Here is a 55,223-nt window from a genome sequence, read left to right as displayed (position 1 = left end):
TCGTGCCCGAGCAGGAACGGGATCGTTTTCGCCGGCAGATGGAGCCGGTGGTCGGCCGAGCCCAGGTGGAGTGGATCTCGCACAGCGTCAGCGGCGTGGTGGTCACCGCCGATCCGGTGCCGCCCACCCGCCGCGCCGGCCCCGCACGCTGAACCCGACCCTGTCAGGTCGAACCGACGTCAGACTGAGCGGCCGGCGTCGGAGCGAGCGCCGGTCTGCAGACACACGGAAGCCCCGGGCAGATGCCCGGGGCTTTCCGAATCAGTCTGACGATGAAGTCGTCAGGCGGAGAGCGACACCACGCGCTTTGCGATCGCGGACTTGCGGTTCGCGGCCTGGTTGGAGTGGATCACGCCCTTGCTGACGGCCTTGTCCAGCTTACGAGAGGCGTCCAGCATGAGCGCGGTGGCCTTCTCGACGTCACCGGCCTCGGCAGCCTCGTTGAACTTCCGGACGGCGGTCTTCAGCGACGACTTGACCGACTTGTTGCGCAGCCGGGCCTTCTCGTTCTGCCGGTTGCGCTTGATCTGGGACTTGATGTTCGCCACGCGACAGCCTCGTCTTGATAGCTCGGGTTGGTCAGCTTATGCGCGTGATGACGAACATGCGTCATCGCTGCGCGAAGAACCAGGTTACCAGGTCGCCCGGGGACGAGCCAAAACGGCCCGGTCCTCGTGCGGACGGACCTGGCCCGTCGGGGATCAGCCTACGCCCCAGCCGTCGCGACGGCTCACCGCCAGCCCTGCCGGTGGGCCAGCCAGTCGAGGGACTGCTCACCGCTCCACCGCTGGTGGGCGGGTAGGTGCGGCGAGGCGGTCGGGGGTGCCGCCGCGGCGCCGGTGAGGTAGTAGCCGGCCAACGCGGCCAGTGTCGCGTCCAGCGCGTCCGGGGGCGCACCCACCGCCGCCGGGTGCGTGGCGAAGAGTCGGTCCGCGTCCAGACCGCTGGCGTACGCGGTGAGCAGCAGCCCGGCCAGGTCGAACCAGGCCGGCCCGGAGCAGACCCAGGTCCAGTCGCAGAACCAGGCTCGGCCGTCCGCGCCGATCAGCACGTTGTCGACCCGCAGGTCGCCGTGGATCAGGCCGGTCGCCCCGGCGGCGTACCAAGGGAGGCGGGACTCCAGCGCGACGAGTTCGGGCAGCCGGCCGAGTGCGGAGGCGGGCAGTGGTGGGGTCGGCTCGCGCCCGGTGGCGACCTCCTCCCACCAGAGGATGTCCGAGCGGGCCAGGTCGGCCAGGTGCGGAAGGCCGAGCGCGGTCAGCTCGGCCGGCGGGTCGGCCAGGGCGGCGGCGACCTCGGCGTACCCGGCGAGGGTCGCGTCCAATTCGGCGGGCACCCAGGGCAGGTGCGGGGTGTGCCCGTCGACGGCGTCGGTGCACAGCACGAACCAGCCCGCCGCCGACAGCGTCCACCGGGCGCGGGGCGCCGGCAGGTCGGCCGGCAGCCGGTCCAGGATCGCGGCCTCTCGGGCGTACCAGTCGACCAGATGCGGTTGCTCGGCGGCGGGTGCCGCCTTCACGAAGGCCCGGCCACCGTCGGCGGTGTCGAGCACCGCGGCGAAGCCGCGGGTGAAGCCCGCGCCCGCGACCCGGGCGGTGACGACCGGCGCGCCGAGGCGGTCGGCGACCGCGGCCCGCAGCGCCGCCGGCAGCGTCGGCCACGACGGGCGCAGCGCACTCGCGTGGTAGGGCACCGGCGGCAGCGAGGGAGGGGACACCACACCATGCTGCCCCGGGGTACGTGCGCGACGCGCGGCGACACTGCCAGACTGCCAACCCATGAGGACCGAGGACTTCTGGCAGCTGATCGACGAGGCGCGGGCTGGCGGTGGGGGAGAACCCGGGCCGGTCGCCGCGCGGGCCGTCGCGCTGCTCGCCGCGCGCGATCCGGAGGACATCGTCGGGTACGCCCGGCACCAGACGCGGGTGCTGGCCGCCTCGCACAAGGCTGACCTGTGGGGCGCGGCGTACCTGATCAACGGTGGTGCCTCGGCCGACGGCTTCGAGCACTTCCGGGGCTGGCTGATGACCCAGGGCCGGGCGGTCTTCGCCCGGGCGGTCACCGAACCGGACTCCCTGGCCGAACTGCCCCAGGTGCGGGCGGCCTCGCTCAGCGGCGAGGAGTTCTCCGCCGAGCGGATGCTGTCGGTGCCCTGGGACGCGTACCGCAAGGCCACCGCGACCGAGTTGCCGGCGGACCGCGACCCGGTGCGGACGCCGGACCTCAACGACTTCTGGGACTTCGACGACGAGGAGGAGGCGCGTCGCCGGTTGCCGCGACTCGCCGCGCTCTTCGTCGAGCCGCCGCTGGAGTGAGGGCCACGGGCCGATCCGTCGCCCGCGCAGCGGGCGGACCCCGGCGGCGTGGGAACATAGAGGGGGTCGGCGGCGCGCCGGCCTGTTCACGTCAGCCGACCAGAACGGACCGCTGTGCCACCGAAGCTCGATCCCGGCGCGAATGCTCCTGGTTCCACCGACCCCGGTCGCATCCGGAACTTCGGCATCATCGCCCACATCGACCACGGAAAGTCGACCCTGGCCGACCGGATGCTGCAGCTCACCGGTGTGGTCGACCCCCGGCAGATGCGCGCCCAGTACCTGGACCGGATGGACATCGAGCGCGAGCGCGGCATCACGATCAAGAGCCAGGCCGTCCGCATGCCGTGGACCATCCGCGAGGGTGAGCGGGCCGGCGAGCACGCGGTGCTCAACATGATCGACACCCCGGGGCACGTCGACTTCACCTACGAGGTGTCCCGGTCGCTGGCCGCCTGCGAGGGCGCCGTGCTGCTTGTCGACGCGGCGCAGGGCATCGAGGCGCAGACCCTGGCCAACCTCTACCTGGCGCTGGAAAACGACCTGCGCATCATCCCGGTGCTCAACAAGATCGACCTGCCGGCCGCCCAGCCGGAGAAGTACGCCGAGGAGCTGGCTCACCTGATCGGCGGCGACCCCGCCGACTGCATCCGGGTTTCCGGCAAGACCGGCGAGGGTGTGCCGTACCTGCTCGACGAGATCGTCCGGCAGTTCATCCCACCGGTCGGTGACGCCGAGGCGCCCGCCCGGGCGATGATCTTCGATTCGGTGTACGACGTCTACCGCGGCGTCGTCACGTACGTCCGGGTCATCGACGGCCGGATCAGCGCCCGGGACCGGATCAAGATGATGTCCACCGGCGCGGTGCACGAGCTGCTGGAGATCGGCGTCATCTCGCCCGAGATGGTCAAGGCCGAGGCGCTCGGCGTCGGCGAGGTCGGCTACCTGATCACCGGTGTGAAGGACGTCCGGCAGTCCCGCGTCGGCGACACGGTCACCATCAACAGCCGGCCGGCGGCCGAGGCACTGGGTGGCTACAAGGACCCGAAGCCGATGGTCTACTCCGGGCTCTACCCGATCGACGGGTCCGACTACCCCAACCTGCGTGAGGCACTGGACAAGCTCAAGCTCAACGACGCCGCCCTGGACTACGAGCCGGAGACCTCCGGCGCGCTCGGGTTCGGCTTCCGCTGCGGCTTCCTCGGCCTGCTCCACCTGGAGATCATCCGGGAGCGGCTGGAGCGCGAGTACAACCTCGACCTGATCTCCACCGCGCCCAACGTGGTGTACCGGGCGATCACCGACGACGGCGAGGAGATCGTCGTCACCAACCCGAGCGAGTACCCCACCGGCAAGATCGCCGAGGTGTACGAGCCGGTCGTGCGGGCCACCGTGCTGACGCCCAACGACTACGTGGGCGCGGTGATGGAGCTCTGCCAGGGCCGCCGCGGCACCCTGCTGGGCATGGACTACCTGTCCGCCGACCGGGTGGAGCTGCGCTACACACTGCCCCTCGCGGAGATCATCTACGACTTCTTCGACCAGTTGAAGAGCCGCACCAAGGGCTACGCCTCGCTCGACTACGAGCCCTCCGGCGAGCAGGCGTCCGACCTGGTGAAGGTGGACATCCTGCTGCACGGCGAGCCGGTGGACGCGTTCAGCGCCATCGTGCACAAGGACAAGGCGTACAACTACGGCGTCGGCATCGCCGCCAAGCTTCGTACACTGATCCCGCGCCAGCAGTTCGAGGTGCCGATCCAGGCGGCCATCGGCAGCCGGGTCATCGCTCGGGAGACCATCCGGGCGATCCGCAAGGACGTGCTCGCCAAGTGCTACGGCGGTGACATCAGCCGTAAGCGCAAACTGCTGGAAAAGCAGAAGGAAGGCAAGAAGCGGATGAAGATGGTCGGCCGCGTCGAGGTGCCGCAGGAGGCCTTCATCGCCGCCCTCTCCTCCGACTCCGGCGACGGCAAGGCCGCCGGAAAGAAGTAGGTCGCGCTTCGTACGTGCCCGGGTGCCCTGTGCGCCCGGGCGCGTTCGTGTTCGGTGGCGTCCTCCGCTGCGGTGTGAGGGCCTGTCTCGTCTCTCCGGCCACGTTGGGAGTGCCGTTCCGGTTGCCGCCTCGGGGGTCTGGTGGTCGCCCCTTGGAGCGCCGGGTGCGGTGCTGTGACCGCCGGGGCGGAAATTTTTCTGGCCGTCGTCGTAGGGCGCCCGGGTCGACGAAACGGGCTCCCACCTGTGTGGACGCGGCTCCACGCCAACCGACGCAGCTCCGGGACATAGACGACTGGCGCTGTCTCTTGAGGTGAGTCGGTTTGGGCTTTCGTTGGGTCGGGCAATTAGTGGTCACGACAGGAAGCACACCTTGTGTGTCGAACATTCTTTTGAAGGAGGGTGGCCGTGGAGCTCACCGTGTGGGGCATCATCACTGCGATCGTTGTTGGTCTCATCGTCGGCGCGCTGGGCCGCCTGGTTGTTCCGGGCCGGCAGAACATGCCGATCTGGTTGCACCTGCTGATTGGTGTTGGCGCGGCCCTGCTGGGCACCGTTCTGGCGCGGGCCATCGGCATCGCGACCGAGACGAGCGGCATCGACTGGGCCGAGCTGCTGGTGCAGGTCGTGGTGGCCGCGATCGCGGTCGCGTTGGTGGCCGGTGTGGGTGGCCGCCGCCGCGTAACCCGGTAACACCAGCACCACCCCACGTATTACGCAGCATCTCCGATGGGCGCCCGGCCAACAGGCTGGGCGCCCATCGGCGTCTGCCGTTGCGGTGGTCGGTCGTCGGTCCGTCGGTGTCGTGCTGTTGTGGTGGTCGGTCGTCGGTCCGTCGGTGTCGTGCTGTTGTGGTGGCCGGTCGTCGCGCCGTTTCTGTTGTGGCCGCCCAACCGTGGCGTCCGCCAAGCGTCGCCGGCGCCTCGCCGGGCGTCCCTGGCGTGTGGGATCGCGGAGATCCACTCGGTTTCCGTGATGTCGGGGTGTCCCGGTGGGTGTGATGCCGCGAGATCAAGCAAACCGAGTGGATCACGCGGCTTCGCGGCTCCAGGCGCAATTCGGCCGTCGGTTGCGGGGCCCGGACTGGCCGCTCTGTGTCCGGGGGGCGGGGGCCTAGCGGCCCTGCGAGGCCGGCGGCAGGCGGCCTGGCGGCCGGCGGCCCCGGCTGCGGGGGAGCCTGACGGCGCTGCGGGCCTGGCGGCTTGGTGGCCGGCGGCCTGGCGGCGCTGCGGCCCGGGCTGCGGGGGAGCCTGACGGCGCTGCGGGCTTGGCGGCTTGGTGGCCGGCGGCTTGGCGGCGCTGCGGGCCTGGCGGCCTGGCGGCCCCGGCTCGTGGGTGGGGTGGCGGGGTGCGCGGTGGAACGTGTGCCTGTCAACCAAGTCGAGATCGTCTGGTGGGCTAAGTCGGTTTGGATTTTCGTTGGGTCGGGCAATTAGTGGTCACGACAGGAAGCACACCTTGTGTGTCGAACATTCTTTTGAAGGAGGGTGGCCGTGGAGCTCACCGTGTGGGGCATCATCACTGCGATCGTTGTTGGTCTCATCGTCGGCGCGCTGGGCCGCCTGGTTGTTCCGGGCCGGCAGAACATGCCGATCTGGTTGCACCTGCTGATTGGTGTTGGCGCGGCCCTGCTGGGCACCGTTCTGGCGCGGGCCATCGGCATCGCGACCGAGACGAGCGGCATCGACTGGGCCGAGCTGCTGGTGCAGGTCGTGGTGGCCGCGATCGCGGTCGCGTTGGTGGCCGGTGTGGGTGGCCGCCGCCGCGTCACCCGATAACGACCTGGCAACACCTGGCGCCACTGCGCCACGCTAGGACAGCGCGACTGAAGGAGCGCCCGGCCCAGAGCCGGGCGCTTTTTCGTGCCATGTGCCCGACTTCAGCCCGATGTCAGAGCATCGGTCGTCGGGCCGCTGCGATACCGTCGCCTCGCTTCGATCAGTCCTGCCCACTGTCGTAAAGGAATTCTTCGTACTAGGGTGCGGCGGAGAAGGTTAGTTCCAGGCGGCGTGAGGGGAGAAGTGGCGTGAACAGGTGGAAGCGGTTGGCCCCGGTCACCGCCATGGTGGCCTCGGCCGCGATGGTGCTGACCGGCTGCGGGGGTTCCGGTGAGGACGCGGCCGACGACAGCAAGCTCACGGTCTGGATGATGGGCGAGGGCGGCGACGCGCAGAACGCCTTCCTCGATTCCGTCGAGACCGAGTTCCGCCAGAAGCACCCCGACACCGACGTGGTGGTGCAGTACATTCCCTGGCTCGAAGCGCCCAAGAAGTTCCAGGCCGCGCTCGCCGGTGGTGAGGGACCGGACATCACCGAGCTGGGCAACACCGAGACGCAGGGGTGGGCTGCCCAGGAGGCCCTCGCCGACGTCAGCCCTCGGATGGGCGGCTGGGCCGACGGCAAGGACCTGCTTCCCGACCTGGTGCGCAATGCCCAACTCGACGGCAAGCAGTACGGCGTGCCCTGGTACGCGGGTGTGCGCGCGATCTACTACCGCACCGACTGGTTCGCCGAGGCCGGCGTACAGCCCCCGAAGACCTGGGACGACCTGGTCACCGTGGCAAAGGCCGTGCAGGCGAAGAAGAAGGGCACCTACGGCATCGCTCTGCCGGGCAACTCCGAGCTGCCCTTCTACTCCTTCCTCTGGGGTGCCGGCGGCGAGATCGCCAGCAACCAGGGCGGCACCTGGAAGTCCGGTTACACCACGCCGGAGGCGCAGCGGGCGGTCAAGTTCTGGACCGACCTGGTGACCGTGCACAAGGTGGCCCCGCCGGCGGCGGCAGGCTGGAACGAGATCGACGCGCGCACGCAGTTCGCCACCGGCAAGGCCGCGATGGCGTTCGCCGGCAGTTGGCAGCAGGGCGCCATCAAGAAGGACAACCCCGAGATCGAGAAGGTCTGGGGTACGTTCCCGATCCCCGGCCCGGACGGCAAGGCGGCGCCCGGGTTCGCCGGTGGTTCGGACGTGGCGATCTGGAAGGACAGCGAGCGGCAGGACCTGGCCTGGGACTACCTGACCGTGCTGCTGAACAAGAAGAACTCGCAGAGCTTCGCGAGCAGCCTCGGCTTCTTCCCGGTCTACAAGGATCTGGTCGCCAGTGACACGTACGCCAACGACAAGGTGATGGCGGCGTTCGCCACCACCATGCAGAACACCAAGCTCACGCCGCTCACCCCGAAGTGGGTCGAGGTCAGCCGTACCAAGACGGTGACCCAGGCGATGAACAGCTCGGTCATGAAGGGTCAGAAGACGGTCGAGAAGGCTACCGCCGACGCGGCCGGTGAGATGGAAAGCGTCCTCAACGCCAAGTGAGCGCACAGACAACAAGCCCGGAGACGGCTGCCGCGCGGGAGACCCCCGCGCGGCGGCGTCGCCGGGTGGACCGCCTGCCCTACCTGCTGCTCCTGCCCGCACTGGTGATCATCGGGGTGCTGCTGCTCTGGCCGCTCGGCCAGGTGGTGGTGATGTCCTTCTACCGCCTGAACAGCGTCCGGCAACTGCGCGGCGACCGGGAGTGGCCGTGGGTGGGGCTGGGCAACTACGCCGACATCCTGTCCGATCCGTTCTTCCTGACCGTGCTGCGCAACACGGTCCTGTTCGCCGCGGCGAACGTGCTGCTCACGATGGTCCTCGGCACGCTTGTCGGGCTGCTGCTCAACCGGCTCGGCCGCAAGATGGCGACCTTTGTGGCCAGTTGCGTGATGCTGGCCTGGGCCACGCCGGCACTGACCGGCACCATCGTCTGGAAATGGATCTTCGACGACACGAGCGGCCTCGTCACGTGGCTGTTCAACGCGTTGCCCGACGGGCTCTCCGACAGCCTGTTCGGTCGCAGTGACTGGACCGGCTACGGCTGGTTCAACTCGCCGCTGCTCTTCTTCGCCATCCTCACCCTGGTGGTGGTCTGGCACTCGTTCCCGTTCATCGCGGTGAGTGTGCTGGCCGGTCTGAAGAGCGTGCCGAGTGAGCTGCACGAGGCGGCCCGGGTGGACGGCGCCAGCCCGTGGCGGGTCTTCTGGAAGATCACCTTCCCGCTGCTGCGGCCGGTCTTCGGGATCCTGATCGTGCTCTCCACCATCTGGGACTTCAAGGTGTTCACCCAGCAGTTCGTCCTGGCCGGCGGCACCCAGGACCGGCCGACGTTCATGCTCGCCATCTACTCGTACGCCGAAGCCTTCTCCCCGCCGCCGAAGTACGGACTCGGCGCGGCCGTCGCGGTGATCCTCACGCTGATCCTGCTCGTGGTGACCGGCTTCTACGTACGGATGGTGCTCAGGCAGGAGGACGAGTCGTGAAGAAGGTAGCCCTCAACGCCACCGGGCTGCTGGTCGCGCTCTTCGCGGCGTTCCCGGTCTACTGGATGATCTCGACCTCGCTGAAGCCCAGCAACGAGATCTTCTCGGCCACCCCGCAGCCGGTGCCGACCCACCCGACGCTGGCGCACTACCGGGAGATCCTGACCGGCAACCTGATCCCCGGCGTGAGCTTCTTCGACTTCTTCCTCAACAGCGCGCTCGTCGCGGTCTCCACGGTGGTGCTCAGTGGCCTGGTCGCGTTGCTGGCCGCGACCGCGGTGGCGCGGTTCCGCTTCAAGCTGCGGACCAGCTTCCTGATCATGCTGCTGGTGGTGCAGATGATTCCGCTGGAGGCGTTGGTCATCCCGCTGTTCCTGATGATCCAACGGCTGGGGCTCTACAACACCCTCCCCAGCCTGATCCTCACGTACCTCGGTTTCTCGCTGCCGTTCGCGGTCTGGATGCTGCGCGGCTTCGTCGCCGCGGTGCCCAAGGAACTGGAGGAGGCGGCGGCCATCGACGGGGCGAGCCGGGCCCAGATGTTCCGGCGGATCCTCTTCCCGCTTGTCGCGCCCGGCCTGGTCGCCACCAGCATCTTCTCCTTCATCACGGCGTGGAACGAGCTGATCTTCGCGTTGACGTTCATCAACGACCAGGGGAGCTACACGCTGCCGGTGGCGATGACGTTCTTCTTCGGCCGCGACGACACCAACTGGGGTCCGGTGATGGCCGCGTCCACCCTGTTCACCCTGCCGGTCATCATCTTCTTCCTGCTGGTGCAGCGGCGGATGGTCTCCGGTCTGGTGGCCGGCGCCGTCAAGGGCTGACCGGCCCGCAGGTGACCGGCCCGCAGGTAGCCGGCCCGCAGGTGACCGGCCCGCAGGTAGCCGGCCCGCAGGTAGCCGGCCCGCAGGTAGCCGGCTACCTGCGGGCAGCCGGCCTGTTCATGGCGAACAGGAGAGCACTTCCTCTTCGGGGGTGCGGTGGTGCTCACCGGTATCGACGCATCGTTAGGCTGACGGTCATGACGGGCAGGGTGGCAGCGATGAACCTCGGCATCGTGACCGAGGCGCAGTGGGCCGGCGACGCGAGCGGTCGCAGCGGCATCGACAAGCGGCCGGTGGACGGCCCGGTGCTGGTCCGCGCCGACGGGGTGGTCGGTGACTTCATCGGCGAGCGAGCCCATCACGGTGGTCCTGACCAGGCGGTCTACGCCTATGCGGAGGAGGACGCCGCCTGGTGGGCGGCCGAGTTGGGCCGCGACATACGGCCCGGTGGTTTCGGGGAGAACCTGTCCACCTACGCGGTCGATGTGACCGGCGCGGTGATCGGCGAGCAGTGGCAGGTCGGTTCTGCCCTGCTCCAGGTCACCAAGCCGCGGACGCCCTGCACGACCTTCGCGGGGTTCTGGGGTGTACCGGATCTGATCAAGCGGTTCACCGCGCGGGCGATGCCCGGCGCCTACCTACGGGTGCTGCGCGAGGGCGAGGTCGGCCCGGGTGACCCGGTCGAGGTGGTGGAGCGGCCCGCGCACGGTGTGACGATCGGCGAGGTGTTCCGGGCCACCAGCCTGGAGCCGGACCTGCTGCCCCGGCTGCTCGAAGCGGAGGACCTGCCGGAACCGATCCGGGAGAGGGTCCGCCGCCGCCTCGCCTCCCGCGGCTGAACGCGGGGTCCCGACGACACGCGACAGTCCGCTCCGGGCTGGCTGGCCGCCGGCGAGAACCTGAGGACGGGGCCGACGGTTGCCCGTATTGTCCCTACCGGGGGCGTGCTGCGGGGGGCCGGGTGGAGCGCGATGTCGACGGCGACGGACAGCGATGCCACGGCGGCGTCACCCCCCGATCCGGGCCTGGAGCGTCCGGCCTTCCTGGAACTCTTCTTCGACCTCGTCTACGTCTTCGCGCTTGTCACCCTGGCGACCGTACTGGCCGACAACCTCAGCTGGACCGGCCTCGCCGAGACGGTGGTGCTGCTGCTCGCGTTCACGATGATCTGGGCGCTGACCGTCTGGGGGGCGGACAGCGTCGACCTGACCCGCCCGTCCGGTCAGGGGCAGTTCATCTGGGTGGCGTCGGCCAGTCTGCTGTTGGCCGCGCTCGCGGCCGACGCGTACGGCGATCGTGGATTGCCCTTCGCGACCACGTACGTGGTGATCCACCTCAGCTCCTCGGCCTACTACGTCGTGGTCGTCTCGATCAGGAGACCTCCGCGTCGCAGCATCCGGATCCAGATCTGGGAGGGCATCGCCGGCATCGGCTGGATCGGTGGGGCGCTCGTCGGCGGTTCGGGGCAGTTGGCGATCTGGGCGCTCACTGTCGTCGTCGAGTATTCCGCAGCCGTGTTCGGCTGGCCGGTGCCCCGGATCGGTCGGTCCCGAGCACGTGACTGGCGGCTGGTCGGCGCCCGGGTGGCCGAGCGGTACCGGCAGTTCGTCATCGTCGCGCTCGGTGTCTCGATCTTCGTCACCGGCACGACCTTCAGCGCGAGCGAGTACACGCTGGAGCGTGGCTGGGCGCTGCTCGTCGTGTTCGCCACCGTCGTGTTGATGTGGCGGATCTACATCTACCGTGCCGGTGAGCTGCTGACCGACGCGATCGCCCGATCGACGAACCCGGCGCTGCTCACCCAGTCCGCGGCGGCCACCCACCTGATCATGGTGGCCGGAATCGTCGGCGCGGCGGTCACCAGCCACCTTGTGGTGAGCCGCCCGCTGGGCGAGACCCCGCCCGCCTGGGCGGCGGTCATCCTCGGCAGCCCCGCGTTCTATCTGCTCGGCCGGGGCGTCCTCGACTTCACCGTCTTCGGACGGATCTCCCGGTCCCGGCTGGCCGGTGTGGTGCTGCTGGCGTGCCTGGCACCGACCACACCCCTGTTGCCGCCGATCACGGTCGCGCTGCTCGCCATGACGGTGCTGCTCCTGATCGCGGTGGCGAACCTGGTGAGTACCCGCCGGCACGCGCGGGCGCCGGCACCGCCGATGCTGGGGTGAACACGCCGCCCCACATCATGGCGCGGCGGCCCGGACCGGATGGTGTCGCGCGGCCAGCCCCTCCCCGAGCAGGGTGAGCAGCAACACCAGGTTCGCCAGCACCAGGGCGGCCAGGGGCGGGAGCAGAAGTGTGGCGGGCGCCAGCAGGGCGCACAGCACCACGATCGCCAGCACCCGGGACCAGAGGGTCCGGCCGGTCACCACGGCATCGAACAGCACGGTGCCGAGCAGGAACAGGGCCGGTCCGCCGAGGATGGCGGCCATCAACGCGACCGGGGCGGAACCGAACGGCCGATCAATGACCAGCGAGGTGCCGGTCGACACCAACACCACCCCGGCCACCACCACCAGGTGGCTGTACGAGGTGGAGGTGCCGGGGCGGACCCGCTCCACAGTCGCGACGCTGGGTGGGGCCAGGATCCGCTGGACCCGTTGGAAGTAGAGCTGGAACAGCAGGACCCCGCTGACGAACGCGACCGCGCAGGTGGCCACCCGGCCGGCCGTGAACCCGCTGTCGGCCAGCCCCATGCCGGTGCTCAGGATCAACTCGCCGAGCGCGACGATGAAGATCGCCCGGTGCCGCTCGGTGAGGTGCATCCCGGTGAAGATCTGGCTGGCGAGTTCGGTGCGCCCCAGCCTCGGTGTCGGCCAGCCGAACCGGGCCGAGCCGAGGTCGACCACCACCGCGAGCGACCAGAGCACCAGTCGAGCCGTCTCGTCCACGAACACGCCGGCCACCCACGGCGCCACGGTGATGCCGAACCAGAAGAACACCCGGATGCTCCGGGCCTGGATCGGGCGGTTCACCCGGGTGCCGGGGATCAGGACGGCGTCCCGGACCAGGTGGATGCCGAAGTACGCGGCGACGAACAGCCACCCGTACCGACCGAAGGCGTACGGCGTGGCGATGGCCATCAGCAGGGTGCCGAGCATGACCAGCAGGGCGGTCGCCTGGATGATCGGCAGCCGGGGGTTGAACAGGTCGGTGAGCCACGCGGTCAGCACCCAGACCCACCAGGCGGCCAGCAGCAGAACGGCCGTCTGTAGCGCACCCCGGACGGTGAGGTCGGCGGCCAGGCTGGCGGCGAGCCGGGAGAACATGAAGATGTAGACCAGGTCGAAGAAGAGTTCCAGGAAGGTCGGGTACGCCTGCTCGCCCCGGCGGCGGAGGATCCGGGGGAGCGGAGCGGACGTCACTGCGACTGCCTCCTGTGCCACCCCGCGCCCTCCGGCGGGGGCGCCCCGACCTGCGCACCCGCCACGCTACCGACAGTGTGGTCTCCGGTGGTCGGGAACGGGCTCGGTCCGAGCGGTCGGGTCCCCGCGGACACGGAACGGCCCTCTGCCGTGGCGCAGCGGTGGCAGAGGGCCGTTCTACGAGCAGCGGATCAGCGGAGCCAGGGGACGTTGCGGTCGAGCAGACCGCGCTCCTTGAGCTCCTTGCGCAGCGGGATCTCGTCGTCGACGTACCCGTCCCAGTTGATGCCCCAGTAGTTGGCGGTGTGGGTGCCCTCACCGATCAGCTGGCGCTGCACGGGGGTGCGGTTGCGGTACCACTCGCCGTTCACGTCGGGGTGCAGTTCGTCCAGCGGACGGATCCACCGGTAGGTGTAGCCGACGAAGAGCATCTTGCGGGTGATGGTCGACAGGTTCGTCGAGCGCGAGTGCCACTGCCGGCGGTCGAAGATGAAGGCGTCGCCCGGGTTGGCGGTGATCTCCACCGTGCCCTCCGGGTCGGGGTTCTGGACGGTGAGGTCCGCCGGCCGGGGCAGCGAGTTCTTCAGGTGGCTGCCCGGGATGACCTTGGTGGCGCCGCGGCCGGTCTCGGAGAGGTCCGACAGCACGTACGCGACCTTCAGCGAGAACATCGGCCGGGGCAGGTTCGGGTCCATCGTCTCCGGGTCGGAGTTCTGCCGGTACCCGTCCTGGTGCCAACCCCAGTACGGCTTCTCCGGCTCGGCGGCCGGCGGGGTGACGTCCAGGTGGTTGTGGTGGGTGTAGATGTTCCAGCCGGCCAGCCCCCACATGTACGGGAAGGCGACCGGGTGGGTGAGCAGCTCACCGAAGAGCTCGTCGCGCTCCAGGAATCCCAGCAGGTGCAGGGTGCCGTCCTTCTTGGTGGTGCCCTTGGCCTGCTCCTCCGCGTAGACGCGGTCGACAGCCGCCTCCAGCGCCGCCCGGTGGTCCTCCGTCAGGACGTTGCGCAGCAGGAGGAAGCCCTGCTCGTGGAACTCCTTGCGGTCAGTGTCGCTGATCGGTTCGTAACCGGTCCGGTCGCCGTAATCGAACACCGCGTCGTACCCCTCCCCATGAGGTGAAACCTTTTCTGGCACAGGCCGCCGATCGTAACGCGGTGGCCAAGGCCTCGGGGAGGGCGTGTTGCGTGCGGGGGACCCAGCCGGAACCCCCCGCAGCGGGAGGGCTGCACACAGTGAGATCTTCGTGATCGAGAGAGGCTTCTATTAGTTTTTGTCCGATTGTGCGGTGACTGCCGGTTAAGAGATCCGGGGCCGGTCAGCCCTCGTCGAACACCTCGGCCACCACCTGGCCGGCGGAGTTCTGCTGCCCGTCCACCCGACCCCAGGTGCCGCCCCGGGCGGTCCACTCCAGGTCGCCGAAGCGGACCCGCTTCACCCCGTGGTCCTGGGCGTGTGAGACCAGCCAGTGCGCGTACCGCCAGCCATCGCGCTGATCACCCGCAGTCACCGTCAGGCCGGTCGGGTCGTTCGGGTCCAGACCCTTCAACCCCCAGTCCAGCACGAGGTTGCGGGTGAGCTGGGTGGCCGCCGCAGCCCCGTGCATCACCGGGGTACGCCCCACCGTGCAGGCGACCGCGCCGGTGGCATCGCCCATCAGTGCCCGGCTGAGCACCTCGGAGTCGTCGGCCCACTTCTGGTAGGCCTCCGGGAAGGCCGAGCGCTGCACCCGCTGGGCGGCGTCGGTGACCCGCATCTTCTCCCAGCCGCGGACCTTCTTGAGCGCCGCGTAAAACCGGTTGGCCGCGTAGCGCGGGTCGCGGATCTGCGCCGGGGTGCCCCAGCCCTGGCTCGGTCGCTGCTGGAAGAGCCCGACCGAGTCGCGGTCGCCGTCGGCGAGGTTGCGCAGCCCGGACTCCTGGTACGCCGTGGCCAGCGCGACCACGACGGCCCGCTCGGGCATGCCGCGCTGGGCGCCGATCGCCGCGATGGTGGCCGCGTTGGCCATCTGGTCGGCGTCCAGGGCGACCCGGCCGTCGGCCTGCACGGTGCACTTGCGTGCCGACAGCGGCAGCTGTAGACCGCCCCCGACCTGCCGTACGACGAGCCAGATCGCGATCACGGCGACGAGGATGAGGACCACTCCACCCGCAACGGCTGCCCGAGTTCGCACCCACACCCCCAGATCGACAAGTCTGCCAAGCGTACGTCCCCGTCGCGCCGAACGGACCGTCCGAGCGGGTTCGAGGCCGGCTCGGCGGCTCCGTCCCGGTTCGGGGTCGGCTCCGCCGCCGCGAACCGATCGAGCACATTCCCGCTGCGGGCGCGGTCTCACCTGCCCGGATGGCTCTCCCGCCCACCCTGACTCAACGACAATCGAAGCGTGTGGTGCCGGTTGTCGCTGGCCAGGTGGCGGGGCGCCCGGCGTCTCGGCCGCCGGCCTGTCGCGCGCGTCACCGCCCCGACCGAGCAGGGAAGTGGTTGACCGGTCAAGGAGTTACTACGGTTGACATGTCAATCGCTGGCCCGTCCGGTGGTACGTGATGCGACCGAGCCGGGTCACGGAGCAAGGAGGAGTTCCATGGGAACGCTCGACGGCAAGGTTGTGCTCGTCACCGGCACCGGCGGCGGTCTGGGACGCGTCGCCGCACAGATCTTCGCGCGGGAGGGCGCGAAGGTCGTCGGAGCCGACATTCAGGTCGCCGGCAACGACGAGACGGTCGAACTCGTCCGTGCCGCCGGCGGTGAGATGACCGGCATCGCGCCGGTCGACCTCAGCGATCCGGAACAGGTGCGAGAGTTCGTCGAGGAGGCCGCCGCTGCCTACGGCGGGCTCGACGTGGTCTACAACAACGCGGCCGCGCTCCGCTTCGGCCCAATGCCGGACTTCTCCGTCGAGGACTGGCGGTACACCATCATCGGCGAACTGGACATTCCGTACTTCGTGTCGAAGTTCGCCTGGCCGCACCTGGTCCAGCGGGGCGGTGGCGTCATCATCAACGCCGCCTCCATGGCCGGCCTGATCGCCGGTCACGTCCCTCCGATGGTGGGTCACACCGCCGCCAACGCCGGCGTCATCGGCCTGACCCGACAGCTCGCGCTCGAAGGCGCGCCGCACGGGATCCGCGCGGTGGCGGTCAGCCCGGGGCCGATCATCAGCCCGGCGAGTGAGCGCGACCTGGGTGACAACCAGGCGGCGCGAGACGCGATCACCGGCAAGACGCTGCTCAAGCGGTTCGCTCAACCCGAGGAGGTCGCCGAGCTTGTGGTGTTCCTGGCCTCCGACCGGGCGTCGTACATCACCGGGGCGAACTACCCGGTCGACGGCGGCGCGACCGCCTGGTGACCCGACCGGGACGCCGGGACGCCGCATCCCATAGGGGGGCGTCCCGGTCGTCCAGGCCCTTTGCTCTGCTCCAACGGACGCAACATTCAGACGCCGTCAGCGGTGCGCCGGTTGAAGCAGAGCAAAGGGCGCGCGGACAACCATGCCTACCCGGCGTGCTCCCGGCGCCCCCGGTTCTACCCGGCATGATCACCGGAACCGCCGTCCAGAGCGGTCACCCATCGAGTCAAACGTTTGTCGCGGAAGGCCGTGACCCCCTCGCGTCCCTCGTCGGACAGGAAGTACTCGGTCGACAGGGCGGACAGCCGGGCCAGCTCGCCACGCAGCTCGGCGGTGCTCGGCCGGCGCAGTAGCTCCTTCGCGCCGGCCACCGCGCCGGGCGCGCCGCGCACCAGCGAGTCGCAGTACCGCCGCACCGCGTCGTCCAGCTTGTCTGCCGGCACGCTGGCCGTGACCAGGCCGATCTCGGCGGCCCGCCGGCCGTCGAAGGTGTCTCCGGTCAGATACAGCTCGGCGGCGGCCCGGGCGTGCAGCCGAGGCAGTACGGTCGCCGAGATCACCGCCGGGATCACCCCGATCCGCACCTCGGTGAACGCGAACGTCGCCTCGTCGGCGCAGACCGCCAGATCGGCGGCGGCGATCAGGCCCAGCCCACCGGCCCGGGCCGGCCCGCCCACCCGGGCCAGCACCGGCTTCGGGCACTCCCAGAGCGCCGCCAGCACGTCACCCAGCATCCCGGCGGGCACCGTGCCGCTGGCGTACGCGGCAGCGGTCTCCTTCAGATCCGCGCCCGAGCAGAACACCGGGCCGGTGTGGTCCAGCACGATCACCCGGACCGTCTCGTCGGCGACCGCGTCGCCCAGCCCGGCCAGCAACTGGGCCATCAGGGCGGTGGAGAGCGCGTTGCGGTTGCGTGGGCTGTCCAGGGTGAGGGTGGTCACCCCACGGGCCGTGGCGACCCGCACGAGGACGTCGGGAGAGGTCATGCCGGGCACACTAGTTGCCATGCCCGGCGTTCTTCCAGATGGTGAGACCGTCCCCGTCGACGGATCGCTGCCCGCCACCGCCACCACGGCGATCGGCGCGCGCGGCTTCGGCGTCTATGTGCACGTGCCGTTCTGCGCCAGCCGCTGCGGCTACTGCGACTTCAACACCTACACCGCGTCCGAGCTGGGTGGCGGTGCCAGCCGCGAGGGGTACGCCGACACCGTCCTGGCCGAGTTGGCGCTCGCCGCCCGGGTGCTCGGCGACAATCCGCCGCCCCGGGTCGACACCGTCTTCGTGGGCGGCGGCACGCCCACCCTGCTCCCCGCCGACGACCTGGCCCGCATCCTCGACGGCATCGACCGCACCTGGGGGCTGGCCGCCGACGCCGAGGTGAGCACCGAGGCCAACCCGGAGTCGGTGACCCCGGAGTCGTTGAAGCTGCTGCGATCCGCCGGCTACACCCGGGTCTCGCTGGGCATGCAGTCCGCCTCCCCGGGGGTGCTGGCGATCCTGGACCGCAGACACAGCGCCGGCCGCGCCACCGCCGCCGCCCTGGAGGCCCGCGACGCCGGGTTCGAGCACGTCAACCTGGATCTGATCTACGGGACCCCGGGGGAACGGCCCGAGGACTTCGCCGCCTCACTGGAGCAGGTCGTGGCCGCCGGGGTGGACCACGTCAGCGCGTACGCCCTGATTGTCGAGGACGGCACCCGGCTCGCGGCCCGGATGCGGCGCGGCGAGCTGGCGTACCCCAGTGACGACGTGGCCGCCGACCGCTACCTGGCCGCGGAGGCCGCGCTCGACGCGGCCGGGCTCTCCTGGTACGAGGTCTCCAACTGGGCGCGCACCGACGACGCCCGGTGTCGGCACAACCTGCTCTACTGGACCGGCGCGGACTGGTGGGGGCTGGGGCCGGGGGCGCACAGCCACGTCGGCGGGGTGCGCTGGTGGAACGTCAAACACCCCACGGCGTACGCCCAGCGGCTGGCCGCAGGCGCGTCTCCCGGCCTGGCCCGGGAGGTGCTCACGGCCGACGAGACGCACATGGAGGACGTGATGCTCCGGCTGCGGCTCGCCAGCGGCCTGCCGTTGGCGGTGCTCGACGCCACCGGGCGGGCCGGCGCCGAGCGGGCGCTGGCCGGCGGCCTGCTGGCCGCCGACGAGTACGCGGCCGGCCGGGCGGTGCTCACCCTGCGCGGGCGGCTGCTCGCCGACGCGGTCGTGCGCGACCTGCTGCCCTGAGCCAGCCCCGCCGCCCCGGAGCGGGGCAGCGGGGCACCGACCGGCCGGGGGAGCGGCCGGAGCGGGTCACTTGATGAAGCTGGCCGAGAGTGGGTAGCGGTAGAGCTGGCCCTCGTTGGCCTTGATGCCGGCGATGATGCCGAACACGGCGCCGAGAATGATGGCCGCCCCGACCCCGATGAAGCCGATCAGGATGCAGGACAGCACCCAGCCGATCAGGCCGACGACCGACCAGATGAGCTGGAAGTTGAGCGCCGCCGCGGCGTGCGCCCGCACCGTCGGGGACTGGTTGCCGCGGGCCAGCAGCGCCACCAGCGGGCCGATCCAGCCCAGCACCCCGCCGCTGAGGATCATCCCGGCGGCACCGCCGAAGTGCGCGACGAGCGCCCAGGTCTTGTCCTCGTTACTGGCAAAGCCGTTACCGGGGCCGCCGGTCGGATATCCGCCAGCGGGGTAGCCACCAGGCGGCGGGTAGCCACCGGCCGGCGGGTAGCCACCGGACGGGGGGTAGCCGCCCGACGGCGGTTGGTCACCGGTGGGCGGCGGATAGCCACCGGCCGGGGGATAGCCGCCCGGGCCAGGCGCCCCGGACAGTGGTGCGGTGGGTGGCTCGGCCGACGGGTACGAGCTGGGAGAGGTCGGCTCCGGCGGGTAGTTGCCGGGGTCACCCGCGCCGGGAGGGCGAGGAGGTTCAGTCATGGGTGTCACGGTAGGGGTCCGTGGCAACGCCGCACCAGTGGGCGGCCGTTGATCATCGCGCTGGCGGGTACGCCGACGTAGACTGGCACTCGTTACAGTCGAGTGCCAGGGCGGCCCGACCGGGGCCACGGCGCCGGCGGCCGACGTGCGACAGGAGGTGCGGAGGATGGGTCTCGACGACCGGAAACTCGCTGTGCTCCGCGCGATCGTCGAGGACTACGTCTCCACCCAGGAGCCCGTCGGCAGCAAGGCGCTGGTCGAGCGGCACCAGCTCGGGGTCTCCCCGGCCACGGTCCGCAACGACATGGCCGTGCTGGAGGAGGAGGGCTACATCCGGCAGCCGCACACAAGTGCCGGCCGGGTGCCCACCGACCGCGGCTATCGGCTCTTCGTCGACCGGTTGTCCCGGGTCAAGCCGCTCAGCCCGGCCGAACGTCGGGCGATCGAGCGCTTCCTGGTCGGCGCGGTCGACCTCGACGACGTGGTGCACCGCACAGTCCGGCTGCTCGCCCAGCTGACCCGGCAGGTGGCCGTCGTGCAGTATCCGAGCCTGGCCCGCTCCTCGGTTCGGCACCTGGAGCTGGTGCCGATCTCCACCACCCGGCTGACGCTCGTCATGATCGCCGACACCGGGCGCGTGGAGCAGCGGCTGGTGGAGCTGCCCGGGCCGGTGCCCGCCGACAACGTCACCGACCTGCGCCGGCTGGTAAACGAAAAGCTCACCGGCGCGCGGCTGTCCGACACGCCACCGCTGGTGCAGGCGCTCGTCGAGGAGGTGCCGTCCGAGCTGCGTCCGGCGATGACCACGCTCGCCACGGTGCTCCTGGAGACGCTTGTCGAGCGGCACGAGGAACGCATCGCGCTGGCCGGCACCGCCAACCTCACCCGGGGTGGCCTGCTCGACTTCCAGGGTTCGCTGCGGCCGATCCTGGAGGCGCTGGAGGAGGAGGTCGTGCTCCTCAAACTCATCGGTGAGACCGAGCCGAGCACGACCCGGGTGCTGATCGGTGACGAGAACGAGTTCGACAACCTGCGGGCCGCCTCGGTGGTCAGCACCGGGTACGGCCCGGGCGCCACGATCGTCGGCGGCCTCGGGGTGCTGGGTCCCACCCGGATGGACTACCCCGGCAACATCGCCACGGTGCGCGCCGTGGCACGCTACGTGGGCGAGTTGCTGGCCCAGAACTGATTGGTCAGGGCCGATGCGGCCGGCTGCGGCCGCCGACCGGCACAACGCGAGACGAACATGAGGACACGGAACGCAGTGGCCAGGGACTACTACGGCATTCTCGGTGTGAGCCGGGAAGCCTCCGATGACGAGATCAAGCGCGCCTACCGCAAGTTGGCGCGCCAGTTCCACCCGGACGTCAATCCGGACCCGGAGGCTCAGGAGAAGTTCAAGGACATCAACGCCGCGTACGAGGTCCTCTCGGACGACCGGAAGCGGCAGATCGTCGACCTGGGTGGCGACCCACTCGCCCCGGGCGGCGGTGGCGCCGGCGGCCCGGGTGGCCCCGGTGGTGCCGGTCCGTTCGTCGGTTTCCAGGACATCATGGACGCGTTCTTCGGTGGCGCGGCCGGTGGGGCGCGCGGTCCCCGTCCCCGGACCCGCCCGGGTGCCGACGCGATCCTGCGCCTCGAACTGGACCTGCACGAGACGGCGTTCGGCGTCGAGGCCCCGATCACCGTCGACACCGCTGTGCTCTGCACCACCTGCTCCGGCGCCGGCACGGCCGCCGGCACCCACCTGGCGACCTGTGAGGCGTGCGCCGGCCGGGGTGAGGTGCAGTCGGTGCAGCGCACCTTCCTCGGCCAGGTGGTCTCCGCCCGGCCGTGCACGGTGTGCCAGGGCTACGGCACCACCATCCCGCACCCCTGCCCCACCTGCGCCGGCGACGGCCGGGTGCGCACCCGCCGTTCGCTGACCGTCAAGATTCCGGCCGGTGTCGAGGACGGCATGCGGATCCGGCTGGCCCAGCAGGGCGAGGTCGGCCCGGGCGGCGGCACCGCCGGTGACCTCTACGTGGAGATCCACGAGCGTCCGCACGACGTCTACTCCCGCAAGGGCGACGACCTGCACTGCCGGGTCACCGTGCCGATGACCGCTGCGGCGCTCGGCACCCGCCTGACCATCAAGACCCTGGACAGCGAGGAGACGGTCGACGTCAAGGCCGGCACCCAACCGGCCAGCACGCTGCGACTGCGCGCCCGGGGCGTGCCACATCTGCGCGGCACCGGCCGAGGCGACCTCTACGTGCACCTCGACGTGCGGACCCCGACCAAGCTCGACCCCGACCAGGAAAAGATGCTGCGCGACTTCGCCAAGACCCGTGGTGAGGAGGTCGCCGAGTTATCCAAGCAGGGCGGCTTCTTCTCGCGCATGCGCGACGCGTTCAACGGGCACGCCTGAGGTGTCCGCGCCGCTGTTCCTGGTCGAGGCGCTGCCCACCGGTGACGCGGTGACCCTGGACGGCCCGGAGGGGCACCACGCCGCCACCGTGCAGCGGCTGCGGGTCGGCGAGGAACTGCTGCTCGCCGACGGTCGGGGCGGCACGGCCGCCGCCGTGGTCACCGCCGTCGGCCGGGGCAGCCTGGAGGTCGCCATCACCTCCCGGGGGTACGCGGACGCGCCGGTCCCCCGGATCGTCGTGGTGCAGGGCATCGCCAAGGGCGACCGGGGTGAGCTGGCGGTACAGGCGATGACCGAGGTCGGGGTGGACGAGATCGTGCCCTGGGCGGCGTCGCGCTCGGTGACCCAGTGGCGTGGCGACCGGGGCGTACGGGCGCGGGAGAAGTGGGTGGCCACCGCTCGGGAGGCCGCCAAGCAGGCCCGCCGGCCGTGGCTGCCCGTGGTGGCCGGCGCGCCGGACGAGTCCACCGCCACCGTCGCCCGCCGGATCGCCGGTGCTGCCGCCGGGTTCGTGCTGCACGAGGAGGCCGAGGAGCGGCTCGCCACCGCCGAGCTGCCGCCCGGCGGTGAGATCGTGCTGGTCGTCGGCCCCGAGGGCGGCATCGCCCCGGCCGAGCTGACCGCGTTCCGCGAGGCGGGCGGGCGAGTCGTGCGGCTCGGGCCGGCCGTCCTGCGGACCTCGACCGCCGGGGTGGCGGCGCTCAGCGTGCTCGCCACCCGCCTCGGCCGCTGGTGACCGTCGCCGCCGTCCGTCAGGGGCGGGGAAAGACCGGCACCACCTCTTCCTCCGGCCCCAGGTCCAGCCCCGCCGGGCCGATGATCTGCGGGTCCGGTGTGCCGACCACCTCGGGGTCCTTGCCGGCGTAGTCGAAGCGGTGCAGCACGTGGCGCATCGCCTCCAGCCGGGCGCGCTTCTTGTCGTTGCTCTTCACCACCGTCCACGGCGCGTCGGCCGTGTCGGTCCAGAAGAACATCGCCTCCTTGGCCTCGGTGTACTCGTCCCACCGGTCCAGTGAGGCGATGTCCATCGGGGACAGCTTCCACTGGCGCACCGGATCCACCTGGCGGATCGCGAACCGGGTGCGCTGCTCGTTCTGGGAGACGGAGAACCAGAACTTGACCAACCGGATGCCCGAGCGCACCAGCATCCGCTCCAACTCCGGGGCCTGCCGCAGGAACTCCAGGTACTCCTTGCGGGAGCAGAAGCCCATCACCCGCTCGACGCCGGCCCGGTTGTACCAGGAACGGTCGAACAGCACGATCTCACCGGCCGCCGGCAGGTGCGCCAGCCACCGCTGGAAGTACCACTGGGCGGCTTCCCGCTCGTCCGGCTTGGCGAGCGCCACCACCGACGCCCCACGCGGGTTGAGGTGCTCCATGAACCGTTTGATGGTGCCGCCCTTGCCGGCCGCGTCGCGACCCTCGAAGACGATCACCAGACGCTCGCCGGACTCCTTGATCCAGTTCTGGAGCTTGAGCAGCTCGATCTGGAGCAGTCGCTTGTCGCGGTCGTACTCGTCGCGGTCCATCCGCTCGTCGTACGGGTAGTCCTCCCGCCAGGTCTCGACGGGGGTGCCGTCGGGGCGCAGCAGCACCGGATCGTCATCGTGGCCATCGACCACCCGGTAGTCGGCGGAAAGGTCCAGCAGCGCGGAGTCACCCATGCCGGCAAGACTTACCCGTCATCGTGCCGCCCGCCACCTTCTGGGCCGGGTGATTTACCGCGGCCGCCCGGGTCAGCTGCGCAGGTAGGAGGCGCCGTTGAGGTCGACGATCGTGCCGGAGGCCCACTCGGCCTGCGGCGAGGCCAGCCAGTGCACGGCGGCGGCGATCTCCGCCGGCTCGGCCACCCGGTCGAACGGGCTCTGCGCCCGGATGGCGGCGCCGTGCTCGCCGCGCAGGTGCTCGGTGGTCATGTCGGTCGCCACGAAGCCCGGCGCGACCGTGGCGACCGTGATGCCGTACGGCGCGAGCGCCACCGCGAGGGACTGGCCCAGCGCGTTCAGCCCCGCCTTGCTCGCCCCGTACGCCGGCTGCTCCGGCTCGCCCCGGAACGCGCCCCGGGACGAGACGTTGACGATCCGACCGCCGCGCTCGCGCATGTGCTGGGCAGCGCTCCAGGTGACGTTGCCGGCACCGGTCAGGTTGGTCTCCACCACCCGCCGCCAGCGTTCCTGCCACTGTTCGTAGGAGGTGCCGAAGATCGGGTGCGGATCGTTCCGGTCGCCGTACGTCCCGGCGTTGTTGACGAGCACGTCCAGCCCGCCGAGCAGCTCGGCGGCCCGGTCGACCATGGCCCGTACCGCGTCCGGGTCGGTGAGGTCGGCGCGGACCACCACGTGTCCGGTGCCCGGCAGGTGCGCGCGCAGCTCCTCGGCCGCGTCGGCGGAGTCGCGGTGGTGGATCGCCACCCGGTCGCCGCCGGCCGCGAACGCCGTCGCCACCGCCCGGCCGATTCCGCGCGAGGCCCCGGTCACGAGTACCGCCCGATCCGTCATGGCGGCCATCCTGCCTGGCCGCCGCTTCGCTCTTTACACTGCCCCGATGGGATCCGACTGCCTGTTCTGCCGCATCGTCGCCGGGGAGATCCCGGCCACCGTGGTCCGGGAGACCGAGACCACCCTCGCCTTCCGGGACATCGACCCGAAGGCGCCGGTGCACGTCCTGGTCATTCCGAAGGAGCACTACGCCGACGTCGCCACGCTCGCCCAGGGCGACCCGGCGCTGGCCGCCGACGTGCTGGCGACGTCCGCCGCGGTGGCCGAGGACGAGGGCCTGCTCGGCGACGGGTTCCGGCTGATGTTCAACACCGGCGCGTACGGCGGGCAGGAGGTGTTCCACGTGCACGCGCACCTGCTCGGTGGTGCGCCGCTCGGCCCGATGCTCGCCCGGAACCTGGCGTGAGCGGGCGCGGTTTCCCGACGCCGCGCAGCGGAGCGGTGGCGTGAGCGCAGGACCGGCACCGGACAGCCGGATGGACGAGCGCCTTTCTCGGCTGGTCCGCAGGGTGCAGGCCGACGCTCGGGTGCCGGCGGTGTCGGCGGCGCTGCACCGGGCCGACCGACCGCTCTGGAGCTGCACAGTCGGCGCGACCGGCACCGACAGCCCGTTGGGGCCGGGCACCCAGTTCCGGATCGGCTCGGTCACCAAGACGTTCACCGCGGTGCTGGTCCTCCAGTGCCGCGACGACGGGCTGCTGGACCTGGACGATCCGGTGGGCCGGCACCTGGACCTCCCCGCACACGGCGAGCTGACCGTGCGCCGGTTGCTGTCGCACACCGCCGGCCTGCAACGCGAGCCGTTCGGCGACGTGTGGGACAGTCTGCGCGCGCCGGACGCCGACCAGTTGGTCGCGGAGTTGGACCGGGCCGAGCGGGTACTGCCGACCGGCCGTCGGTTCCACTACTCCAACCTGGGCCTGGCCGTCCTCGGCCAACTCGTCGCCCGGCTCCGGGGCGAAAGCTGGGCGCGGGCGCTCACCGAGCGGATCCTGACGCCGCTGGGGCTGGCCGACACCACGGCGACCCCACGGCCGACGGCGGCGACCGGGTTTCTGGTCGACGCCTATTCCGACGAGGCGCACCCGGAACCGCCCACCGACTTCGGCGCGGTCGGCCCGGCCGCCCAGCTCTGGAGCACCGCGACGGACATGGCCCGCTGGGCGGCGTTCCTGGCCGACCCGGCGGCGCTCGATCCGGCCGGCGCGGTCCTCACCCCGGCCACCCTGGACGAGATGCGGTGGCCGGTGACCACCACCGACGAGACGCTCTGGGGCGCGGGCTTCGGGCTCGGGCTGATCCTCGTCCCGCAGGGGGAGCGGGTGGTGCACGTGGGGCACGACGGCGCGATGCCCGGGTTCCTCGCCGGGGTGTACGGCCGCCGCGGTGGCGACGGCACGGCCGGCGCGATGGGCGCCGCGGTGCTCGGCTCGTCCGGCACGGCGGGCGATCTGTTCGACCTACCGCACCGGCTGCTCGCGGCGGCGGTCGAGCACGACCCGGCCGAGATCGAGCCCTGGCGACCCGGCGCACCCGCGCCGACGGCCCTGCGGGGTGCGCTCGGCCGCTGGTGGGGCGAGGGTTCCGAGTACGTCTTCTCCTGGCACGACGGCACCCTGCGGGCGCGCGGGGTCGGTGATCCGGCCGGACGACCGCCGGCGATCTTCACCCCGCTGCCGGACCGGCCGGACGTGTTCCGCACGGTCTCCGGTCGGGAGGCCGGCGAGCTGCTGCGGCTGACCCGGGACGGGGCCGGGGCGGTGGTCAGGATGCACTGGGCGACGTACCGGTTCACCCGTCACCAGGAGACCTTCGACAGGTACGACTTCCGGGCCGGGAGTTGATCGCGGCCAGCGGAAATGGGCGCGATGCGCCCCACGTTGAACAGATACGATGGGTGTAACGTCCGCACGCCGTGCCAGCAGGGCCGGCGCCGAGATCGAGAGCAGGTGCGCAGGGCCCTTCGGCCCACCTTATGACCGGCACCCCACCTCCCGGCCCGCCCCGGGTGCAGACCAGGATCACCGTGCCCGACTCGAAGATCATGGTCGATCTGCTCGGCGCAGGCGACGAGATCCTCCGACTCGTCGAACGCTCGGTCAACAGTGACGTGCACGTTCGCGGCAACGAGATCACCATCACCGGTGACCCCGCGGACAACGCCCTTGCCGAGCGGGTCTTCAGTGAGCTGCTCGAACTCATCGAGAAAGGCGAGACCCTGACCACTGACGCCGTCCGGCGTACCGTCGGCATGCTCGAGCAGGGCAGTGCCGAGCGGCCCGCCGAGGTTCTGACGCTCAACATCCTCTCCCGTCGCGGGCGCACCATCCGTCCCAAGACGCTCGGTCAGAAGCGGTACGTCGACGCGATCGACACCCACACCATCGTCTTCGGCATCGGCCCGGCCGGCACCGGCAAGACCTACCTGGCGATGGCGAAGGCCGTCCAGGCGTTGCAGGCCAAGCAGGTCAACCGGATCATCCTGACCCGGCCGGCGGTGGAGGCGGGTGAGCGACTGGGCTTCCTGCCCGGCACGCTCAACGACAAGATCGACCCGTACCTGCGCCCGCTCTACGACGCGCTGCACGAGATGCTCGACCCGGAGACGATCCCGAAGCTGATGGCCCAGGGGACGATCGAGGTGGCCCCGCTGGCCTACATGCGGGGCAGGACGCTCTCCGACGCGTTCATCATCCTGGACGAGGCCCAGAACACGACGCCCGAGCAGATGAAGATGTTCCTCACCCGGCTCGGCTTCAACTCCAAGATCGTCGTGACGGGTGACATCACCCAGGTGGACCTTCCCGGTGGGACCAGCAGCGGCCTGCGGGTCGTCCGGGAGATCCTGGAAAACGTCGACGACGTGCACTTCTCCCAGCTGTCCAGCTCCGACGTGGTCCGCCACCGGCTGGTGGGGGAGATCGTCGACGCGTACGCCCGCTGGGACGCCGAGCGGGAGAACCAGCAGGCGCAGGGCGTCCACGCCGTGCCCGGGCGACCCGCCCAGGGCGGCCGTGCCGGCCGCCGCCGCTAAAGCAGAGGAAAGCAGTTGTCCATCGAGATCGCCAACGAGTCCGGTGTCGAGGTTGACACCGACGCCGTGCTCGCCGTCGCCCGGCACGCCCTCGACGAGATGGGGGTCAACCCCCTCGCCGAGCTGTCCGTGCTGCTTGTCGACATCGACTACATGACCGAGCTGAACCACCGCTGGATGGGTGGCGACGGTCCGACCGACGTGCTCGCCTTCCCCATGGACGAGGGCAGCGTCGACCACGGCCCGGGGGAGTCCGCGCCGGCCGGTGGCGAGCCCGCCCTGCTCGGTGACATCGTGCTCTGCCCGGAGGTCGCGGCCAAGCAGGCGGCGACCGCCGGGCACGCCCCCGCCGACGAGCTGCATCTGCTCACCGTGCACGGGGTCCTGCACCTGCTCGGCTACGACCACGCCGAGCCGGAGGAGGAGCGGGAGATGTTCGCCCTCCAGGCCCGCCTGCTGGCGAGCTGGCGGTCGACCCGCACCCAGTGATGTCCACTCCTCCGTTACTGGCGGCCGGTGCTACCGCCGGCCTTCCCGACTTCCAGCTGATCGTCTTCGCGGCCGGCCTGGTGGTGCTCGCCGGCCTGATCGCGATGACCGAGGCGGCGCTCGCCGCGGTCTCGCCGGCGCGGGCCGCCGAGCTGGCCCGCGACGGCGTGCGCGGCGCCCGCACCCTCCAGGTGGTCGCCGGCGACGTCGTCCGGCACCTCAACCTGCTCCTGCTGTTGCGGCTGCTCGCCGAGCTGACCGCCACCACCCTGGTGGCGCTCGTCGCGGTGGACAGCTTCGGCGCCGGCTGGCGGGCCGCGTTGGTGACCGCCGGCGCGATGACAGTGGTCAGCTTCGTGGTCGTCGGCGTCGCGCCGCGCACCATCGGCCGGCAGCACGCGTACGCCGTGGGTCGTGCGGTGGCGCCGCTGGTCCGCTGGCTGGGCCGGGCGCTCAACCCGCTCGCCTCGTTGCTGATCCTGATCGGCAACGCGGTCACACCGGGACGCGGCTTCCGGGAGGGGCCGTTCGCCAGCCAGGTCGAGTTGCGTGAGCTTGTCGACCTGGCCGAGCAGCGCGGCGTGGTCGAGCACGGCGAACGTCAGATGATCCACTCGGTCTTCGCGCTCGGTGACACCATCGCCCGCGAGGTGATGGTGCCGCGTACCGAGATGGTGTGGATCGAGGAGGGTAAAACGCTCGCGCAGGCGTTGGTGCTCTTCCTGCGTTCGGGTTTCTCCCGGATCCCGGTGATCGGCGAGAGCGTCGACGACGTGCTCGGTGTGCTCTACCTCAAGGACCTGATCCGGCGCTCCCGCGGCGGGGACCCGGCGGCCGAGCAGTTGCCGGTGGCCGAGCTGATGCGCCCGGCGACCTTCGTGCCGGAGTCCAAGCCGGTCGACGACCTGCTGTCGGAGATGCAGGCGGCCCGCAACCACCTGGTCATCGTGGTCGACGAGTACGGCGGCACCGGCGGTCTGGTCACCATCGAGGACATCCTGGAGGAGATCGTCGGTGAGATCACCGACGAGTACGATGTCGAACGCCCACCCGTCGAACGTCTGACGGACTCCTCGGTGCGGGTGACCGCCCGCCTGCCGGTGGAGACCCTGGGTGAGATGTTCGACACCGAACTGCCCGCGGACGAGGTGGAGACGGTCGGTGGCCTGCTGGCCCAGTCGCTGGGGCGAGTGCCGATCCCCGGCGCGGAGGTCGAGGTCGCCGGGCTCCGGCTGGTCGCCGAGGGCACCACCGGTCGGCGCAACCGGATCGACACCGTCCTGGTCAACCGGGTGGAGTCGGGCCATGAGCAGGACACCTCGGGGCGCGGCGAGCACGCCGGCTCCGGGGACGACACGGACAACTACCGAGACGACGAGAGGCAATCCGCCGATGCCTGACACACCCGCCGCGCCCGCCGCCCGGCCCGCCCCCACCGCGCCGGCACCCCTGAGCGCCGAGGACGCCAAACTGGTCGTCCTGGCCCGGGGCGCCCGTGGCCGGGTCGCCGCCGTGGAGGGCGCCGCGGTCCGGGATCAGGACGGCCGGACGTACGCGGCGGCAAGTGTCGCGCTGCCCTCGCTGACTCTCACCGCGTTGCAGTTGGCGGTCGCGTCGGCCGTGGCGGCCGGGGCGAGCCGGTTGGAGGCCGCGGTGGTGGTGACCGAGGCGTCGACCCTGGACGGCGCCGGGCACTCGGCCGTGCGTGACCTCGCGGCGGACGCGCCGATCCACGTGGCCGCCCCCGACGGCACGGTCCTCGGCACGGTGACCGAGTGAGCCCCGTGCGGGACCCGGAGACCCGCCCGTACCGGGCCGGGTTCGGCTGCTTCGTCGGCCGGCCCAACGCGGGCAAGTCGACGCTCACCAACGCCATCGTCGGCACCAAGATCGCGATCACCTCCAACAAGCCGCAGACCACCAGGCACGTCATCCGGGCCGTGCTGCACCGTCCGGAATCGCAACTGGTCCTGGTCGACACCCCGGGGCTGCACCGCCCCCGTACGCTGCTCGGCGAGCGCCTCAACGACCTGGTCCGGTCCACCTGGACGGAGGTCGACGTGATCGGTCTGTGCATCCCGGCCGACGAGCCGGTCGGGCGCGGAGACCGGTTCATCACCGGTGAGCTGGCCGAGCTGAAGGCGACGGTGCTGGCGGTGGTCACCAAGACCGACCTGGTCGACAAGCGCCGCCTGGCCGAGCAGTTGCTCGCGGTCAGCAAGATGGGGGAGTTCGCCGAGATCGTGCCGGTGAGCGCGGTCTCCGGGCACCAGGTGGACACCCTGGTTGACGTGATGACCAAATACCTGCCGCCGTCGCCGCAGCTCTACCCGGACGACATGCTGACCGACGATCCCGAGCAGGTGCTCGTCGCGGAGCTGATTCGCGAGGCCGCCCTGGAGGGGGTCCGCGACGAGCTGCCGCACTCCATCGCCGTGGTGGTGGAGGAGATGATCCCCGAGGGTCAGGTCATGAAGATCTACGCCGACCTGTACGTGGAACGCCCCAGCCAGAAGGCGATCGTGCTCGGGCACAAGGCGAGCCGGCTCAAGGAGGTCGGCACCAACGCCCGCCGGCAGATCGAGGAGTTGCTGGGCGGCCGGGTCTATCTCGACCTGCACGTTCGGGTCGCGAAGGACTGGCAGCGCGACCCGAAGCAGTTGCGCAAGTTGGGTTTCTGAGCGTCCTCGGCGGTGGGTCGGCCCGGTGGCGACCGGTACCGTCAGCGCTGGCTGATGGTGACGTTGCCGCTGCCGGCCGAGCCGTCGAGCACCAGGGACGCGGCCGGATCGTCGGCGACGGTGACCCGGGCGTCACCGGAGCCGGTGTTGGACCGGACCCGGTAGCTTCCCGCCGGCACCAGCAGCGTGACATCGCCGCTGGCGGCATGTGCGCGGGCGGCGGCGGGCTTGTCCAGTTCGACGTTGACGTTGCCGGACCCGGCCTCCGCGTCGACCGCGCCGCCCAGTCGGCGCGCGGTGATGTCCCCGGAGCCGGCGCGCAGTCGGACCGCCCCGCTCGCCTCGCTGACGTCGATGTCACCGGAGCCCGTCTCGACCCCGACCGCGCCGGACGCGCCGACGATCCGTACGTCGCCGGAGCCCAGCCGCAGATCCACCGTGCCGATTCGGCTCAGCTCGACGTCGCCGGAGCCGGACTCGCCCTGGAGAGCCACGCCCTCCGGCAGGGCCACCTCGTAGGAGATGCTGCACCGGTCGCCGCAGTCGGTGTCCAGCACCAACTCGCTGCCCTTGATCTCGTACCGGGCGTTGGGCTCGCCACCCTGATAGCGCACCACCCGTTTGATCCGCGCCTCGCCCTCCGTGCCGTTGCCCCGGACGATCACGTCGCCCGCACCGGGCAGCACCCGGATAATGGTGATCTTCGCCGCCTCGGTGTCGTCGTAGTCGAGCCGGCGCATGGCGAGGTTGTCGCACCCGGCGACAAGGATGAGAGCGGTTGCCAGGCCCAGAGCGACGGGCGCGGTGGCGCGACGGACGGCGCTGGTGGTGGGGTGCATTGCCATGACCAGCACGCTACGGGCGGCGACGAGCCTGGCGCATCGGGGTTCGGCCGCGCATCCACCCCGAACCAACCCTGATTTCACACCCCGAGGGAGAATGGCCCGATGGCCGGGTACCGCCGACAGCTCTACCGCGACGACGCGGTGGTGCTGCGTGTGCAGAAGCTCGGCGAGTCCGATCGGATCATCACCCTGCTCACCCGTCGGCACGGCCGGCTGCGCGCGGTGGCCCGGGGGATCCGCCGCACCACCAGCAAGTTCGGTGCCCGGCTGGAGCCGTTCGGCCACGTCGACCTCCAGCTCGCCGGTGACCCGAAGGGCAACCTCGGCAGCTCGCTGCACACCGTCAGCCAGGTCGAGGGCATCGACCTGTACGGCAAGCGGTTCCTCGGGGACTATCCCCGTTACACGGCGGCCAGCGCGATCGCCGAGACCGCCGAGCGGCTGACCCCGGTCGAGCGGGAGCCGTCGCTGCGGCTCTTCCAGCTCACCGTGGGCGCGCTGAAGGCGCTGTCCCGGGGCGAACATGCCACCACCCTGGTGCTCGACGCGTACCTGCTGCGGGGGATGGCCCTCGCCGGCTGGGCGCCGGCGCTGATCGCCTGCGCGGTTTGCGGCACCCCCGGGCGGCACCGGGCCTTCTCCGTGCCGGCCGGGGGCGCGGTCTGCCCGGATTGTCGGCCACCCGGCGCGGCCCACCCCGCGCCGGCCACCATCGATCTGATGTCCGCGCTGACCACCGGTGACTGGGTGTTGGCCGACGCCACCGACTCCGGCGTACGCCGGGAGTGCAGTGGGCTGGTCGCGGCTCACCTGCAATGGCACCTGGAGCGCGCGCTACGCTCGCTGCCGCTGGTCGACCGGGGTCCCTCGGCGACCGGCACGGCCTCGCCGCCGGACGGCGCCGGGGTCGTGGTGCTCCGGCCACGTGGCGATGTCGAGGCCGGGGCGGACGGCACGAACAGGGAGTGACCGAGTGATCCGATCGAAGAAGGCCGGCCGGCGCGAGCCGACGCCGCCGACACCGCACCCGTCCGGCGCCCGACCACCGGCGCTGCCCACCGAGGCGGTGCCGAAGCACGTGGCGGTGGTGATGGACGGCAACGGTCGCTGGGCCAAGGATCGGGGGCTGGCCCGCACCAAGGGCCACGAGGCCGGCGAGCACAGCCTCTTCGACACCATCGAGGGCGCGATCGAGATGGGCATCCCGTACCTGTCGGCGTACGCGTTCTCCACCGAGAACTGGCGGCGCTCGCCCGACGAGGTCCGGTTCCTGATGGGGTTCAACCGGGACGTGATCCGTCGTCGCCGTGACCAGTTGGTCGACCTCGGCGTCCGGGTGGTCTGGTCGGGTCGGGCCGGCCGGTTGTGGAAGAGCGTCATCTCCGAGTTGCAGACGGCCGAGGAGATGTCCCGGGACAACGCGACGTTGACCCTCCAGTTCTGCGTCAACTACGGCGGGCAGGCCGAGATCGGCGACGCCGCTGCCGCGATCGCCCGCGACGTGGCGGCCGGGCGACTGGATCCGGCCAAGGTCAACGAGAAGACCGTGGCGAAGTACCTCTACCACCCGGAGATCCCGGAGGTGGACCTGTTCCTGCGCCCCTCGGGGGAGGAGCGGATCTCCAACTTCATGCTCTGGCAGTCCGCGTACGCGGAGTTGGTCTTCCTGGACACGCTCTGGCCCGACTTCGACCGCCGCCACCTCTGGTATGCGTGCGAGTTGTACGCGCAGCGGGACCGCCGCTTCGGCGGGGCGCTGCCCAACCCGGTCGCCCCGGTGATCTGAGCCGACACGCTTACTCTCCGGTCGCTCCGGGTATCACAGTCGTCAGAAGCCACTGACGGAGGTGAACCCACATGATCCAGAAGCGCATTGCCCAGTGGGCGGTGATGGCGGTAGCGGTGCCCCTGGCCGCTGCCGGTGCCCGTCGGCTCAGCCACACCCTGGAGGCCCGCCGTGGTCCCTCCGGGATGACCCGGTTGCTCACCAAGGGCGCGGACCTCGCGCGTCCCCAGAAGGCCAAGCGGCGTCGCTTCTTCTGACCAACCCCCGCCCGTCCCCGGCGCCGCCCGCACCCTCCCGGTGCGGGCGGCGCCGTCCCATCCGGCCTCCGCGCGCGCCCCCGCCCACGCCCCCCCGCCCCCGCCCACACCCACACCCACACCCACACCCCCGCCCTCGCCCTCGCCGATCTTGCACTCTCTGTCGTTGGTTCATCCCGGTATGCCCGGTAATGCGGGGGCAGAAAGTGCAAGATCGCGGGGTGGGGTGGGGTGGGGTGGGGTGGGGTGGGGTCGGTCGTTTTCGGGGTGCCGCGGAATGGGGCCCGGGTAGGGTCCGAAGGTGGCGGGTCGACGGCGGTGGGGGTGGCTGTGCGGGATCTCCGATACAAGATGATCATGGCGTTGAACGCCGCGGATCTGGGTGAGCCGATGTGTGCGCAGGTGGCCGACATCTGTGCCGAGATCGCCGAGCAGCACTGCGCCGAGTTCGGTCACACACCGCAGTTGTTAACCGGTGAGATCGCCGAACTGGCCACCGGCGAGCCGGCCCTGACCTGGGCGCCCACGACCCCCGACACCGCGCGGCGTGCCTGGTGACCGCTCCCGCGCCGTCGGTAGAGGTGCGTCGCGCCGACGACCGCTTCGCCACCCGGATCTCCTGGCTGGACTCCAAGCACTCGTTCTCGTTCTCCCGGCACTACGACCCGGCCAACACTCACCATGGTCTGCTGCTCGTCAACAACGACGACGTGGTGCGCCCGGGGGCCGGCTTCGAGACCCACCCGCACCAGGACATGGAGATCATTACCTGGGTGCTGCGCGGCTCTTTGGTGCACCAGGACTCCACCGGTCACTCCGGGGTGATCTACCCGGGCCTGGCCCAGCGGATGAGCGCCGGCACCGGCATCCTGCACTCGGAGAAGAACGACGCCTGGCGACTCGACAACCAGACACCGCACACCGACCCGGTCCACTTCGTGCAGATGTGGGTGGTCCCCGACGAAGCGGGCGTCGACCCCGGCTACGAGCAACTGGAGATCGAGGACGAACTCCTGCGCGGTGGCTTGGTGCCGATCGCCTCCGGAATGGACCGCTACGACGGTGCGTCCGCGATCCGGATCCGTAACCGGTACGCGACCCTGCACGCGGCCCGTCTCACTCCCGGCGACGAGGTCACCATCCCGGACGCGCCCTACGTGCACCTGTACGTGCCGGACGGCACGGTGACGCTGGAGGGCAGCGGCCCGCTTGGCTCCGGCGACGCGGCCCGGCTCACCAGGACCGGCGGCCGGCGGGTCACCGCCGACGAACCGGCCGAGATCCTCGTCTGGGAGATGCACGCCACCATCAGTTGAGGGGTGCGCGCGCATCCGGCAACTCCCATGATCGTGCTCGAACACGGATGTAGTGGCCTCCGTGAACGACAGAGGCCACTACATCATGGATCGAGCACGATCTTGCCGTGGGCCGTGGGCCGTGGGCCGTGGGCCGTGGGCCGTGGGCCGACTACGCCGGGGACTCGGCGCGGTCGCCCGCCCACGTCGTGTGGAACGAGCCCTCGCGATCCACCCGCTGGTAGGTGTGCGCGCCGAAATTGTCCCGCAGACCCTGGATCAACGCGGCCGGCAGGCGCTCGGCGCGCAGCGCGTCGAAATACGCCAACGACGAGGAGAACGCCGGCGTCGGCACGCCGGCCCGGGTCGCGTCGGCCACCACCCGTCGCCAACTCGGCACGCCAGCGGCGACCGCCTCGGCGAAGTACGGCGCGACCAGCAGCGTCGGCAGCTCCGGCTTCTCGTCGTACGCCTCGCGGATCCGGTCCAGGAAGCGGGCCCGGATGATGCAGCCGCCCCGCCAGATCGTGGCCGTGCCGCCCAGGTCGATGTCCCAGTTGAACTCCTGGCTGCCGGCGCGGATGTGGTCGAAGCCCTGCGCGTACGCGACGATCTTGGAAGCGAGCAGCGCCCGGCGGACGTCCTCGACGAACGCGTCCCGGTCGGTGACCTGCCACTGCTCACCCGCGTCCGGGAACGCCCGCCGCGCCGCCTCCCGCTGGTCGACGTGCCCGGAGAGCGAACGGGCGAAGGTCGCCTCGGCGATCCCGGTGATCGGAATGCCCAGGTCCAGGGCGCTCTGCACGGTCCACCGGCCGGTGCCCTTCTGCTCGGCCCGGTCCTGCACGATGTCGACGAACGGGCGGCCCGTCGCCGCGTCGGTGTGCGCGAGCACATCGGCGGTGATCTCGATCAGGAACGACTCCAACTCGCCGCCGTTCCAGTCGCGGAAGATCTCCGCGATCTCCGCCGGCTTCGCGCCCAGACCAGCCCGAAGCAGGTCGTACGCCTCGGCGATGAGCTGCATGTCGGCGTACTCAATGCCGTTGTGCACCATCTTGACGAAGTGCCCGGCGCCGTCCGGCCCGACGTGGGTGCAGCACGACACGCCGTCCACCTGGGCAGCGATCTTCTCGAACATCGGCCCGAGCTTGGCGTACGACTCCGTGGAGCCGCCGGGCATGATGCTCGGCCCGAGCAGCGCGCCCTCCTCGCCACCGGAGACGCCGGTGCCACTGAAGTGCAGCCCCTGTGCGCGCAGCGCCTCCTCCCGGCGGCGGGTGTCGGCGAAGTGGGCGTTGCCGCAGTCGACGATGATGTCGCCCTCCTCCAGCAGCGGCACCAACTCGTCGATCACCGCGTCGGTGGGCGCACCCGCCTTGACCATCACGATCACCGCGCGGGGCCGCTCCAGCGATGCCACGAAGTCGGCCATCGTCTCGCCGGGCACGAACGTGCCCTCGTCACCGTGCTCGGCAACCAGGCTGCGGGTGCGTTCCGGCGACCGGTTGTGCACCGCCACCGTGAAGCCGTTGCGGGCCAGGTTGCGGGCCAGGTTGCGGCCCATCACCGCCAACCCGGTCACACCGATCTGCGCCGTCGCCTGCTCAGCCATTCGTGCCGCCACCTCTCGTCACCACTATCAGCGTTTGAAAACTTACCGTGATGTGAGCCGATATGGACCAGTGATCCACCTCCCGATTCTGCGAATAGCATGCACGTTGCGAATGGTGGCCTGGGCTCTCTGCAGTGGAGCCGGTAGGCGTGCCGGGAAACCTGTCGCCAACCCGGGCCGCGCGCGTCAGCCTTCGGCGAGGCGGGCTTCGATTCGGGCGATCTTCCCGTTGAGTGCGTCGGTGACCCCGGGTCGGACGTCGGCCTTGAGCACCACGCTCACCCGGGGCGCCTGCGCGGCGACGACGTCGACCGCCCGTTTCACCACCGCCATCACCTCGTCCCACTCGCCCTCGACGGTGGTGAACATGGCATCGGTCCGGTTGGGAAGGCCGGAGGCGCGGACCACCCGCACCGCCTCGGCGACCAGGTCGCCCACGGAGTCGTCACCGCCGAGCGGGGTGATCGAGAACGCGATAAGCATGTGCCGATCGTGTCAGTAAAATCGGATGCGCGTCCGGTCGGGCGGTGGCTAGATTGCCGACATGCGTAACTGACGCCCCACTTCCGAGCCGGCCCGCCGTCCCGCGTCGCGGTCCGTGCGCTCCCGGGCGTCCCGCATCTCCTCCCCGCCATTCGGCGGCGCTGGCACTGCCTGGCCCCGGTGAGCAGTCCCTTCTCCCTTCTACCGCCGCGCAACGGCGGTCACCAGCCGATCCGACCGACCGCCGCAGCGCGGAGCCGGCCGTGCCGGTCGGCAATGACGGAGGTCAGGATGCCTGCGAGGCGTAACCCGAAGAAGTCCCGTACCCCGAAAACGGCGGCGCTCGGCGTCGACCCGGCGGCCGGCCACGGCCCGCTCCCACCCACACTCCCCGACCTGGCCCTCGCGCCCGAACCGCCCCTGCCGCCGGTGCCGGCGGCTGTCCCGGACGCGCTGGCCCGGCCGGTGCCGGCGGCTGTCCCGGACGCGCTGGCCCGGCCGGTGCCGGCGGCTGTCCCGGACGCGCTGGCCGTTCCGGTCGATGTAGCGGTGCCGGTCGATGTGCCGGCGGTTGTCGACGTGCCGGCGGTGGGGGATCTGCCGAAGCCGACCGGGCGACCGAAGGCACCGACGGCCGGGCCGCCGCAGGGTGGCGGCAACCGCTCCGGCGGCGGACGCAGCCAGCAAGCTGGCCAGACCCGCCGCTACGCCTTCCGCCGCAGCTGATCGGGCCGCAATCGTCACCCGGCCGCACCTCACCCCGCGATCTTGCACTTTCTGTCCTCATGAAACCGGCACACCAGGACGAAATGGCGACAGAAAACGCAAGATCGGCGAGGGTGTGCGTGGGCGCCGGGTGGCGTCAGCAACATCGGGGATGTAGTGGTCTTCGTGGCCGGTGAGGCCCCTACATCCCTGATGTTGCGCGGATCTTGCCGCCGAGCCTGCGGCCTGCGGCACGCGGCGGGCTTGCCGCCGAGCCTGCGGCCGGGCCGATCGGGGGTTTAGCTGATCAGGGGGCGGAAGGTGCCTGCGATGATGCTTGTCGTGAGGGCGGCGCCGGCCAGCACTACCGCCCCGGCGATGAGGAGCGCGTCGGCGCGGGTGAAGTGCTGACGGCGGGCGACGGTTCGGGGTGTGCCGGCGTCGAAGCCACGGGCGTCCATCGCCACGGCGAGCCTGGTGCCCCGGCGGATCGCCCCGACCAGCAGCGCGAACGCGGTGGAGGCGAACAGTCGCAGCTTCGCCACCGGGTTGCGGCCCGCGTCGACGCCGCGTGCGCGTCGGGCCATGCTGATCATCTGCCACTCCTGGCCGAGCAGCGGCACCAGACGGAACGCGGCCAGTGCCCCGATGGCGAACCGGGCCGGTGCCTTCACGTTCTGGACCAACGCGTCGGCCAGGTCGGTGGGGTCGGTGGTCGCGAAGACGATCACGCCGGGCAGGGCCACCGCGAAGACCCGCAGCACCAGACCGAGGGCGGTGAGCAGCACGCCGGTGGTCACCAGGATCGGTCCCGCGTCCAGCAGGACCCGGCCAGATCGGTCGGCGGCGAAGAGCACCAGGGTGACCAGGATGCCGGCGGCGCTGAGGAGCAGCGGCCAGGCCCGCCGGGCCAGCACCCGGTAGCCGATGCCGAACAGCGGCAGCACGGCGAGTTCGAGCGCGATGGCGATGGCCGGGGCGAGGGGGTCCAGGGTGGCCAGCAGGGTGAACGAGAAGACCAGCGCGGCGGCGACCTTCGCCACCGGGTTGCGGCGGGCCAACGGCGCATCGGGCGCGGCGACCGGCTCGATGCTGATCATCGGACGTCGTCCCGGCCAGGCTGGCCCGCTGGTCGGTCAGCCCGTTCGCCTGCCGCCGGTCGGTCTGGCCGATCACGGTCTGGCCGATCACGGTCTGGCCGTTCGCCTGCCGGGTCGGCGGGGACGGCGTCGGTCGCGGCCCGGTGCAGGGTGACGGTGCGGTCGGCGAGCGCGGCCACGAAGTCCGCGTCGTGGGTGACCGCGACCACGCCGTGCCCGGCGTCGCGCCGGTCGGCGAAGAGGTCGACCAGCTCCCGCCAGGTCCGCCGGTCCTGACCGAATGTGGGTTCGTCGCAGATCAGCAGGCGGGGCGCGGTGGCCAGGGCGGTCGCCACGCTCAGCCGCCGCGCCTCACCACCGGAGAGGGTGTACGGGTTGGCGGCGGCGAGCCGGACCAGTCGCAGCCGTTCCAGCAGCCCGCTGACGGTCTCGTTGACGGCCGTCTCGGGCTGACCGGTCCGGCGTGGGCCGAGCGCCAGCTCGTCGAAGACGGTGCTGGTGACGAACTGGTGCTCCGGGTCCTGAAAGACCGACCCGATCCGGCGGGCCAGTGCGGGGGCGCGCCAGCGGTGTGGGGGAGTGCGGCGGTCCGCGCCGGCCAGCTCGACGGATGCGGTGACCCGTCCGGCGCCCGGCCGGAGCAACCCGCCGAGCAGCAGTGCCAGGGTGGACTTGCCGGCGCCGTTGGGTCCGCGTACGGCGAGTGCCTCGCCGGCGCGTACCCCCAGGTCGATGGAGTCCAGCCGGGGCGGCAGGCCGAGCCGGTCGGCGGTGAGCAACAGGTCCCCCGGCGCGGCGGTGGCCGGCCGGGGCGCGATGGGGTGACCGGGCACCCAGACCCCCTCGGCCGCCAGGGCGGCGCCGTGGGCGGCGAAGACGGCCTCGGGGGTGCCGTCCGCGCGGACCCCGCCGCCTGGCTCCAGGACGACCACCCGGTCGACGAGCGGCAGCGCCTCGGCGACCCGGTGCTCGACCAGGATCAGCGTGGTGTCGGCGTGCAGCGCGCCGGCCACCGCCTGGCGGACCAGGTCGGCCCCGGCCGGATCGAGGTTGGCGGTCGGCTCGTCGAGCAGCAGCAGCTCGGGACGCAGCGCCAGCGCGCCGGCCAGGGCGAGGCGTTGCTGCTCGCCGCCGGAGAGCGCGGCGGTGGGGCGGTCCCGGGGGTACGGAAAGCCGACGCGGTGCAGCGCCTCGTCCACCCGGGGCCAGATCTCGTCGGTCGGTACCCCGCGGTTCTCCAGCCCGAACGCGACGTCGTCGCCGCAGCGCGCCATCACCAGTTGGGTTTCCGGGTCCTGGAAGACGATGCCGACGCGTTCCCGCCCCTTGCGCGGGTCGAGCCCGTCGATCTCGACGGTGCCCTCCTGCTCGCCGGAGTCCTCCGGCAGCAGCCCCGCCAACGCGCTGAGCAGGGTGCTCTTACCGGCCCCGGAGGGCCCGAGCAGCAGAACCCGCTCCCCGGCCTCGACCCGCAGATCAACCCCGCGCAGAGCCCAGGCGCGCCGCCCAGCGTGCCGCCACCCGAACCCCCGCAGCAGTACCCCGCCCACCCAACCCCACCCCCTCCGGCCCCGGGCCGCCCTCCGCCTGTTGATCAAGAGGTTTGCGTCAGAAAATCGAGCCCCGTTGACGCAAACTTCTTGATCAACGGGACGGGGTCAGATCAGGGCTCGGTTTCGGCCCGCCGGGAAACGGTCCAGGACGCCGGTGTTGGCCAGGGCCTTCGTCAGCAGCCAGCCGCCAGCGCCAGCGATCACGGTGGCGCTGACGATGGTGAGCAGCGCGTACGGGATGCGGTAGTCGACAAGCGCGTAGGCGTCGTTCCAGACGAAGAAGTCGAACAGCGCGGCGCTGAGGCCGGTCAGCGCGCCGGCCAGCATCGCGGTCGGCAGCCGGAACGACCGGTACCGGAAGGCGGCGAACGCCAGCTCGGCGCCGATGCCCTGCACGATGCCCTGCGGGATCACCGTGCCGGCCCACTGACTGCCCAGCAGCGCGGACAGGACCGCGGCCACCGTCTCGCAGTAGAGCGCGGCGCCGGGCTTGCGGATGACCAGGCCGCCGATCACGGCCGGCATCAGCCACACGCCGTAGAGCAGCGTCTGCGCCGGCGGGAAGAATGCGAACGCACCCTCGGTGGCGCTCCAGACCAGGCCCCAGGCCCAGAAGATGACGCCGAAGGTGACCGCGATCACCGAGGCGACCACGATGTCGATGGTCCGCCAACGGTTGGTGGTGTTGTCCATGCTGGTGCTCCCAGTTCAGTAAATCGAACCAGGAGAAGACGCACGCCGCGTCCGGTGGCACCGGACGGCGGCGCGGCTGGAGGTCGACCGAACTCCCTGCGCTGGCATTACCCAGATCAGGTTCGAGGGTCTGCGGGCATGCCCGCACTCTCAGCGCTGTGCGCTCCCCTGTCGGATGTGAAGTTGTCTCGTCGACGCTAACACTGACCAGGGGTGCCGGCCCAGCAGGGCATCCGCCCCCCTCGGCGTCCAGCCGGCCGTACCGCGGCTGGGTAGGCTGACGATCATGCGGGTCGACGCGCGAGGTCTCACGTTCGAGGTAACCGCCGGCGGTCCGTCGGACGGCGTACCCGTCCTGCTGCTGCACGGCTTCCCCCAGCACAGCGGCGAGTGGGACGACGTGGTGCCCGCGCTGCACGCGGCCGGGCTGCGCACGTACGCGCTGGACCAGCGCGGTTACTCGCCCGGTGCGCGGCCGACGGCGGTGGCCGACTACCGGATCCCCGAACTCGTCGCCGACGTGGTGGCGGTGCTCGACGCCCTGGGGCTGGACGCGGTGCACCTGGTCGGCCACGACTGGGGCGCGATCGTGGCCTGGGCGGTCGCCGCCGGGCATCCTGACCGGGTCCGCACACTGACCGCGGTGTCCGTGCCGCATCCGGCCGCCATGGCGTACGCCCTGAGCAACGACGGCCAGCAGAAGGCCCGCTCGTCGTACATCACGTTGTTCCGCAAGCCGGGCACGGCGGAACGGGTGCTGCTGGCGTGGCACGCGACCGCGCTGCGCAAGATGCTCGGCGGGGTGGGTGACGCGCCCCGGGTGGACCGCTACGTTGCCCCGATGCGCGAGCCGGGGGCGCTGACCGCCGCGCTGAACTGGTACCGGGCGATGTCCCGCGCCGACCTGGCCGGTGTGGGCCCGGTCGCGGTGCCCACCACCTACGTCTGGAGTGACCGGGACGTCGCCATCGGCCACACCGCCGCCGAGGCGTGCGCCGCGAACGTCACCGGGACCTACCGCTTCGTGCGGTTGCCAGGTGTGAGTCACTGGATTCCGGACACGGCGCCGGGTCCGCTCGCCGAGGTGATCCTGGCTCGGGCCGGCGGAACGGCCTGAGCCTGTGGGCCAGCCAGAAAGGGGCGCCGTGACCACGAACGCCAGCGGGCCGGGCACCCGACGCTCGATCGCCGCGCAACTGCGCCTGCTGGGCGTACGCCCCGGGGCGACGCTGCTGGTGCACGCCGCGCTACGTCCGCTGGGGTTCGTCAGCGGCGGCCCGCACGCGGTGGTGCTCGCCCTGCGCGACGCGCTCGGCCCGGACGGCACGATCGTGGTGCCCACCCACACGCCGGACAACAGTGACCCCGCGGGGTGGCGCAACCCACCGGTGCCGGCGGACTGGTGGCCGCTGATCCGCGCCGAGATGCCGGGCTTTGACCCGGCGGTTACGCCGAGCCGGTTCATGGGCGTGCTCGCCGAGACGGTTCGCGGCTGGCCCGGCGCCCTGCGCAGCTCACATCCGCACGTGTCGTTCGTCGCGCTCGGGCCGGCCGCCGAGCAGGTGGTGGCCGGGCACGGCCTGGCCGACATGCTCGGCGAGGGTTCTCCCCTCGCCCGGCTCTACGACCTGGATGCCGAAATCCTGCTGCTCGGCGTGGACCACTCCGTGAGCACCTCGCTGCACCTGGCCGAGTACCGCCGCCCCGGTTCGCCCCGCGAGCGGGTCGGCGCCGCGGTGCGGACCGGCGACGGTGGTCGGGAGTGGATGTGGTGGCAGGACGTACGGCTCGACGCGGACGACTTCGACGCGCTGGGCACGGACCTGGAGGCCACCGGGACGGTTCGCACCGGACCGGTCGGCACCGGGACCGGCAGGTTGATGAGTCAGCGAGCGGCTGTCGACTTCGCGGTGCGCTGGCTGGACCGACACCGGACGACGGAGGACGCATGACGGTGAGTGCCGAGGCCTACCTGGCCGTGGTGACCGAGACGATCGGCCGGGTGGCCGCCAGCCAGCGGGAGGCGGTGGGGCGGGCCGCCGACCTGATCGCCGACGCCGTCCGCGCCGACGGGGTGGTGCACGCGTTCGGCACCGGGCACTCCGAGGCTCTCGCCATGGAGATCGCCGGCCGGGCCGGCGGTCTGGTGCCGACCAACCGGATCGCGCTGCGCGACCTGGTGCTGCTCGGCGGTGAACCGGCGGAGCGGCTCGGCCCGCTGCTGGAACGGGACCCGGCGGTCGCGCACCGGCTCTACGAGTTGGCGCCGGTACGGCCCACCGACGTCTTCGTGCTCGCCTCGAACTCCGGGGTCAACGGCGCGATGGTGGAGTTCGCCACGCTCGTCAAGGAACGCGGTCACGGCCTGGTGGCGATCACCTCCGCGCTGCACTCGGGCCGGATGACCTCCCGTCACCCGTCCGGGCGCAAGCTGGGCGACCTCGCCGACGTCGTGCTCGACAACGGCGCTCCGTACGGTGACGCGACGCTGCCGCTGCCCGGCGGCGGCGCGGTCGGCGCGGTCTCCTCGATCACCGCGGCGCTGCTCGCCCAGCAGGTGACCGTGGAGGTGGTGGCCCGGCTGCTGGCAGCGGGGGAGCGGCCGCCGGTCTACCTGTCGGCGAACATCCCGGACGGCGACGCGCACAACGCCGAGCTGGAGGCCCGGTACGCCGGTCGGATCCGACGCGGGTCCTGAGGCCGTACTGATAGCCGACGTGCGTCCAGAAGGTGAACAGCGAATGTCGTGAAGCTGTTTCGCGCTCACCAGGGTGGGGCATTGGCGTTGCTGCCGACGGCCGGGACCGCCGGCAGTAGCGTCGCAGCGGAGGTAGCGCGTGTCCAAGGAGACCGAGAAGCAGCGTTGGCAGCGGAATTTCGCCGACCTGTTGCAGGAGTTGCGGGTCGCACAGACGGGCGTGCAGATCCTCTTCGCCTTCCTGCTCACCCTGCCGTTCAGCAACGGGTTCACCGAGACCACGGAATTCCAGCGGGACGTCTACATCGTCGCGCTGCTCGCCGCGGCCGCCGCGACCGCGATGATCATCTCGCCGGTGGCGTTCCACCGGGCCTTGTTCCGGCAGGGGCGCAAGCCGGAGTTGGTGCGCTTCGCGCACCGGATGGCCACCGGCGGTCTCGCCTTCATGCTGATCGCGATGGTCAGCGCGGTGCTACTGATCACCGACTTCGTGCTCGACCGGCCGATCGCCTTCGTGCTCAGCGCGCTGACCGGGCTCTGGTTCCTGACGTTCTGGGCCGCCCTGCCGTTCGCCCGCCGCAGCTGGGGTGAGGACGACATCGACGACGAGGACGACGACCCGGACGAGGTCGTCGGCCGCTGATCTGACAGTTCTCCACCGAGCGCTACCCCTGGGTAACACCCGGGGGTAACGTGACGGTAGTCGCACGCGTCGAGCAGCCGCACCGAGGTTCGAGGGGGCAGCCGTGACCACGACACAGGACGGTCGACCAGCAGCGGACGGCCCCGATTCCGACACCACCCCGCAGACCGCCGGAGCCGCCGCACCGCTGCCCGCCGAGGCCGGGCAGGTCTCGGAGAAGGAGGCCCGGCGGGTCGCCGAGGCCGCTCGCGAGTCCTCCTGGGACCGGCCCAGCTTCGGCAAGGAATTGTTCCTCGGCCGCTTCCGGCTCGACCTGATCGACCCATGGCCCCGGTCCGACCCGGACGACGTGGCCCGTGCCGAGGAGTTCCTCGGACGGTTGCGCGCCTTCCTGAGCACCGAGGTGGACGGGGCGGCCATCGACCGCGACGCGTCCATTCCGGACTCGGTCTTCCACGGCCTGGCCGACCTCGGCGCGTTCGGCATGAAGATCGACCGGAAGTACGGCGGGCTCGGGCTGAGCAACCTGCACTACTGCCGGGCGCTGATGCTGGCCGGCTCGGTCAGCCCGGCCATCGGCGCGCTGCTCTCCGCACACCAGTCGATCGGAGTGCCGCAGCCGCTGAAGATGTTCGGCACCGCCGAGCAGAAGCAGCGCTTCCTGCCCCGGCTCGCCGCCGGCGAGGTGTCCGCGTTCCTGCTCACCGAACCGGACGTCGGCTCCGACCCGGCCCGGCTGGCCACCGTCGCCGAGCCGACCGAGGACGGCACCGGCTACCGGCTCAACGGGGTGAAGCTCTGGGCCACCAACGGCATCGTGGCCACCCTGCTGGTGGTGATGGCCCGGGTGCCGGCCACCGAGGGGCGGCGGGGTGGGATCACCGCGTTCGTGGTGGACGGGGACAGCACCGGCATCACCGTCGAGCGGCGCAACGAGTTCATCGGTCTGCGCGGCCTGGAAAACAGCCTCACCCGGTTCCACGACGTGTTCGTGCCCGCCGATAACGTGATCGGCGGCGAGGGCAAGGGGCTGAAAATCGCCCTGACCACGCTGAACACCGGCCGCCTGTCGCTCCCGGCGATGTGCGTGGGCGCCGGCAAGTGGGCGCTGAACGTGGCCCGGGGCTGGGCCGCCGACCGGGTCCAGTGGGGCCGTCCGGTGGGTGAGCACGAAGCGGTCGCCCAGAAGCTCTCCTTCATCGCCGCCACCACGTACGGCATGGAGACCATGCTCGACCTGTGCTGTCTGCTCGCCGACGACGACCGCAACGACATCCGGATCGAGGCCGCGCTGGTCAAGCTGTACGCCAGCGAGATGGCCTGGAAGATCGCCGACGAACTGGTCCAGATCCGGGGCGGGCGCGGCTACGAGACGGCCGACTCGCTGGCCGCCCGCGGTGAACGCCCGGCCAACGTCGAGCAGGTGCTCCGCGACCTGCGCATCAACCGGATCTTCGAGGGCTCCACGGAGATCATGCACCTGCTGATCGCGCGGGAGGCGGTCGACGCCCACCTGTCGGTGGCCGGCGACATCATCGACCCGGACGCGGGCCTGGGCCGCAAGGCGCGCGCCGGCGCCCGAGCCGGTGCCTTCTACGCGAGGTGGCTGCCCACGCTCGCCGTGGGCCGGGGGCAGAGCCCCTCGGCGTACGCCGAGTTCGGGCCGCTCGCCCCGCACCTGCGGCAGGTGGAGCGGTCGTCGCGCAAGCTGGCCCGTTCGACGTTCTACGCGATGTCCCGCTGGCAGGGAAAGATGGAACGTAAGCAGGCGTTCCTCGGCCGCGTGGTGGACATCGGCGCCGAGTTGTTCGCGATGTCCGCGGTCTGTGTCCGGGCACAGTCCGAGCGGGCCAGCCGCCCGGAAAACATCGAGCTGGCCGACCTGTTCTGCCGGCAGGCGCGGGTGCGGGTGGACGCCCTGTTCTCGGCCCTCTGGGACAACACCGACTCGGTCGACACCGCCGCCGCGAAGCGGATCCTCGCCGGCCGCTACGCGGGCCTGGAGGAGGGCGTGCTCACCCCGTCCGACGAGCTGCCCTGGGTGGCCGGCTGGTCGCCCGGCCCGTCCACCGCCGAGGACGTCCGCCGCCGCATCCCGCCGAGGCCGTGACCGGGCCGCCCGGCGTCCTGCCGTGCGGTGACCGGGCCGCCCGGCGTCCTGCCGGGTCGGTGCGGTGGTGACGGTGCGGGTCAGCTGGCGATCGCCCAGGCCAGCACCGCCGCCAGGATCAGTCCGTTGAGCGCCGCCAGACCCAGGTAGGCCGCGGGCGGGATCTTCTTGCCCCGGCGGACGAAGGAGACCAGGACGGCGGCGTAGCCGAGCAGCAGGACAGCGATGACGACCAGGAAGTAGAACACCCGAAGACCCTAACGGTCCCCGGCACGCGAACCGCGACGGCGCGGTGGTTGCCGGCACCCGTGGTCGGCGTCAGCGGCTCCGGCCGCGCAGGCCGAGGTGGCGCAGCTCCAGCGCGGCCAGCGCGTCGACCGTCGCGTCGTCGCCGCGCCGCCACGCCTCGGCCACGTCGGGGCCGACCTGGGTCAGCCGGTCCAGCGGCTGGGTGGCCAAGGCACGCAGGGCGAGCAGGTCCCGGCCCGCCGGCCCGGCGGCCAGCTTCGCGGCCGACCCGGCCCGACGCATCCAGCGCAGCCGCAGCGGCAGCCAGCCGAACAGCACCAGGCCGAGCGGGAAGATCAGCACCGCGATGGTGAGGGCGAGGGCGAGCTGGTCGACCAGCTGCTGCTGGTCCCGGCCGGCGTCGGCGAGCCCCCGGGCAGCGTCGGCGGCCCGCTGGAAGGGCGCGGTCAGCTCGTCACCGACCAGCGGCACCCGGCGAACCTTGCCGCCGGCGTCGGCGAGGTTGTCGGCGAGGCCACCGCCGGCACCCTCCAATTTCTGCCCCGGCACGGCGAGCTTCTGCACCAGGTCGTGCAGCCACAGCGCGCCGCGGACCGCCGCGTACACCCAGGCGACGACGAGCAGGTCGGTGAGCAACTGACGGGCGGCGGTCGGGAACCGATCGGCATAGATCTTCACGCCGGACAGCGTGACACGAACGACGACGCCCCGGCACCCGTCGATCGGTGGCCGGGTGACACCGCCGGCAGGGCGACAGCCGACGGTGTCGCGGGCGAGCAGGGCTGCGCGAGCCGGGCCGGGGGGGCACCGACTACGCCACGGCGACCGACGCGGCGGTGACCGTGGCGCACGAGCCGGGCGTCAGGCGAGCCGCAGGTCCACGAACGCGATGGTGTCGCCCGGCAGGACGTACCGTTCGATCTCGACGAAGCCGTGGTGGCGGGCGAAGCGGAGCCCGTCGTCGTTGGTTGCCAGGACGACGGTGTGGACGACCTGGGCGCCGAGTTCCCGGGCCTTGGCCAGCCCGCGCCGGTAGATCTGCGCCCCGAAGCCCCGGCGACGCTTCTCGGGCAGCACTCGCGCGATCACGGTCGCCGGCTCGGATGTCGGAGGTCGCACCGTCGAGCAGCCCACCGGCACCCCGTCGAGAAACGCGACCTCCAGGATGTTCCGCTGCGCGCGGACGGCAACCTCGTCGGCCGACAGCGGAGCGGTGGGGATGATCAGATTGTGGATGTGTTGCCAGTCGAGCGCTGTCGCTTCACTACCCGCTGCCTGGACCCGCACGAATCGAAGATCTGTCACGCGGACAGATTAGTCAGCGGACGCAGGTGGGGCAGGTGCCGAAGATTTCCAGGGTGTGGCTGACGTCGGCGTAACCGTGCTGCGCGGCGACCCGGTCGGCCCAGCTCTCCACCGCTGGGCCGGCCACCTCCACCGTGTTGCCGCAGACCCGGCAGACCAGGTGGTGGTGGTGCCCCTCGCTGCACCGGCGGTAGAGGTGCTCGCCGCCCGGTGGCCGCATCACGTCGATCTCACCGGCGTCGGCCAGCCCCTGCAGGGTGCGGTAGACGGTGGTCAGGCCGACCCGCTCGCCGCGCTGCCGCAGCATCGCGTGCAGGTCCTGGGCGCTGTGAAAGCCCTCCGTCTCGCCCAGCAGCGCGCTCACCGCCGAACGCTGCCGGGTGTTGCGCACCGCGGCGCCCTGCTCGCTCATGATCCCTCCCCGGCGTGGCTGACCGCGTCGGCCACGATGTGCGCGACGTGCTCGTCGACCAGGCTGTAGGCGATCTCCCGACCTCGGCGGGAACCCCGCACCACCCCCGCGCCGCGGAGCACCCGCAGATGCTGGGAGACCAGTGGTTGCGCGGCGCCGAGTTTGTCCACCAGCTCGTGCACGCACCGCTCACCGCTGGCCAGTTCGCTGACGATGGCCAACCGGATCGGCGCCGACAGGGCGCGGAGCAACTCGCTGGCCCCGTCGAAGCCCTCGTAGCCCGTCGCGCTGGTCATCCCGTAACGATAACCAATACCAGCGGCATCACTCCGGTCAGGATCGGCCCAGTACGACCTCGGATGGTTCCGCTGTTGGCGCGGGGGCCGGCGTCGACCGTCGGCGCAGCGTCCGCCAGACCCCACCGGCGACGGCGACCACCAGGAAGGAGGCGATCGCCACCAGCACCACCGAGGCGCCCGGCGCGGTGTCCGCCGTGGCCGCCACCCAGACACCGGAGCCGGCGGCGAAGAGCCCGAGTGCCATCGCGGCCGTCATGGTGCTGCGGAAACCCCGGGTGACCTGCTGGGCGGTGGCGACCGGCACCACCATCAGCGCGCTGATCAGCAGCACCCCGACCGCCCGCATCGCGATGGTCACCGTGACCGCGGTGGAGACCGCGATCAGCAGGTTCAGCGTGCGTACCGGCAGGCCGGAGACCCGGGCGTACTCCTCGTCGTGGCTGACCGCGAAGAGCGCCGGGCGTAGCGCGATCATCGTGACCAGGATCGCCGCGCCGAGCACCGCGATGGTGATCACGTCGGCGAGGGAGGTGGTGATCAGTGACCCGAACAGGTAGGCGTTGAGGTTCGCGCTGGTCGCGTCGGAGAGGCCCACCAGCAGTACGCCGCCCGCGATGCCGCCGTAGAAGAGCAGGGCCAGGGCCAGGTCACCGGAGGTACGCCCCCGGGCACGGACCACCTCGATGGCGATCGCGCCCGCGGTGGCGACGAGCACGGCGACCAGCACCGGCGAGCGGTTGAGCAGCAGTCCGGCCCCGACGCCGGTCAGCGCGACGTGCCCGACACCGTCACCGATCAACGCCAGTCGGCGCTGCACCAGGTAGATGCCGAGCGCCGGCGCGGCCAGGCCGATCACCAGCGCGCCGATCAGGGCATGCTGCATGTAGGAGTACTGGAAGAGTCCCATGGGTCAGTTGCTCCACAGCCCGGCGGGCTCGTCGTAGCAGTGCGGGTGCACGTGGTCGTGGTCGGGCTCCGCGTGGTGGCCAGCCGGGTCCGGCACCGCGCCGTCGTGGGCGATGCGACCCTCGTGGACGACGACAGCCCGGCTGATCACCGGTCGCAGTGGGCCCAACTCGTGCGCGACGAGCAGCACCGTCCCGCCGTCGGAGACGAAGTCACGTAGTGCGCTGGCGAACGCCTCCTGGCTGGCCGCGTCCACTCCCGCGGTGGGCTCGTCGAGGACCAGCAGCTCCGGTTGGCCGGCCAGCGCGCGGGCGATCAGAGTGCGCTGCTGTTGGCCACCGGAGAGCGTGGCCACCGGGTCGCCGGCCCGGTCGGCGAGCCCGACCGCGAGCAGCGCGGCGTCGACGGCGGCGCGGTCGGCTCGACCCGGCGGGCGGAGCACGCCCCGGCGGGCCAGCCGTCCGGAGGCCACCACCTCACGGACGGTGGCCGGTACGCCGCCGCCGGCGCCCAGGCGCTGCGGAACGTACCCGATCCGCTCCCACTGCCGGAACCGGCGCAACGGCCTCTCGAAGAGGCTGACCGAGCCGGCGCTGACCGGCACCAGCCCGAGCACGGCGCGGATCAGGGTGGACTTGCCGGAGCCGTTGGCCCCGAGCACGGCGACCACCTCACCGGCGGTGACGCTGAGGGAGATGTCCCGGAGCACCGGCCGGCCGTCGTAGCCGACCACCCCGTGCTCGACGGTGATGACAGGTGTGGTCACGAGCAGCCCAAGGCCGTCTGCAGGGTCCGCAGGTTGGTGCGCATCACCGAAAGGTAGTCCCCGTCGCTGCCGGCGGCGAGCCCTTCGATCGGGTCCAACACGGCGGTCTTCGCGCCGACCTGACCGGCGATGGTCTCGGCGACCTTCGGGCTGACCAGGGTCTCGAAGAAGATCGTGGTGGCCTGGTGCTCCTTCGCCTCCTCGATCACGTGCGCCAGCCGCTGGGGCGAGGGCTCGACGTCGGGGCTCAGCCCGGTGATGCCGACCTGGTCGAGCTGGTAGCGGTCGGCGAGGTAGCCGAATGCGGCGTGGCTGGTCACGATCTCCCGCCGTTGGCAGCTGGCCAGGCCCTGCCGGAACTCGCCGTCCAGGGCCGTCAGGTCGGCGCGCAGCGCCGCCGCGCGGGCGGTGTAGTCGGCGGCGTGGTCCGCGTCGGCCCTGCCGAGCCGCTGGGCGAGCTGGTCACCGATGCCGGCCAGCCGGGTCGGGTCGAGCCAGACGTGCGGGTCCTTGCCGCCGCTGTCCTCGGTGTGCCCCTCCTCGCCCTCGTGGTCGTGCCCGCCGGCGGTCGCGTCCAGCAGCGGCTGCACGCTTGTCACGTCGAACGCCCGGTCGCCACCGTTCTGCGCGACGGCATCGTCCACCGCCGGCTGGAAACCCTTCAGGTAGACGATCAGCTCAGCCTCGCTGACCTGGCCGACCTGGCTGGGGTTGAGTTCCAGGTCGTGCGGCTCGGCGCCCGGCTTGGCCAGGTTGGTCACCCGGACCGCGTCGCCACCGACGCGCTCCGCGATGAACTGGAGGGGGTAGAACGCGGCCACCACGTCGACCCGTTGGGGGTCGGCGTCAGCGCCTCCGGTGGAGCAGCCGGCCCCGGCGCCCAGGGCGAGGAGGGCGGTCGCGGCGGCCAGGACACGGGACGTGGTGCGGTTGCTCATGTCGTCAACTGTCCGTGGCAACGATAATGATTGTCAAAAACGCATGATTGCATGTCAGAGCAGCTTCGCGAGGCCCACCGTCACCAGCAGGGTCAGCATCACCAGTCGAAGCAGCCGGGTCTGCGGCGCCTGAACCGCCCAGGTCGTCGCCAACAGGGCGATCAGGACAGCGGCGAGCGCGAGCGTCAGTAGCCCGCCGATCACCCCGGGCGTGAAGAACGCCACCAGCACCACCACCAGGGTGAGCAGGAACACCGACGTCGGGTTGGCCCCGGCCAACCGGGCCAACAGAGGGCGCTGCGTACGCTGCATCCCACAGACTCTACGAGGAGGGACACCCGTTGCTGGTGACCAACCGGTTCGTGGTCGACGTCGACGTCGATGTCGCCGACGACTTCACCGAACGGGCGCACGCCGCCCTCACCGCACTGGCCGCCCGACCCGGCTACCTGCGCGGTCAACTCCTCCGGGCGCTCGACGACCCCCGGTACTGGTCGCTGGTCACCGAATGGGAGTCGGTCGGCACCTACCGCCGGGCACTGGGCGCCTTCGAGGTCAAGGTCAGCGCCGTGCCGCTGCTCGCCGAGTCGGTCGACGAGCCCTCCGCGTACGAGGCGCTGGCCACCGCTGCCCCCGGCGGGGCAGTTTCCGTCGCCGAGAGTGATCGGGCTGCGGGTCCTTACCGCTGAGGCGCCGGACACTACGCTGCTCCTATGACCGCACCCGCCCCGCCACCCGGTCCCGGGGTGGCTCCGCCGTTCGCCGCGCCGCCCACCGAGGGCCGTCGGACTCGGCTCTGGATCGGCCTCGGCGTCGGCGCGCTCGCCGTGTTGCTCTGCTGTGGCGGGGGTGGCAGCGCCGTCATCGGCCTGGCCGTCACCGGCGTGCAGGCGATCGGGGAACAGGCCCGCACCGTGACCGGCGCCTACTACCAGGCGCTCGTCGAGCGGGACTACGGGCGGGCGTACGAGCAGCTCTGCGACGACGCGCAGCGGCGCGAGTCCCGGCCCGAGTTCGAACGGCGAGCCGCCGCCGAACCGCAGGTCACCGCGTTCCGGCTCGGTGAGGTCGACACCATCAACCTGACCGTGCCGGTGGACGTGAGCCTCTCCGGCGGCGACCGGGAGCAGCAGCAGGTCAGCCTCGGCCGGGACGGGCAGACCGGCGGCGTGGAGGTCTGCGGGGTCAGCTGACCCGCCACCGGTATTCTGCTGGGCTCAGGGCGACGGTGGTCGTACCGTTGTCCCGAACCGACCGATCCATCCACATCTCGCCCCCGCCGACCGCCAGCCGGCGTAGGAGGAAACATGCCAGCCGACCGTATCGACGCCGTCGTCAGCCTCGCCAAGCGCCGAGGCTTCGTCTTCCCCTCCAGTGAGATCTACGGGGGCACCCGATCGGCGTGGGACTACGGCCCGCTCGGCGTGGAGCTCAAGGAGAACGTCCGCCGGCAGTGGTGGAAGACCATGGTCCAGCAGCGGGACGACGTGGTCGGCCTCGACTCCGCCGTGATCCTTTCCCGCAAGGTGTGGGAGGCGTCCGGCCACATCGCCGAGTTCGTCGACCCGCTCACCGAGTGCCAGTTCTGCCACAAGCGGTTCCGGGCGGACCACCTGGAGGAGGCGTACGCGGAGAAGCACGGCAAGCCGCTGACCTCGCTTGCCGAGCTGAACTGCCCCAACTGCGGCAACAAGGGCACCTTCACCGAGCCGAAGATGTTCAACGGCCTGATGAAGACCTACCTGGGTCCGGTGGAGAGCGACGAGGGTCTGCACTACCTGCGCCCGGAGACCGCGCAGGGCATCTTCGTCAACTACAAGAATGTCGAGACGGTCGCCCGTAAGAAGCCGCCGTTCGGCATCGCCCAGACCGGTAAGTCGTTCCGCAACGAGATCACCCCGGGCAACTTCATCTTCCGGACCCGTGAGTTCGAGCAGATGGAGATGGAGTTCTTCGTCGAGCCGGGTACCGACGAGCAGTGGCACGAGTACTGGCTCCAGGAGCGCTGGAACTGGTACCTCGATCTCGGCCTGTCGGCGGACAATCTGCGCCTCTTCGAGCACCCCGCCGAGAAGCTCTCGCACTACTCGAAGCGGACGGTGGACATCGAGTACCGCTTCCAGTTCGGCGGCACCGAGTTCGCCGAGTTGGAGGGTGTCGCCAACCGCACCGACTTCGACCTCTCCACGCACAGCAAGCACTCCGGCGTCGACCTGTCGTACTTCGACCAGACCAAGAGTGAGCGCTGGATGCCGTACGTCATCGAGCCGGCCGCGGGTCTGACCCGGGCGGTGCTCGCCTTCCTGCTGGAGGCGTACGACGAGGACGAGGCGCCCAACACCAAGGGTGGCGTGGACAAGCGCACGGTGATGCGGTTCGACCCACGGCTGGCGCCGGTCAAGGTGGCGGTGCTGCCGCTGTCGCGCAACGAGGCGCTGTCGCCCAAGGCGAAGGACCTCGCCACGCTGCTGCGCAAGCGCTGGGTGGTCGAGTTCGACGACTCGCAGGCGATCGGCCGCCGCTACCGCCGGCAGGACGAGATCGGCACCCCGTTCTGCGTGACCGTCGACTTCGACACGCTCGACGACAACGCCGTGACGGTGCGCAACCGGGACACCATGGCCCAGGAGCGGGTCTCGCTGGACCAGGTCGAGCGCTACCTGATCGAACGCCTCCCCGGCTGCTGATGTCCCCCGAAAAGCCCCTCCCCGACCGCGGCCGGGGAGGGGCTTTCTGGAGTCTGACCAGGGGTGCGACCCGAACCGGACCGTCGGCGACTCGCGCGCCGACCAAATTGAGTCAATGCCCATCTTTCGATATTTTGAGTCTCGATCGGGAGAGGGTGGGTCGACACGGTCGTCCCGCGGCGGTCCCGGGCGCCGCCCTGCGGCAGGCAAAGGGGGAGGAACCCCTCCGTATACTTGCGGGGTGAGTGATGTCGCGGTGGCGCCCGGACGCCCGTTAACCCTCGGTGGCTACCAGGTGTGGCCGCCGGTGGTGCTGGCGCCGATGGCCGGGATCACAAACGTCGGCTTCCGCCGGCTCTGCCGGGAGCAGGGCGGCGGCATCTACGTCTGCGAGATGATCACTACGCGGGCGCTTGTCGAGCGGAACCCGAAGACCCTGCACATGATCGCGTTCGGCGACGACGAGAAGCCGCGCAGCCTCCAGCTCTACGGCACCGATCCGGAGATCACCGCCGCGGCGGTCCGGATCATCGTGGAACGCGACCTGGCCGACCACATCGACCTCAACTTCGGCTGCCCCGTACCCAAGGTCACCCGGCGTGGTGGCGGCGCGGCGCTGCCGTGGCGGCGCCGGCTCTTCGCCCGGCTGGTGCGGGCCGCGGTGGACGCCGCGGCACCGGCCGGGGTGCCGGTCACCGTCAAGATGCGCAAGGGCATCGACGACGACCACCTGACGTACGTCGAAGCCGGGCTCGCCGCCCAGGAGGCCGGCGTGGCCGCGGTGGCCCTGCACGGGCGGACGGCCGCGCAGCGCTACTCGGGCACCGCCGACTGGGACGCGATCGCCACGTTGAAGCAGGCCCTCGACGTGCCGGTGCTCGGCAACGGCGACATCTGGGAGGCCGACGACGCGCTGCGGATGGTCGCGCACACCGGCGTCGACGGCGTGGTCGTCGGGCGTGGCTGCCTGGGGCGCCCGTGGCTGTTCGCCGACCTGGAGGCCGCCTTCAACGGCCGGCCGGAGCGGCGACTGCCCACCCTCGGGGAGGTGTCGCTGACCATGCGTCGGCACGCCGAGCTGCTGGTCGACCAGTTCGTGGCCGCCGCCCGCAACCCGACCCGGGGTGAACGGGACGGCTGCGCCGATTTCCGCAAGCACGTCGCCTGGTACCTCAAGGGCTTCCCGGTCGGCGGCGAACTGCGCCGCTCACTGGCGATGATCGAAAGCCTGGCTCAGCTCGACGACCTGCTCGGCAAACTCGACCCGACGGAGCCGTTCCCGGTGACCGCCCTGGGCCAGCCCCGTGGGCGCACCAACTCGCCGGGCAAGGTCTTCCTGCCGGACGGTTGGCTGGCCAGCCGGGACGACGACGCCGTCCCCGAGGGTGCCGAAATGGACGACTCCGGCGGCTGAGCGCCCCGGCCGCACAGATCTTGGATACCCCGTTAGCCGCTAATGGGGTGTCCAAGATCTGCTCACTCCACGGTAGGTGGGTGAGCAACCGGGCGACCTGGCGCGGGGGTGGGACGCGCTTCGGGCCGGGCTCGTGGATCAGGCCGAAAGGGCCGGTCCCCGTGGTGGGGTCCGGCCCTTCGGCGTGCGGGTTGTGGGTCAGCTGGTGGCGTAGCCGCGGGTGGCGATCCAGTCGGCGAGGTGTTCGATGCTGATCTGGTAGGCGGCTTGGTTGGGGTCGGCGGAGT

The 55,223-nt window shown here is 71.3% G+C and carries 61 protein-coding genes, 1 pseudogene and 1 riboswitch (1 of these 63 running past the window's edge); of the genes and pseudogenes, 37 read left to right on the top strand and 25 right to left on the bottom strand.

Annotated features, from left to right (window positions below):
- Positions 1-152, top strand: the 3' end of a protein-coding gene (locus ACFYPM_RS29105) for a hypothetical protein (protein ID WP_387203549.1). 271 nt of this gene lie to the left of the window's left edge; only the last 152 of its 423 coding nucleotides appear in the window; its start codon lies beyond the left edge, outside the window; the stop codon is at positions 150-152.
- 129 nt (positions 153-281) lie between these two features.
- On the opposite strand, the gene rpsT is transcribed toward ACFYPM_RS29105, so the two are convergent.
- Positions 282-548, bottom strand: coding sequence for a 30S ribosomal protein S20 (rpsT, locus tag ACFYPM_RS29100; RefSeq protein WP_357244411.1), 267 nt, complete (start codon positions 546-548; stop codon positions 282-284).
- 182 nt (positions 549-730) lie between these two features.
- Complete coding sequence (locus tag ACFYPM_RS29095; protein ID WP_387203545.1) at positions 731-1,717, bottom strand: phosphotransferase family protein; 987 nt, start codon at positions 1,715-1,717, stop codon at positions 731-733.
- Between the two features lie 61 nt (positions 1,718-1,778).
- Here ACFYPM_RS29095 and ACFYPM_RS29090 point away from each other — a divergent pair, with 61 nt between their 5' ends.
- The 9 genes from ACFYPM_RS29090 to ACFYPM_RS29050 all read left to right on the top strand — a co-directional run bounded on the left by ACFYPM_RS29090 (position 1,779) and on the right by ACFYPM_RS29050 (position 11,595).
- Complete coding sequence (locus ACFYPM_RS29090; protein ID WP_387203542.1) at positions 1,779-2,315, top strand: DUF4240 domain-containing protein; 537 nt, start codon at positions 1,779-1,781, stop codon at positions 2,313-2,315.
- 114 nt (positions 2,316-2,429) lie between these two features.
- The gene (lepA, locus tag ACFYPM_RS29085; RefSeq protein ID WP_387203539.1) at positions 2,430-4,307 is read left to right on the top strand and encodes a translation elongation factor 4; all 1,878 of its coding nucleotides are present in this window, start codon (positions 2,430-2,432) and stop codon (positions 4,305-4,307) included.
- Between the two features lie 408 nt (positions 4,308-4,715).
- Complete coding sequence (locus ACFYPM_RS29080; RefSeq protein WP_099857898.1) at positions 4,716-5,000, top strand: GlsB/YeaQ/YmgE family stress response membrane protein; 285 nt, start codon at positions 4,716-4,718, stop codon at positions 4,998-5,000.
- Between the two features lie 800 nt (positions 5,001-5,800).
- Positions 5,801-6,085: a GlsB/YeaQ/YmgE family stress response membrane protein gene (locus ACFYPM_RS29075; protein WP_099857898.1), complete on the top strand. Its 285-nt coding sequence runs from the start codon at positions 5,801-5,803 to the stop codon at positions 6,083-6,085.
- 248 nt (positions 6,086-6,333) lie between these two features.
- The gene (locus tag ACFYPM_RS29070) at positions 6,334-7,620 is read left to right on the top strand and encodes a sugar ABC transporter substrate-binding protein (RefSeq protein ID WP_387203535.1); all 1,287 of its coding nucleotides are present in this window, start codon (positions 6,334-6,336) and stop codon (positions 7,618-7,620) included.
- Positions 7,617-8,603 carry a carbohydrate ABC transporter permease gene (locus ACFYPM_RS29065; RefSeq protein ID WP_387203533.1) on the top strand — a complete coding sequence of 329 codons (987 nt, stop codon included), beginning with the start codon at positions 7,617-7,619 and terminating at the stop codon, positions 8,601-8,603. The genes ACFYPM_RS29070 and ACFYPM_RS29065 overlap by 4 nt, the downstream gene beginning before the upstream one ends.
- A complete protein-coding gene (locus ACFYPM_RS29060) occupies positions 8,600-9,430 on the top strand; it encodes a carbohydrate ABC transporter permease (RefSeq protein ID WP_387203530.1) in 831 nt (276 codons plus the stop codon). The genes ACFYPM_RS29065 and ACFYPM_RS29060 overlap by 4 nt, the downstream gene beginning before the upstream one ends.
- 197 nt (positions 9,431-9,627) lie before the next feature.
- Positions 9,628-10,269, top strand: coding sequence for an MOSC domain-containing protein (locus ACFYPM_RS29055; RefSeq protein ID WP_387203527.1), 642 nt, complete (start codon positions 9,628-9,630; stop codon positions 10,267-10,269).
- 132 nt (positions 10,270-10,401) lie between these two features.
- Positions 10,402-11,595, top strand: a complete 1,194-nt coding sequence (locus ACFYPM_RS29050) for a low temperature requirement protein A (RefSeq protein ID WP_387203524.1) — start codon at positions 10,402-10,404, stop codon at positions 11,593-11,595.
- Between the two features lie 15 nt (positions 11,596-11,610).
- Here the strand turns inward: ACFYPM_RS29050 and ACFYPM_RS29045 are convergent, their stop codons facing one another.
- From ACFYPM_RS29045 to ACFYPM_RS29035, 3 genes are all read right to left on the bottom strand, one after another.
- Complete coding sequence (locus tag ACFYPM_RS29045; protein WP_387203520.1) at positions 11,611-12,792, bottom strand: low temperature requirement protein A; 1,182 nt, start codon at positions 12,790-12,792, stop codon at positions 11,611-11,613.
- Between the two features lie 191 nt (positions 12,793-12,983).
- Positions 12,984-13,886 carry a phytanoyl-CoA dioxygenase family protein gene (locus tag ACFYPM_RS29040; protein WP_387203517.1) on the bottom strand — a complete coding sequence of 301 codons (903 nt, stop codon included), beginning with the start codon at positions 13,884-13,886 and terminating at the stop codon, positions 12,984-12,986.
- Positions 13,887-14,109: 223 nt separating this feature from the next.
- Positions 14,110-14,970: a hypothetical protein gene (locus ACFYPM_RS29035; protein ID WP_357378462.1), complete on the bottom strand. Its 861-nt coding sequence runs from the start codon at positions 14,968-14,970 to the stop codon at positions 14,110-14,112.
- A 402-nt stretch (positions 14,971-15,372) separates the two neighbouring features.
- Here ACFYPM_RS29035 and ACFYPM_RS29030 point away from each other — a divergent pair, with 402 nt between their 5' ends.
- Positions 15,373-16,137: an SDR family NAD(P)-dependent oxidoreductase gene (locus tag ACFYPM_RS29030; RefSeq protein ID WP_387203514.1), complete on the top strand. Its 765-nt coding sequence runs from the start codon at positions 15,373-15,375 to the stop codon at positions 16,135-16,137.
- Positions 16,138-16,313: 176 nt separating this feature from the next.
- Here the strand turns inward: ACFYPM_RS29030 and ACFYPM_RS29025 are convergent, their stop codons facing one another.
- Positions 16,314-17,123, bottom strand: coding sequence for an enoyl-CoA hydratase-related protein (locus ACFYPM_RS29025; protein WP_387203511.1), 810 nt, complete (start codon positions 17,121-17,123; stop codon positions 16,314-16,316).
- 19 nt (positions 17,124-17,142) lie between these two features.
- Between ACFYPM_RS29025 and hemW the strand changes: the two genes are divergently transcribed.
- Positions 17,143-18,366 carry a radical SAM family heme chaperone HemW gene (gene hemW / locus ACFYPM_RS29020; RefSeq protein ID WP_387203508.1) on the top strand — a complete coding sequence of 408 codons (1,224 nt, stop codon included), beginning with the start codon at positions 17,143-17,145 and terminating at the stop codon, positions 18,364-18,366.
- A gap of 66 nt (positions 18,367-18,432) precedes the next feature.
- Here hemW and ACFYPM_RS29015 read toward each other — a convergent pair whose 3' ends face one another.
- A complete protein-coding gene (locus ACFYPM_RS29015) occupies positions 18,433-19,065 on the bottom strand; it encodes a DUF4870 domain-containing protein (RefSeq protein WP_387203505.1) in 633 nt (210 codons plus the stop codon).
- Between the two features lie 166 nt (positions 19,066-19,231).
- Between ACFYPM_RS29015 and hrcA the strand changes: the two genes are divergently transcribed.
- From hrcA to ACFYPM_RS29000, 3 genes are all read left to right on the top strand, one after another.
- On the top strand, positions 19,232-20,254 hold the full coding sequence (gene hrcA / locus ACFYPM_RS29010; protein WP_387203502.1) for a heat-inducible transcriptional repressor HrcA: 1,023 nt from the start codon (positions 19,232-19,234) through the stop codon (positions 20,252-20,254).
- 75 nt (positions 20,255-20,329) lie between these two features.
- On the top strand, positions 20,330-21,475 hold the full coding sequence (gene dnaJ, locus ACFYPM_RS29005) for a molecular chaperone DnaJ (protein ID WP_172862226.1): 1,146 nt from the start codon (positions 20,330-20,332) through the stop codon (positions 21,473-21,475).
- A gap of 1 nt (position 21,476) precedes the next feature.
- Positions 21,477-22,211, top strand: a complete 735-nt coding sequence (locus ACFYPM_RS29000; RefSeq protein WP_387203499.1) for a 16S rRNA (uracil(1498)-N(3))-methyltransferase — start codon at positions 21,477-21,479, stop codon at positions 22,209-22,211.
- A 16-nt stretch (positions 22,212-22,227) separates the two neighbouring features.
- On the opposite strand, the gene ppk2 is transcribed toward ACFYPM_RS29000, so the two are convergent.
- Both ppk2 and ACFYPM_RS28990 read right to left on the bottom strand, forming a co-directional pair.
- Positions 22,228-23,139 carry a polyphosphate kinase 2 gene (gene ppk2, locus ACFYPM_RS28995; protein WP_387203497.1) on the bottom strand — a complete coding sequence of 304 codons (912 nt, stop codon included), beginning with the start codon at positions 23,137-23,139 and terminating at the stop codon, positions 22,228-22,230.
- Between the two features lie 72 nt (positions 23,140-23,211).
- Positions 23,212-23,973: an SDR family NAD(P)-dependent oxidoreductase gene (locus tag ACFYPM_RS28990; RefSeq protein WP_387203493.1), complete on the bottom strand. Its 762-nt coding sequence runs from the start codon at positions 23,971-23,973 to the stop codon at positions 23,212-23,214.
- Positions 23,974-24,019: 46 nt separating this feature from the next.
- Here ACFYPM_RS28990 and ACFYPM_RS28985 point away from each other — a divergent pair, with 46 nt between their 5' ends.
- From ACFYPM_RS28985 to era, 7 genes are all read left to right on the top strand, one after another.
- Positions 24,020-24,379, top strand: coding sequence for a histidine triad nucleotide-binding protein (locus tag ACFYPM_RS28985; RefSeq protein ID WP_238678505.1), 360 nt, complete (start codon positions 24,020-24,022; stop codon positions 24,377-24,379).
- 70 nt (positions 24,380-24,449) lie between these two features.
- A complete protein-coding gene (locus ACFYPM_RS28980; protein ID WP_387203666.1) occupies positions 24,450-25,817 on the top strand; it encodes a serine hydrolase domain-containing protein in 1,368 nt (455 codons plus the stop codon).
- A gap of 131 nt (positions 25,818-25,948) precedes the next feature.
- Complete coding sequence (locus ACFYPM_RS28975; protein WP_357244492.1) at positions 25,949-27,007, top strand: PhoH family protein; 1,059 nt, start codon at positions 25,949-25,951, stop codon at positions 27,005-27,007.
- A 15-nt stretch (positions 27,008-27,022) separates the two neighbouring features.
- Positions 27,023-27,496: an rRNA maturation RNase YbeY gene (gene ybeY, locus ACFYPM_RS28970; protein WP_272613012.1), complete on the top strand. Its 474-nt coding sequence runs from the start codon at positions 27,023-27,025 to the stop codon at positions 27,494-27,496.
- Positions 27,472-28,896, top strand: a complete 1,425-nt coding sequence (locus ACFYPM_RS28965) for a hemolysin family protein (protein WP_387203663.1) — start codon at positions 27,472-27,474, stop codon at positions 28,894-28,896. Before ybeY ends, ACFYPM_RS28965 begins: the two co-directional genes overlap by 25 nt.
- Complete coding sequence (locus ACFYPM_RS28960; protein WP_387203488.1) at positions 28,889-29,275, top strand: cytidine deaminase; 387 nt, start codon at positions 28,889-28,891, stop codon at positions 29,273-29,275. The genes ACFYPM_RS28965 and ACFYPM_RS28960 overlap by 8 nt, the downstream gene beginning before the upstream one ends.
- Positions 29,276-29,280: 5 nt before the next feature.
- Positions 29,281-30,177 carry a GTPase Era gene (gene era, locus ACFYPM_RS28955; RefSeq protein ID WP_387203661.1) on the top strand — a complete coding sequence of 299 codons (897 nt, stop codon included), beginning with the start codon at positions 29,281-29,283 and terminating at the stop codon, positions 30,175-30,177.
- Positions 30,178-30,218: 41 nt separating this feature from the next.
- Here the strand turns inward: era and ACFYPM_RS28950 are convergent, their stop codons facing one another.
- Positions 30,219-31,022, bottom strand: a complete 804-nt coding sequence (locus ACFYPM_RS28950; protein WP_387203485.1) for a DUF4097 domain-containing protein — start codon at positions 31,020-31,022, stop codon at positions 30,219-30,221.
- A 102-nt stretch (positions 31,023-31,124) separates the two neighbouring features.
- Here ACFYPM_RS28950 and recO point away from each other — a divergent pair, with 102 nt between their 5' ends.
- From recO to ACFYPM_RS28925, 5 genes are all read left to right on the top strand, one after another.
- Positions 31,125-31,991: a DNA repair protein RecO gene (gene recO / locus ACFYPM_RS28945; protein WP_387203482.1), complete on the top strand. Its 867-nt coding sequence runs from the start codon at positions 31,125-31,127 to the stop codon at positions 31,989-31,991.
- Positions 31,992-31,995: 4 nt separating this feature from the next.
- Positions 31,996-32,808 carry an isoprenyl transferase gene (locus ACFYPM_RS28940; protein ID WP_357244508.1) on the top strand — a complete coding sequence of 271 codons (813 nt, stop codon included), beginning with the start codon at positions 31,996-31,998 and terminating at the stop codon, positions 32,806-32,808.
- A gap of 71 nt (positions 32,809-32,879) precedes the next feature.
- Positions 32,880-33,065, top strand: coding sequence for a hypothetical protein (locus ACFYPM_RS28935; protein WP_387203479.1), 186 nt, complete (start codon positions 32,880-32,882; stop codon positions 33,063-33,065).
- Positions 33,066-33,395: 330 nt separating this feature from the next.
- Positions 33,396-33,623, top strand: coding sequence for a thioredoxin reductase (locus ACFYPM_RS28930; RefSeq protein WP_387203476.1), 228 nt, complete (start codon positions 33,396-33,398; stop codon positions 33,621-33,623).
- Complete coding sequence (locus ACFYPM_RS28925; RefSeq protein WP_387203473.1) at positions 33,620-34,381, top strand: pirin family protein; 762 nt, start codon at positions 33,620-33,622, stop codon at positions 34,379-34,381. The genes ACFYPM_RS28930 and ACFYPM_RS28925 overlap by 4 nt, the downstream gene beginning before the upstream one ends.
- Positions 34,382-34,532: 151 nt before the next feature.
- Here ACFYPM_RS28925 and gndA read toward each other — a convergent pair whose 3' ends face one another.
- The gene (gene gndA / locus ACFYPM_RS28920) at positions 34,533-35,975 is read right to left on the bottom strand and encodes an NADP-dependent phosphogluconate dehydrogenase (protein ID WP_357572854.1); all 1,443 of its coding nucleotides are present in this window, start codon (positions 35,973-35,975) and stop codon (positions 34,533-34,535) included.
- Positions 35,976-36,161: 186 nt separating this feature from the next.
- The gene (locus ACFYPM_RS28915; protein ID WP_357077142.1) at positions 36,162-36,458 is read right to left on the bottom strand and encodes a thiamine-binding protein; all 297 of its coding nucleotides are present in this window, start codon (positions 36,456-36,458) and stop codon (positions 36,162-36,164) included.
- A gap of 291 nt (positions 36,459-36,749) precedes the next feature.
- Between ACFYPM_RS28915 and ACFYPM_RS28910 the strand changes: the two genes are divergently transcribed.
- Entirely contained in the window at positions 36,750-37,184 is a 435-nt protein-coding gene (locus ACFYPM_RS28910) for a hypothetical protein (protein WP_387203469.1), read from the top strand.
- Positions 37,185-37,462: 278 nt separating this feature from the next.
- On the opposite strand, the gene ACFYPM_RS28905 is transcribed toward ACFYPM_RS28910, so the two are convergent.
- From ACFYPM_RS28905 to ACFYPM_RS28895, 3 genes are all read right to left on the bottom strand, one after another.
- Positions 37,463-38,263 (bottom strand): energy-coupling factor transporter transmembrane component T, encoded by an 801-nt coding sequence (locus ACFYPM_RS28905; RefSeq protein WP_357077149.1) that lies wholly within the window; start codon positions 38,261-38,263, stop codon positions 37,463-37,465.
- Complete coding sequence (locus ACFYPM_RS28900; RefSeq protein WP_387203466.1) at positions 38,260-39,813, bottom strand: ABC transporter ATP-binding protein; 1,554 nt, start codon at positions 39,811-39,813, stop codon at positions 38,260-38,262. The genes ACFYPM_RS28905 and ACFYPM_RS28900 overlap by 4 nt, the downstream gene beginning before the upstream one ends.
- Before the next feature lie 108 nt (positions 39,814-39,921).
- On the bottom strand, positions 39,922-40,509 hold the full coding sequence (locus ACFYPM_RS28895; protein ID WP_387203463.1) for an ECF transporter S component: 588 nt from the start codon (positions 40,507-40,509) through the stop codon (positions 39,922-39,924).
- A 75-nt stretch (positions 40,510-40,584) separates the two neighbouring features.
- Positions 40,585-40,689: riboswitch (TPP riboswitch) on the bottom strand.
- A gap of 106 nt (positions 40,690-40,795) precedes the next feature.
- On the opposite strand from ACFYPM_RS28895, the gene ACFYPM_RS28890 reads away from it, so the two are divergent.
- The 5 genes from ACFYPM_RS28890 to ACFYPM_RS28870 all read left to right on the top strand — a co-directional run bounded on the left by ACFYPM_RS28890 (position 40,796) and on the right by ACFYPM_RS28870 (position 45,960).
- Entirely contained in the window at positions 40,796-41,626 is an 831-nt protein-coding gene (locus tag ACFYPM_RS28890) for an alpha/beta fold hydrolase (protein ID WP_387203460.1), read from the top strand.
- Between the two features lie 28 nt (positions 41,627-41,654).
- Positions 41,655-42,461, top strand: a complete 807-nt coding sequence (locus ACFYPM_RS28885; protein ID WP_387203457.1) for an aminoglycoside N(3)-acetyltransferase — start codon at positions 41,655-41,657, stop codon at positions 42,459-42,461.
- Positions 42,458-43,207 (top strand): sugar isomerase domain-containing protein, encoded by a 750-nt coding sequence (locus tag ACFYPM_RS28880; protein ID WP_387203453.1) that lies wholly within the window; start codon positions 42,458-42,460, stop codon positions 43,205-43,207. Before ACFYPM_RS28885 ends, ACFYPM_RS28880 begins: the two co-directional genes overlap by 4 nt.
- A 139-nt stretch (positions 43,208-43,346) precedes the next feature.
- The gene (locus ACFYPM_RS28875) at positions 43,347-43,850 is read left to right on the top strand and encodes a DUF6328 family protein (protein ID WP_387203450.1); all 504 of its coding nucleotides are present in this window, start codon (positions 43,347-43,349) and stop codon (positions 43,848-43,850) included.
- 103 nt (positions 43,851-43,953) lie between these two features.
- On the top strand, positions 43,954-45,960 hold the full coding sequence (locus tag ACFYPM_RS28870) for an acyl-CoA dehydrogenase family protein (RefSeq protein WP_387203447.1): 2,007 nt from the start codon (positions 43,954-43,956) through the stop codon (positions 45,958-45,960).
- 80 nt (positions 45,961-46,040) lie between these two features.
- Here ACFYPM_RS28870 and ACFYPM_RS28865 read toward each other — a convergent pair whose 3' ends face one another.
- The 9 genes from ACFYPM_RS28865 to ACFYPM_RS28825 form a co-directional block, all read right to left on the bottom strand.
- Positions 46,041-46,208 carry a hypothetical protein gene (locus ACFYPM_RS28865; RefSeq protein WP_387203444.1) on the bottom strand — a complete coding sequence of 56 codons (168 nt, stop codon included), beginning with the start codon at positions 46,206-46,208 and terminating at the stop codon, positions 46,041-46,043.
- Between the two features lie 70 nt (positions 46,209-46,278).
- A complete protein-coding gene (locus ACFYPM_RS28860; RefSeq protein WP_387203441.1) occupies positions 46,279-46,887 on the bottom strand; it encodes a hypothetical protein in 609 nt (202 codons plus the stop codon).
- Positions 46,888-47,070: 183 nt separating this feature from the next.
- Positions 47,071-47,514, bottom strand: coding sequence for a GNAT family N-acetyltransferase (locus tag ACFYPM_RS28855; RefSeq protein ID WP_387203437.1), 444 nt, complete (start codon positions 47,512-47,514; stop codon positions 47,071-47,073).
- Positions 47,515-47,527: 13 nt separating this feature from the next.
- Positions 47,528-47,926 carry a Fur family transcriptional regulator gene (locus ACFYPM_RS28850; RefSeq protein WP_387203434.1) on the bottom strand — a complete coding sequence of 133 codons (399 nt, stop codon included), beginning with the start codon at positions 47,924-47,926 and terminating at the stop codon, positions 47,528-47,530.
- A complete protein-coding gene (locus tag ACFYPM_RS28845; RefSeq protein ID WP_355030824.1) occupies positions 47,923-48,222 on the bottom strand; it encodes a metalloregulator ArsR/SmtB family transcription factor in 300 nt (99 codons plus the stop codon). The genes ACFYPM_RS28850 and ACFYPM_RS28845 overlap by 4 nt, the downstream gene beginning before the upstream one ends.
- A 37-nt stretch (positions 48,223-48,259) precedes the next feature.
- Positions 48,260-49,132: a metal ABC transporter permease gene (locus ACFYPM_RS28840; RefSeq protein WP_387203430.1), complete on the bottom strand. Its 873-nt coding sequence runs from the start codon at positions 49,130-49,132 to the stop codon at positions 48,260-48,262.
- Between the two features lie 3 nt (positions 49,133-49,135).
- Positions 49,136-49,897, bottom strand: a complete 762-nt coding sequence (locus ACFYPM_RS28835) for a metal ABC transporter ATP-binding protein (protein ID WP_387203427.1) — start codon at positions 49,895-49,897, stop codon at positions 49,136-49,138.
- Entirely contained in the window at positions 49,894-50,835 is a 942-nt protein-coding gene (locus ACFYPM_RS28830) for a metal ABC transporter substrate-binding protein (protein WP_387203424.1), read from the bottom strand. The genes ACFYPM_RS28835 and ACFYPM_RS28830 overlap by 4 nt, the downstream gene beginning before the upstream one ends.
- 54 nt (positions 50,836-50,889) lie before the next feature.
- A complete protein-coding gene (locus tag ACFYPM_RS28825) occupies positions 50,890-51,147 on the bottom strand; it encodes a hypothetical protein (RefSeq protein ID WP_110566727.1) in 258 nt (85 codons plus the stop codon).
- Positions 51,148-51,176: 29 nt separating this feature from the next.
- Here ACFYPM_RS28825 and ACFYPM_RS28820 point away from each other — a divergent pair, with 29 nt between their 5' ends.
- From ACFYPM_RS28820 to dusB, 4 genes are all read left to right on the top strand, one after another.
- On the top strand, positions 51,177-51,524 hold the full coding sequence (locus tag ACFYPM_RS28820; RefSeq protein ID WP_387203420.1) for an antibiotic biosynthesis monooxygenase: 348 nt from the start codon (positions 51,177-51,179) through the stop codon (positions 51,522-51,524).
- Positions 51,525-51,548: 24 nt separating this feature from the next.
- On the top strand, positions 51,549-52,028 hold the full coding sequence (locus ACFYPM_RS28815; RefSeq protein WP_357378396.1) for a hypothetical protein: 480 nt from the start codon (positions 51,549-51,551) through the stop codon (positions 52,026-52,028).
- 114 nt (positions 52,029-52,142) lie between these two features.
- Positions 52,143-53,522: a glycine--tRNA ligase gene (locus ACFYPM_RS28810; protein WP_088949663.1), complete on the top strand. Its 1,380-nt coding sequence runs from the start codon at positions 52,143-52,145 to the stop codon at positions 53,520-53,522.
- 241 nt (positions 53,523-53,763) lie between these two features.
- Entirely contained in the window at positions 53,764-54,936 is a 1,173-nt protein-coding gene (gene dusB / locus ACFYPM_RS28805) for a tRNA dihydrouridine synthase DusB (RefSeq protein WP_387203415.1), read from the top strand.
- Positions 54,937-55,134: 198 nt separating this feature from the next.
- Here dusB and ACFYPM_RS28800 read toward each other — a convergent pair.
- A pseudogene (locus tag ACFYPM_RS28800) lies at positions 55,135-55,223 on the bottom strand (phytochelatin synthase); the annotation flags it as partial.

Source organism: Micromonospora sp. NPDC005203 (assembly GCF_042872705.1).
Classification (GTDB): domain Bacteria; phylum Actinomycetota; class Actinomycetes; order Mycobacteriales; family Micromonosporaceae; genus Micromonospora.
The sequence above is the reverse complement of the archived record's forward strand: the minus strand, read 5'-3'. Positions and strand labels throughout refer to the sequence as shown.

Bases quoted from the DNA above. Each gene is read 5' to 3' on its own strand.
- ACFYPM_RS29090 (WP_387203542.1), top strand. From the start codon at position 1,779: ATGAGGACCGAGGACTTCTGGCAGCTGATCGACGAGGCGCGGGCTGGC.
- ACFYPM_RS29055 (WP_387203527.1), top strand. From the start codon at position 9,628: ATGACGGGCAGGGTGGCAGCGATGAACCTCGGCATCGTGACCGAGGCG.
- ACFYPM_RS29050 (WP_387203524.1), top strand. From the start codon at position 10,402: ATGTCGACGGCGACGGACAGCGATGCCACGGCGGCGTCACCCCCCGAT.
- ACFYPM_RS29030 (WP_387203514.1), top strand. From the start codon at position 15,373: ATGGGAACGCTCGACGGCAAGGTTGTGCTCGTCACCGGCACCGGCGGC.
- ACFYPM_RS29025 (WP_387203511.1), bottom strand. From the start codon at position 17,123: ATGACCTCTCCCGACGTCCTCGTGCGGGTCGCCACGGCCCGTGGGGTG.
- hemW (WP_387203508.1), top strand. From the start codon at position 17,143: ATGCCCGGCGTTCTTCCAGATGGTGAGACCGTCCCCGTCGACGGATCG.
- ACFYPM_RS29015 (WP_387203505.1), bottom strand. From the start codon at position 19,065: ATGACTGAACCTCCTCGCCCTCCCGGCGCGGGTGACCCCGGCAACTAC.
- hrcA (WP_387203502.1), top strand. From the start codon at position 19,232: ATGGGTCTCGACGACCGGAAACTCGCTGTGCTCCGCGCGATCGTCGAG.
- ppk2 (WP_387203497.1), bottom strand. From the start codon at position 23,139: ATGGGTGACTCCGCGCTGCTGGACCTTTCCGCCGACTACCGGGTGGTC.
- ACFYPM_RS28990 (WP_387203493.1), bottom strand. From the start codon at position 23,973: ATGACGGATCGGGCGGTACTCGTGACCGGGGCCTCGCGCGGAATCGGC.
- ACFYPM_RS28985 (WP_238678505.1), top strand. From the start codon at position 24,020: ATGGGATCCGACTGCCTGTTCTGCCGCATCGTCGCCGGGGAGATCCCG.
- ACFYPM_RS28980 (WP_387203666.1), top strand. From the start codon at position 24,450: ATGGACGAGCGCCTTTCTCGGCTGGTCCGCAGGGTGCAGGCCGACGCT.
- ACFYPM_RS28975 (WP_357244492.1), top strand. From the start codon at position 25,949: ATGACCGGCACCCCACCTCCCGGCCCGCCCCGGGTGCAGACCAGGATC.
- ACFYPM_RS28960 (WP_387203488.1), top strand. From the start codon at position 28,889: ATGCCTGACACACCCGCCGCGCCCGCCGCCCGGCCCGCCCCCACCGCG.
- ACFYPM_RS28950 (WP_387203485.1), bottom strand. From the start codon at position 31,022: ATGGCAATGCACCCCACCACCAGCGCCGTCCGTCGCGCCACCGCGCCC.
- recO (WP_387203482.1), top strand. From the start codon at position 31,125: ATGGCCGGGTACCGCCGACAGCTCTACCGCGACGACGCGGTGGTGCTG.
- ACFYPM_RS28935 (WP_387203479.1), top strand. From the start codon at position 32,880: ATGATCCAGAAGCGCATTGCCCAGTGGGCGGTGATGGCGGTAGCGGTG.
- gndA (WP_357572854.1), bottom strand. From the start codon at position 35,975: ATGGCTGAGCAGGCGACGGCGCAGATCGGTGTGACCGGGTTGGCGGTG.
- ACFYPM_RS28915 (WP_357077142.1), bottom strand. From the start codon at position 36,458: ATGCTTATCGCGTTCTCGATCACCCCGCTCGGCGGTGACGACTCCGTG.
- ACFYPM_RS28910 (WP_387203469.1), top strand. From the start codon at position 36,750: ATGCCTGCGAGGCGTAACCCGAAGAAGTCCCGTACCCCGAAAACGGCG.
- ACFYPM_RS28905 (WP_357077149.1), bottom strand. From the start codon at position 38,263: ATGATCAGCATCGAGCCGGTCGCCGCGCCCGATGCGCCGTTGGCCCGC.
- ACFYPM_RS28895 (WP_387203463.1), bottom strand. From the start codon at position 40,509: ATGGACAACACCACCAACCGTTGGCGGACCATCGACATCGTGGTCGCC.
- ACFYPM_RS28890 (WP_387203460.1), top strand. From the start codon at position 40,796: ATGCGGGTCGACGCGCGAGGTCTCACGTTCGAGGTAACCGCCGGCGGT.
- ACFYPM_RS28880 (WP_387203453.1), top strand. From the start codon at position 42,458: ATGACGGTGAGTGCCGAGGCCTACCTGGCCGTGGTGACCGAGACGATC.
- ACFYPM_RS28850 (WP_387203434.1), bottom strand. From the start codon at position 47,926: ATGAGCGAGCAGGGCGCCGCGGTGCGCAACACCCGGCAGCGTTCGGCG.
- ACFYPM_RS28845 (WP_355030824.1), bottom strand. From the start codon at position 48,222: ATGACCAGCGCGACGGGCTACGAGGGCTTCGACGGGGCCAGCGAGTTG.
- ACFYPM_RS28840 (WP_387203430.1), bottom strand. From the start codon at position 49,132: ATGGGACTCTTCCAGTACTCCTACATGCAGCATGCCCTGATCGGCGCG.
- ACFYPM_RS28830 (WP_387203424.1), bottom strand. From the start codon at position 50,835: ATGAGCAACCGCACCACGTCCCGTGTCCTGGCCGCCGCGACCGCCCTC.
- ACFYPM_RS28825 (WP_110566727.1), bottom strand. From the start codon at position 51,147: ATGCAGCGTACGCAGCGCCCTCTGTTGGCCCGGTTGGCCGGGGCCAAC.
- ACFYPM_RS28815 (WP_357378396.1), top strand. From the start codon at position 51,549: ATGACCGCACCCGCCCCGCCACCCGGTCCCGGGGTGGCTCCGCCGTTC.
- ACFYPM_RS28810 (WP_088949663.1), top strand. From the start codon at position 52,143: ATGCCAGCCGACCGTATCGACGCCGTCGTCAGCCTCGCCAAGCGCCGA.